This window comes from Thalassospira xianhensis MCCC 1A02616, assembly GCF_003326475.1.
Lineage (GTDB): Bacteria > Pseudomonadota > Alphaproteobacteria > Rhodospirillales > Thalassospiraceae > Thalassospira > Thalassospira xianhensis.
Window position 1 is genome coordinate 229266 of sequence record NZ_JPWA01000002.1, and the last position, 57671, is coordinate 286936.

The following is a 57671-nucleotide window of genomic DNA, read 5'->3' on the forward strand; positions in this document are numbered from 1 at the left end:
GACATCATCGTCACCCTGCCCGAAGGCACGACACAGTCCTTAGAGATTGATGATCTTGTGCCTGATGGTATGAGCCTTGATACCAGCTTCAACGGAACAGGCTATCAGCTCATAACCCTGACGTCTGAAAGCGGCGCACTTACAAATGACTTCGCAGGGTCGATAACCGTTAGCAGCCTTACCGCGGTGTCCGGAACACTTGGCGATGACGGGGTGGATGGACGCTTTTCCTTTAGCGCGTCTTCCGCCGCGGCCGACAACGATACCGGCAATAACAGTTTTGTCATTCGCGTACGGCTGGTCGCGGAAAATGTTACAGCCAATCAGGCCAGCACGACCCGTCAAAACAGTGCCGAACTACATTATTCAGATCCGGATGGCGACACCGCCAACGGCTCCACACCACAAGACCGGACTGTTGCCCTTTCTGATGGCAAGCCGAGCATCACATTGCGTGAGCCGACCCTGACCATCGACCAGACCCTTGTAACATCGACCACGCTTGGTTTTGATCAAGGGGATGAAGTCGAGTTCACCATCACGATCACCAATGGCAACAGTGGGACAGATTTCGATGCCTTTGACATCAGTCTGGCCAGCACCCTTCCGACCGAGCTTGATGGTCTGACCATCGCCGGAATTACCTATAGCGGCGGTGCCACCAACAATAGTGGAGCCGATTTTGAAATTGCCGGTGGAGTTCTGCAAACAAGTGCCGGGGCCAATGTTGATATCGTCAAAGGCGGCAGTATCGTTATCCGCATCACCGGGACGGTCAATGCCACTGCGGCATCGGAAGCCAATTTCAGCAATACCGCAGAAGTTCGTTGGACCAGTCTGGATGGTGCATCGGCTGGCACCGCTGATCCGGCAGGCGAACGAACCGGCCAGGATGGTTCGCTGGGGGGCGGGGCACTGAATGATTACCGGCGCAGTGATACCCTGACCATTCCGGTTGCCCAGGCGATTCTGGTTTCCCGTGTCGGCGGATTGCCCGATACAGAAGCCCCTGATCCAACCGATGCATCCAACGAAACGGTCGTAGTTGGCGAAATCATCCGTTACCGGGTTGTTGTTTTGTTACCCGAAGGTGCGAACCCCAATTACCAGTTGGAAGTTACACTCGATAACGGCCTTGAGTTCATTGACAAGAACGACAATGCGATGCTCGTCGGGTTTATTTCAAATGGTGGCCTGACGACAGATGCCACCCTGATTACCGGCGGGACGCTTGAGATATCTGGAAATCAGGACAGCGCAGAAGCCCAATCAATTGACCCTAATCTGGCAGGTGCCGCTCCGACCGGTGTTCTTGATCCAACACAGGTAAATATCGCCGGGCAGGTTATCACTTTTAATTTTGGCAACATCAGCAACAGTGAAGTCGATAGTGATCGTGAAGGCATTGTTCTGGAATTCAATGTCAGGGTTGCCAATGTGGCGGCAAGTTCGGCCGGTGCGGCACTGGGCATGCAGGTTCAGGAAATTCGCAACGGAACGAATGGCGCACAAAGCGATACATTTACCGAAACAGTGGTCGAACCAAGCTTTAGCAGCGTTGATAAAACCGTCACTGATTTCGATCCGAACCCGACCGGTAGCACCGGTACGGCCACTGTCGAACTGAGCTTCACACAGGATGGCGGCGCACCAGCCTTTAACACCAACGTTTCCGACGACATCACGGGCGGCACGAATTACGAACTGATCAGCATCAAGATCAATGACACAACATATACCGTTGGCAACCTGCCATCGGGCATCAGTTTTGATCAAACCTCCGGCATTTCAGTCGATTTTGATCAGTTGAATGTTGATGATGCGGTTGTCGTTACCTATTCGGTGGATGTGCCAAACAATACGACCATCGCGGCAACCGACGCCAGCCTGACCTGGAGCAGCCTTCCCGAAGATTTCACAGGCTGGGGTGGCAACGATGTTGGCACCGATGGCGACAGTGACGGAGAGCGAACCGGCAGCGGTGTTGGCGAAAATGATTATGTCCTGACTGAAGGTGCCGGACTTGGCGTCATCAGCGGTACATTGTGGAATGATACGGCAACCGCCTCGGCCGATGGTGCCAATGTTGTCCCCGATGGCGGCGCGACAGGACTGGAAGGCCTGACCGTCACCCTGACCTGGGCCGGAGCTGATGGTGATCTTGCCACCACGGCCGACAATCTGGTCTTCACGACTGAGACCGATGCCAATGGAGAATACAGCTTTGGCGTATTGCCATCAGGCAATTACCGGATCGACACGCCGACAGATACTGTCACCTATGCCCAACCAGTAGGCGATCTTGAGGTCCGCATTGATACCGATGGCACCGGTGGCACATTGGGACAGGTCGACATAACACTGGGCGAAGGTACCAGTGATACCGCTGATGCCGGATATGTCGAACAGAATGACGCGCCGGTCAACACGCTGCCGGGTAATCAGTCGGTTAATGAAGACACCCCGCTTACGATTTCCGGGCTGTCGATTGACGACATTGATTCTGGTCGGGGTGGAGATACCCAGCTTACCGTACAGCTCACCGTTCTGCATGGCACAGTATCGGTCACGCTTGCAGGTGCCGCGTCCATCTCATCGGGCAGCAACAACAGTTCAACCCTTACACTTCAGGGCACAAGAGATGATATCAACGCCACACTGGCCAATGGTGTCATTTATCAAGGCACCCAAGATTACAACGGCACAGACACACTGACCGTCACCACCAGTGACCGTGGCAATTATGGTGACGCCGACGATGATGGTATTCCCGGCGAAACAAGCGACGATGCCCTGACAGATACCGACAGCCTGCAAATCACCATCAATGCCATAAATGATGACCCGGTCGCCAATAATGACACTGCCACCGCGCAGGAAGCCGGGGGCAATGACAACCTGACACCGGGCGTCGATCCGCGCGGCAGCCTGATCGACAATGATACCGATGTTGACATCGCCACAAATGACGATGAATTGCGCATCACCGATGTCACATCAATTGCAACATCCGATACCGAGACCATTTCATCGGGCGGATCTGCAACGATCACCGGGCAATATGGCAGCCTGGTGGTCCAAAGTGACGGTCGCTATCAATATGTCGTCGATAATGACAATGCCGACGTGCAGGCATTACGACTGAGTGGCAATACACTTAGCGAAACCTTTTCATACACCCTGTCTGATCTTGGCGATGTTACCGATACCGCAACATTCACAGTCACCATCACCGGTGCCAATGATGCCCCGATCGGTGTCGATGATACCGGCAGTGCGACCGAAGCCGGTGGCGTTGCCAATGGCACCGCCGGAACCGATGCATCTGGCAATGTTCTGACCAACGACACGGATGTCGATGCCAACAGCGAAACCAAGGTGGTTTCTGGCGTCCGCGCGGTCCCAAAAGATGAAAGTGGCGCATTAACAACCGTATCGGGCAGTACCCCGATCACCGGCACCTATGGCACACTGACCATCAATCCCGATGGCAGCTATTCCTATGTGATTGATAACAGCAACGCCGATGTTCAAGGATTGTCTGCCGGTGACACCCTGACGGAAGTCTTCAGTTATCAGGTTACCGACGCCGCCGGATTGAATGACCTGGCCAACCTAACCATCACCATCAATGGCGCAAATGATAATCCGGTTGCAACGAACAATGTGGCCGTAGCGCAAGCTGCCAATAGCAGTTTGGGCGATACGGATGCAGCTGAAAGCAATCCCAACGGCAATGTGATTACCAATGACACAGGCGACGGGGCAGATTCAGACGTTGACAGTGCTGACCAGCCGAACACCAACCTTCGGGTTTCTGGTATCAATTCCGAAAACCTGAACGCAGCGGGTGCCCTTACCAGCATTTCCAGTGGTGCAACAGAAGTTGCTGTTACCGGCGAATATGGCACGCTTTATATAAGTTCCGATGGCACTGCGCGCTATAATGTCGACAGTGAAAACACAGATGTCATAGCCCTTGGCAGTGGCGTTACCGCCGATGAAGTTTTCACCTATGAAATAACCGATACAAACGGCCTGACAACTACGGCAACAATTACAATCACGGTTTATGGCGCGAATGATGATCCTGTCGCGCAGGATGCTTTCGCGATTGCCCAAGAATCTGGTGGTGTAGACAATGCAACAGCGGGCTCGAACCCGACCGGTGATGTCACCAGTCGCGATGTCGACCCGGATGGTGATCCATTAACCGTTGTTGCAATTCGAACGGGCCCATCGAGTGGGGGGGGCACGTCAGGCACAATTGGCGTGGCACTTGCGGGCACTTATGGCAGCCTGACCCTTAATTCCGACGGCACTTACAGCTATGTTGTCGACAACACCAACACCGCGGTTGAAGCATTACGCAATACGACGCATACCGTAACGGAACGGTTCACCTACACCATCCAAGACGGTGGCGGACTGCAGGATACCGCCGAGATCGTCATTGTCATTCGCGGACAAAACGATGCCCCTGTTGCCGTGGATGATAGCGCCACTGCTGTCGAAGCCGGCGGTGAAAGCAATAACAGTCCGGGCACCGATCCGTCGGGCAATGTGCTGACCAATGATACCGATGTCGACAGCACTGCAAATGGCGAGACCAAGGAAGTATCTGCCGTTCGCACAGGTGCCGAAGCTGCAAGTGGCACATCAGGCACCCTGGGGTCGGAATTGCGGGGTAGCTATGGCTGGCTGACGATTAATGAAGATGGCAGCTATAGCTATCGTCTTGATAATTCGAACGCCACGGTTCAGGCACTGCGCAACAGCGGCAATACACTGAGTGATACGTTCACCTATACCGTCAGTGACAAGGCAGGTGCGACCGATAACGCCGCGATTACCATCACCATTCAAGGTGCAAACGATACCCCAACCGCAAGCAATGATACCGCCATTGCGGTTGAAGCGGGTGGCACCAATAACGGAACTGCAGGCACCAATCCGACCGGCAACGTTCTGACCAATGACAGTGATATCGACCAGAATGGCGAAAGCCTGTCGGTCAGTGCCATTCGTCAGGGTACAACAATCGGTACGGTTGGAAGTGGTCTGGCAGGTACTTATGGCACGCTGACATTAAACAGCAACGGCAGTTATAGTTACGTTGTCGATAACACCAACGCCGCCGTTCAGGCGCTACTAAGCGCCACTCAGACCTTAACTGAGACTTTTACTTACACCACGCGCGATCTTGCCGGTGCGACGAGTACGGCCACTCTGACGGTCACGATCCAAGGGGCGAACGACGCCCCGGTTGCGGTCAATGACACTGCAACCGCAACCGAAGCCGGCGGGACCAACAACGGAACGGCTGGCACCAATCCGACCGGCAATCTTCTGACCAATGATACGGATGTCGATAGCAGCGACACGAAATCGGTCAGCGGAATTCGTACCGGCAGTGAAAGTGCAGGCGGATCAATCCTGTCGATTTCTGGCAGCCGGACAGTCACCGGCACCTATGGCACACTGACAATCGCGGCCAATGGAACCTTCACCTATGCCGTCAACAACAGCCTGGCAGCGGTTCAGGCGCTCAAGGTCGGTGACAGTCTCTCAGAAAGCTTTACTTACCGTCTGTCTGACAGCAGCGGTGCAACCGACCTTGCCGAAATTGCCATCACGATTAATGGTGCCTGGGATGCCCCGGTCGCGGTAAACAACTTTGCCTACGCCGTGGCCGAGAATGCCGAAAACACCGCAAACAACCCCGAAGGCAATGTTCTGACCAATGACACCGATGTCGATTCCGGTGACTCCAAATATGTCAATGGTGCGCGAACGGGCTCTGAAAGTGCAGGGGGCGCGCTTGATGCAGTAGCATCGAACACCAGCAAGGATGATGGCACCGTTATTGTCGGTACCTATGGCACGCTGACCATTGGTGCGGACGGCACTTATCGGTTTGTGGTTGATTCAACCAATCCCGATCTGATCAACCTGCCGGCACAGGGCACGAGAACCGAGATATTCACCTATCAGGTGGTTGACGATGGTGGGCAGACAGATACCGCACAGCTCACCGTCATCATTCGTGGTCGCAATGATGCACCTGTCGCCGTTGATGACACCAACACCGCCAGCGATCAGGTTCAGGCACCGCACGCAACCGGCAACGTCATTCCCAATGATACCGACACCGATGACGTCAACAGCCTTGAAGTGACGGCAATCCGCACCGGTGCAGAAGACGGTACTGGAACCGAAGGTGCACTCGGCGCTTCCATTCAGGGGAAATACGGGACCCTGACCCTGAATGCAGATGGTTCATATAGCTATTCAATTGATCTGAATAATCCCGAAGTCCTTGCCGCCGCCGGGCTGGGAACTGTCCTGAAGGATGAATTTACATATACCCTTTCCGATGACTGGGGAGCGACCGATCAGGCAACCCTGACGATCAATCTTGATATTGCAGCGCCCTACGTTCCCATACCGGATGGTAATGGCCCAAGAGGCGGAAATGTCCCTGGCGATTTTGTCGTGACGCAACCACCACCACCGCCACTTCCAGATGTTCGCCCGATTGTTTTTGTTACGCCAACTGTTCAGGTCGATGCACGCGTGAATGAGGCCGTAAACTCGCAAAACAACGGCAGCGATATCTTTGCGGGCCTCACACCGTTTATTCGCAGTCAGTCTATTGGTTCTGGCCTGGGCGAGATTTCCGGCCAGTTTGTTGGGAGTGCCGTCGACCGGAGCAGCTTTGACAGCGACATTGATCTGGCTGTGTTTCTCGGCCGACAGGGACGTGTCGATCTTAACGCCGAAGGTTTGCTCAGCGATCCTTCTCTATTCACTCCCACCTCCGAAGGTATGACCGAGCCGGGCGGAATAACGGCACGTGCCCCGGAAACCGGGGAATTTAAAACAGCCAGCAGCTTTAGCAATCAATTGCAAAACGCGGTCAATCAGGTTCCGCCAATCGCGGCCCGAAATGGTTCGGCTGACAAAAATGCAACGCACTCCGGTGCATAATGGGGATTCCGCATGTCGAAGACGGTTATCAAGCCACTTTGTATCATTATAACATCTTCACTGCTTTTAAGCGCATGTGCGACATCCTTTGACGAACCACAACCCTACACAAAAGAACAACATATCCAACGCATTGCCGCGGACAGGGCTGCAATGTATCGGGGGCAGGAACCGGTCACCGGTCCGATAACATTTTACGAAGCCGTTGCGCGTGCTCTGAAATACAATCTGGACTATCGCCTGAAACTGATGGAAAGCGCGCTGGCGTCCGATCTGCAGGATGTGTCCGCACATGAAATGCTTCCCCGGTTGGTCGCATCTGCCGGGTATGCCGGGCGAAATAATGATTCCGGGGGTACCTCAATCGGCATCGAGGATCGTCAGGAAAGTCTTCGTGCGTCGACTTCGCAGGAACGCTATCGGCAGTTGGCGGGACTTAATCTGACATGGAGCCTGCTGGATTTCGGTGTGGCCTATTATCGCAACCAGCAGAAACTCGACCAGATTCTGATGGCGGAAGAACGCCGTCGCCGTGTGGCCCAGAACGTTTTGCAAGATGTCCGGAATGCCTATTGGCGTGCATTGGGGGCGCAACGGCTGCTGCCTGAAGTCAATGCATTGCTTCTGCGTACAGACAAGGCCCTGATCGCAGCCCGTACAGCAGAAGAACGCGGCATAATGAACAAACAGCAGGCGCTTGCCTATCAGCGTGCCCTGCTTGATTCACTCAGCCTTTTGACCGCACGCCGCGAAGATCTTGAATTTGCACGCGCCGAACTGTCCGCCCTGATGTCGCTTCCACCCCATTCGGAACTTGTTCTGGAAGACATGCAGGAACCATCCCTGTTCCCGGTTACCGTTGATATCGCATTGCTTGAGGAAATCTCTCTTCGGAACCGTCCGGAAGTAATGGAGGAATGGTATCGCAAACGCATAAACCAGAACGATCTGGAAATCGCGAAAGCCGAACTCTGGCCCAACATCGCGGTAAGCGCAGGGTTTGAATATGACTCGAACAAATATCTCTATAATCAGGCCTGGTCGAGCACCGGTCTTGAAATTTCGCTAAACCTGCTTCGCCTGACCCAGCTACCGGCCTTGCAGCGTGCCGAAGTCTCGCAGGCTGCCACCGACGATGCGCGCCGCATCGCATTGTCAATGGCCGTCCTGACGCAGGTTCGTGTCGGAACCCTGCGTTACGAACTGGCCCGGGACGACCTTGAGTTTGCAGAGGAAAGCCTTCGGGTTGACCGGGAATTGCTGCGCTACGCCCATGCCGAAAGCAGCAGCACCCTGGGATCTGAGCTTGAAGTCATCCGGGCCGAAGGCCGTTTTCTTCTTTCACGTTACCAGCGTGAAGCATCCTATTCCCGCGCACAGGCAGCATGGGGGCGTCTGTATAATTCTATCGGCCTTGAAGTCCTGCCCGAGCAGATAGACAATTACGATATCAAGACCCTTGCCAGTGCCATTGAAGAGACGCTGCGCACGCAGGAACTTGAGAATTTCAGCCACATCAAGGCGGAGCATTCGGTCGATGCGAATTCGTAACTTGATTTTTGCGATGGCTATTACCTCGGCACTGCTTGCCGGTGCGAGAACCAGTGCGGTGGCCCAAAATCAAGACCAGAATTACCCGACTTCTCCGATGCCTTCGACTTCGGCAATCCGCATCCTTCTGGCGGCTGATATCGAAACTACGCTCTCAAGCAAGATGGCTGGTACGCTCGAGAAAATCTCGGTCGGTCTTGGACAGCGTATTGAAGAAGGCACAAACCTTGCGCAATTTGACTGCCGCGAGGCAACTGCACGGGCCCGTGTGGCCGAGGCCGAACTGCAGATGACCCGCCAAAACCTCTCAGCACGCGAAGATTTGCGTGACCTTAATGCCGCGGGTGATCTCGAAGTTGCCATGGCCGAAACCGAAGTCCGCAAAGCCGAAGGGGCCAGAATTCTGGCAAATGTTCAGACCAGCTATTGTACCGTCAAAGCGCCCTTTAGCGGCAAGGTTGCCAAGGTTTATGCCCGTTCTTATCAGACAATCAGTGCCGGAACCCCGTTGTTTGACATTATCAGCGACGGACCGCTCAAAATCCGTCTGAATGTGCCATCGGTGATGCTGCCCCATCTTGCGGTCGGGGTCCCGCTGAATGTCGACATTCTTGAAACCGGTACGACCTATCCTGCCACGATCAAATCGATCAATTCGCGCATTGATGCCATTGCGCAAAGCATTGAACTTGAGGCAACCCTTGATCAGGTTTACCCGGAGCTCACACCGGGCATGAGCGGGATCGCAACCTTCCCGAATTTCAATGGCTAATGCGTTTCCCCCGGCCCAAATCCTGACCACCCTGATTGCTCTTCGTGATCGCGCGATGGCAGCAGAGACGCTTAATGCGCTGGCCTTTTCGATGGCCAACGACCTTTATAGCCTCCTGCCATTTCGACAGGCGTTGGTGTTTTCCCATACGGGCCGTCATCCGGAACTTCTGTGCATTTCTGGTCTGGCCAAACCGGCAGAAGATTCCCCTTATCTTGTCTGGCTCAAACAGGCCAGCCGCTGGGTCGCGGATCAATTTGCCGATACGACGCCAAAGGCCGGGCAAACGACGGCGACAATCTGGATTGACCGCGAAAAAACCGATCCGCCGCCCGACATCGCCGAAGGATGGTCTGAATGGTGGGCGGCCGGGCTTCTGGTTGTGTCATTTCACCGCCCCAATGGGGAGCGACTTGGCTTTATCATTTTCCAGCTTGAAACCGGTGTCCCCGAAGGTCTGCTTGAACAGCTTGGTGGCGTGTTCCGGACATGGGGTTATTGCTGGCATCAACTGAGTGGGGGCACCAAAAAACGGCGCTGGCGGCCATCACGGCGGGCCGCGATCATTATCGCAATTGTTGCCGCCGCATTGCTGTTTATCCCCGTCCGGCAAAGTGCGCTGGCCCCGGCCGAAATCGTATCGCGCGATACGCAGATCATAAGTGCCCCGCTTAATGGCGTGATTGATGTGATCGCTGTGCGTCCCAATCAGCAAGTCACCAAGGGCGACTTGCTATTCACCCTTGATCAGACCACGCTGCGCAACAAGGCCGATGTTCTGATACAGGAGGTCGCCGTCGCCGAAGCCGAACTGCAGGCCGCAAGTCAGGGGGCCTTTAACAATCCGCAAAGCAAGGGCGAGCTTACCGTGCTTAGTGGACGCGTCCAGCAACGTCGTGCCGAACTGGCGGCCGTTCTTGCCCAGCTTGACCGCACCCGGATTGAAGCCCCCGCCGACGGTGTTGTCGTCTTTACCGATCCCAATGACTGGATCGGTAAACCGGTGGCAACGGGCGAACGCATTCTGCAACTGGCCAATCCCGACCAGCCCGCCATGCGTATCGAACTTTCTGTTGCGGATGCCATCACCCTTGAGGTTGGGGCTGATGTTACCCTGTTTTTAACCGCCTATCCGCTTGAACCGGTACGCGGTAAAATTCTTGAAACCAGCTATCAGGCCCGGCCACACAATGATGGCATTGTCTCCTATCGCCTGCTGGCCAATATCGAAAACCGTCCGGAACATGTTCGGCTTGGCCTGCATGGCACGGCCAAACTTTATGGTGATCGCGTTCCGCTTGGCTATTACCTGCTGCGCCGTCCGCTTGCGACCGCACGTGCCTGGAGTGGCCTGTGATGCAGGACGACGCCGATCAAACGCCCCGGCCCTTGCGCGAGGATCTTCGCCTTTGCGAAGCCGGGCAAGGCATGTCGGGCGAACCGGCGTGGATGATACAGGACACGGTGCTTAACCGGTTTTACAAAATCGGCTGGCTGGAATTTGAATGCCTGCGCTGGTGGGGAAGAACCCCGCGCCAGATCCATGAACTTATCTCCAGGCGCACGGCCCTCAAGCCCGACCTTGATCAAATCATCGCCTTTGTCCAGTTTCTCAAAAACCATCATCTTTTACGACCGACTCCGGCCGAAACCGACGCCCTTGGCCAAAAAAACACTGAAAACGGCTGGATGGAATGGCGCTGGTGGCTGCATCACTATCTGTTCTTTCGCATCCCACTGGTGCGGCCGCAAAAGCACCTGACCGGGTTACTTGGTCTGGTCGGCTGGATTTTTCACCGTCTGACCGCACTTCTGATCGTATTCCTGACCGTGACGGGCATTGTCATGGTGTCCCAGCAATGGGACAGCTTTACCCATGCGGTGGTGGAATCCTTTTCCGGTGCCGGGATCATCAGTTTTGCCATCGCCCTGATTGTCGCCAAGACCTTGCATGAGCTGGGCCATGCTCTTGTCGCCACCCGGCTGGGCTTGCGGGTGGCGCATATGGGTGTTGCCTTTGTCGTGCTGTGGCCAATGCTCTATACCGATACAAGCGAAACATGGAAATTGCGCTCCCCCAAACAGCGCCTTGCCATTTCAAGTGCCGGTATCCTGACCGAGCTTGCCCTTGCCGGGCTTGCCACATTTGGCTGGGCGATATGCGAGGACGGGGCAACACGCAACGCGCTTTTATATCTGGCAACGACAAGCTGGGTGCTGTCACTGGCGTTGAATGTCAGTCCGTTCATGCGCTTTGACGGCTATTTCATCCTGTCTGACATTCTTGATTTTCCCAACCTGCATGAACGTGCATCGGCGATTGCACAGGTTACGATGCGCAGAAGCCTCCTTGGCCTTGATGAAGACTGGCCGGAACCGTTTCCCAAAGGCCAAAGGCGCATGCTGGCTACCTTTGCCTTCATGACCTGGGCCTATCGGTTCGTGCTGTTTCTGGGGATCGCGGTTGCGGTTTATCTGCTGTTCTTCAAGGTACTTGGCATCTTTCTGTTCATTGTTGAAATCTGCTGGTTCATTCTGTTGCCGGTGATCCGTGAACTTAAACATTGGTGGGCCAATCGCAAATCGGTTCCGGTCCGGCGGCGGGTGGTTTTTGGTGCGATTTTCCTTGGCATTCTGATCCTGGCCGCGATCCCGTGGCAAAGCCAGATTCACGGAAACGGTGTGCTGCGCGCCGAACGCCAGCTCAAAGTTTTCGCCCCGTTTCCGGCCCTGCTATCGGAACTCAGAACATCCGGTCCGGCTGCATCAGGGGACGTGTTGCTGCAGCTTGATGATCCGGACCTGCACCTTCGAATGCGCAATAACGAAGCCAGCATCACAAGCTATAAGGCACGCCTTGGCGGCATGATGGCCGATCCGATGGGGCTTTCGCAAAAAAGCGTTATTGAACAGCGTCTCGCCGTCCAGTTTCGGGAAATAACTGCCACACAGGCCGAAATCGCCCGGCTTACCTTACGTGCGCCATTTGATGGTCAATGGCTTGATGTTGATCATGAAATGAGGCCGGGACAATGGATCGGCGACAAGGAGCCTTTGGGCATTCTGGTCGACCCGACATCCTGGCAGATTGATGGCTATGTCCATGCCGATGAAATCGAACGCCTGTCGGTTGGAAATCGTGTGCTGTTTTACCCTGATGGCAAACTCACGCCGATACCGGGACAATTGATCGCAATCGGCAGCACGCGTGTGCGCAGCCTGTCGCACCCTCTGCTGGCATCCACCCATGGTGGTCCGATTGCCACTGCAAGCGAGAAAGATGGTCTGTCACCCAAAGCCGCCTGGTTTGAAATCCGGGTCCAACTTGATGACGTGCCCCCGGATCTTCGCGAAATGATCGGCCATCTGCAAATCGACGGACAGCAACGCAGCCTACTGATCGACAGCACCAAACACCTGATTGCAATCCTTTTGCGCGAAAGCGGGTTCTGACGTCGTTAGAACCGCGAGAGCGTTCTGTCCATCGGAACGAATGTGTCATCTTGAAATATGTATGCTTCATATCGCAGCCGATTGCTTTTTTGCTTTTATGGTCAACTGCTAACAAGGCTATAGGAATTTCGTATCTGTTTCAGGTCAGAGACCTAATGTGATGAAAAATGTCATCTCTTCTGTCAATTTAACCGCTTTCTGTCAGCTTATGTGTCAATCCATGCCAACTTATCTGGCAATCCGAAACGCTAAGCTATTGATTTTGATGCATATCGAATGTCAGATTTTGCGGCACCTGACAATCTCCTCCCAAAATCCGCAAAACGTTTAAGTGCAAGTGTGCCTGTCACTCGGTTCAAGCCGAATTGTCATAATTCGGGGATATGGTGAATCCACCCGGTTAAGTCGGAGTTCTTTACGAACTAAAAACAAATGCTGTCGCTCATTATTCAGGTATCGCGAGATGAGCGACGGCATTTTCAAAAATATGCCAGAGATTGACGGGGCGTAGTCTATTTTCAGGAGAGCCCAAAGGTCTTTCTGATGCCCGAATCTACGGCTCCGAAAGGCATGAACCGTCGCAACTTTCTTAGAAGAGAAGCTTCGCCTTTCGGTGTATGTCGCATTTTCCACTTACCCAAGGCCGCATTGATAATCGTAGTGGCAACTTCATCAGGCTCGGGGGCTTTGCGTACATTCTTTTGAATGGCTTGGGATGCAAGGCCGCGGTCCGTGTCGTAGGCGGAGATTGTGGACGCTGTCTGTGGTGCATTGATGTCCAAGTTGGTTTTGGTGAAGGACGGTTCGACAAGCGATACCCTAACTCCAAACTTGCGCACTTCATGATCCAAGGTCTCCGAGAGGCCTTCAACAGCATGTTTCGATGCTGAATAAAGGCCCATATAGGGAGCCGGAACAAAACCCAGGACCGAACTGATGTTTACAATGCGCCCTGAACGTTGTTCGCGCATATATGGCAGGACTGCTTTTGCAACACGCAGAACGCCAAAGACATTGGTGTCAAACAACGTTTGTGCCTCGCGCACAGAGGTCTCTTCTGTCGCACCGAGCAAGGTCACGCCCGCACTGTTGACAAGAACATCAATGCGACCGGCCCTGGCAATAATGGTTTGAATGCCATTCGGTACTGCTGTTTCGTCGCAGACATCCAGCTCTACCAATTCAACGCCGTTTATAGGTTGTGCTGTTTCAATATTTCGCACTGTCCCAAAAACTCTGCAGCCCTTCTCGGTAAACTTGATCGCGGTAGCACGGCCAATGCCCGACGATACACCGGTTACGACCACAACTTTAGAATTCGACATGATGTTCTTTCCTACCTCGGGAAGATGAGATCCCGATCATTGCCTGAGTGAATAAATAGATTGCGATCATATTCTATAAGCATTATAGATTTCAATCGAAATCTATAATGCTTCGCTGGGCTCTTTTGAGGTACAGGCGATAAAGGCAGTTAATAGAGAGGATCACATACATGACGGGATCATCCTCGGTGGCGTTCAGGAATGGTCAGGTTTCCGCGCCAGAGTTAATGGCGTGCACAGGGCTTGAGGTCGTTTCCAGATTAGCGGATGGCACGCTCAGCCCTCCTTCAATGGCAGAAACACTCCCCTTTACGTTACTTCCTCCCGAGGAAGGGAGGATTGAACTACAGGCCATACCTGAGGCCCGTTGTTGCAATCTGACGAATACCATTCATGGAGGGTGGGCGATGACAATGCTTGATACAGCGATGTCACTTGCTGCCCAGACGACACTTGCCCCCGGTGAGACCTGTCCTTCACTGGAAACCACTGCCAAGTTCATCCGCCCGATATCCATTCATTCTGGCGTGATGCATGTGACGGGCCAGGTGATTGCGCGTGGTCGAACCATCATTACCTTGGAAGGCCGGATTGAGAATGCAGATGGAAAAATCCACGTACACGGAACGTCATCATGCATGATCGTGCCATGCAAAGCGTGAGTTCGGTATCTTCAGCAAGACCCTCCGCAACATCAGGATATCGACTGTCCAAGGGAACGGTATTACCGCTTGCGGGGTTGGCTGCATTGGGGACGTTGGCAACCAATATCATTCTTCCTGCCTTCCCCGGAATGGCGGTCAGTCTTGATGTTTCGTCACGCGAACTTGGTCTGACGCTCAGCAGCTTTTTTGTTGCTTTTGCCGTCGGTCAGCTGCTGGCGGGACCGCTTGCCGATCACTTTGGACGCAAATGGCTGGTATTGGGAGGGCTTGCGGTCTTTGCCGCTGGAAGCATTGTTTGCGCCGTCGCTGACAGCTTGTCTTTTCTGGTGTTTGGCCGTGTTATCCAGGCTTTTGGGGCTTGTGCCGCTTCGGTATTGTCGCGCGCAATTGCGCGTGATTTGTTCGATGGCGAAGTTCTTGCGCGAGCCCTATCTCTCACTATGATCGCGGGAGCCGCGGCACCCGGGTTTTCGCCTTTGCTTGGTAGCGCCTTGGACGGATTGTTCGGTTGGCGTCCCATCTTCCTTGTGGTTGCGATCGTCGCAATGGCGCTTGCGGCATTCTACGGGCTGCGTATTGGTGAAACTCTTCCTCTGGCTCTCAGGACACCGCTGAGGATTTCGAGTTTTGCGACGCCGTACGGTAGGCTGATTGTAAATCGTCGATTTCTTTTTCCCGCATTGTCACTAAGCATGATTATTGGCGGGCTATACACCTTCTTTGCTGCGGCACCATCGATCTTGCTTGATGTTCTTGGCCTCTCGCCTTTCGAACTTGGATTGTCATTTGCCGCAACAGTTCTGATTGTGTTTGTAGCCGGTTTTCTTGCACCACGGCTGGCCCATCGCTGGGGACAGCGACGGGTCGGGATGGCGGGCCTTTTGATTGCTCTGTTCGGTGGTCTGTCGATGTTTGCTTTTGCGCTGGCGCCCTCATTCATATCTTTTACCATTGCAATCGCGGTGTATTTGCTCGGTATGGGGCTGATCAATCCGCTCGGTACTGCTATCGCGCTTCATCCGTTCGATCGGCAGGCGGGTTCAGCGTCTGCATTGCTGGGCTTCTTGCAGATGAGCAGTGCTGCAATCGGGGCGTCATTCGCCAGCATCCTGCCACTTCCGCCGCTTAGTTCTCTTGCCCTTGTTCTTACCATTGCTTCGGGATTGGCCATCCTTGCCTTCATTCCGGTTGTACTGGGGCGTCAGTTCAAAGAGATGCCCCGCACATGAAAGATAAGAAGCGGCGTGATCGAATGTTGAGTGCAGTCTGTTCCTGCACTTCTCGTAGCAGTAGATGACAACAGCTTTGGAACCCTTGAGCAGACTTCTTACCTAAATCGAGAATTGAAGAGAATATTATGAAAAAAAGAGAGGTCGTTATTGCATATCCGTCTCGAACGGCGATCGGGGCCTTCGGAGGGGCGCTAAAAAACACGCCTGCTGTGGAGCTTGGTGCAATCGTGGTGCGAGAAACGCTGGAACGCTCCGGGCTTGATGCCCGGCAGATCGGTTCTGTGGTTATGGGGAATGTCATTCAAGCCGGAAATGGAATGAACCCGGCACGTCAGGCCGCAATCGGTGGAGGTTTACCTGTCTCGGTGCCTGCCTATACGGTAAACCGAGTTTGCGGTTCCGGTGCGCAGGCGATCGTGACGGTGGCTCAGGAAATCGAACTGGGTCTTCATGATGCGGCGATTGCGGGCGGTATGGAAAACATGGACCTTGCGCCGCACCTGATAGGAGGCGTACGCCAGGGGTATCGCATGGGTGATGTCGCGGGTGTCGACAGTATGCTTCGCGATGGTTTGAACGATGCCTTTTCTGGGCGGCATTCAGGCTGGCACACGGAAGATCTGGTGACCTATGCGCGACTGACCCGTGAGGATCAGGATCGTTGGGCCGAGCGATCACAACGTCTTTTCTGCCAGGCAAGCAGTGCTGGCAAATTTAGGTTCGAGATTGTTCCCGTCACGGTTAAAAGTAAAAACAGCTACGAGAAATTTGTACTCGATGAAGCACCAAGACCGGAAACTAGTCTGGAAGGATTGGCAAGGTTAAGGCCTGCCTTCAGAGAAGGAGGCACCATCACTGCGGGCAATGCGCCGGGCCTTAACAGTGGCGCATCTGCGATGGTTATTGCAGAGCGAGAGTTTGCCGAAACTGCGGGTGTTGATCCAATTGGCCGCATTGTCGCTTATGGTGTTGGGGCGGTTGAGCCGGGTCTTTTTGGGCTTGGGCCGGTCCCTGCCGTGCGTCAGGCGCTAGACCGTGCCGGCTGGACGATATCCGATCTGGAACGTGTGGAGATCAATGAAGCATTTGCAGCCGTGCCGCTTGCCGTCATGAAAGAATTGGGGCTGCCCGAGGATATTGTGAATGTGGAGGGAGGTGCCATTGCGCATGGCCATGCCATCGGGGCCACAGGGGCCGTTCTGGTCACGCGTCTCCTGCACTCCATGCGACGGGATGGCGCAAAAAAGGGGTTAGTTACACTTTGCATCGGCGGCGGACAGGGGATTGCATTGGCGCTTGAAGCCCTGTGATTAGTGACGTGATGTCTGGCAGCGGTCGCCGAGGCCGCCAGACATGTTGCAGAACGTGTTCGTCCGAAACCCTAGGCGATTTCCCGGGCCTTTCGGGCGACCGCATCCAGAAACGATTTTGCCATTTCCGGGTCGTTGACAACGCGGGCCAATGTCATGGCACCAACCATCATCGACAGAATAGCAATTGATTTCTCTTCCCGCTCTGCTGCGCTGGTTGCGGAAATCATTCGGCCAAGAACTTCAAGATGAGCCTTCACGCCTGCTTCAAATGAAGCTTTGACGTCAGGACTTTGTCGGGCGGCATCTGCACCGAGTGCGACGATCGGACAGCCGTCCATTTTTTCTGCCTGATGACCTTCGCTGAGATAAAATTCGATCGCGGCATCAAGCGGGTCGTCCGGGTTTTCCTCGGCAGCTTCGGTCCATCGTTCTGTCGACCCCTCCAGAGCACGTTGTGAAGCCTGTGCAACAAGGTCTTCCTTTGAGGTGAACTGCTTATAGAAAGCGCCTTGGGTTAGGCCGGCACTTTTCATCAGATCCTTAAGGCCAATCCCGTCAAACCCGTGTTCCCTGAACAGGCGACTGGCGACGTCGATCACGTTTTGACGGTTTAGGGCAGCTTGTTCACGACTGACACGCATTGTTTGATACCTGTGGTTAGATTTCAACTAACATCTATATATGTTTTCACGTCTCGGTGCAAGAGACCGAAGAGCGCCTCTGTTTTCATGCGAGTTCGAACTGGTGCGCATAAATAGATTGCGATCAACATCTAAATGAATTAATGATGTCGCATGTAATCTAAATTAACGATCAGTTTTCCAGTGAAAGGCTTTGTCATGAGGCGCAAACGGTTATTTCTTTTTGGTGCGGTTGCCTTGGCAACTGTCGGGGTGATCGGGGTTGCTTTTCTCTCGCAACCCTCGCCTGGCGAAGCGTCGGCGGCGACAGATCCTCGCGAAGTGCCGCTTTTGGTAAAAGTCGCCAGGGCGACAGTTGTCAAAGGGGCTGAGCGTTCTTTCACGGGCACCGTTGCTGCGCGGATTCAAAGCAATCTGGGATTCCGCGTGCCGGGCAAGATTGTCGAACGTTTTGTCGATGTCGGACAGCAGGTCGAAGCGGGGCAGCCTTTGATGCGACTTGACGAGACGGATTTGCAGCTTGCCCTGACGGCAAAACGCAATGCTGTGGCTGCCGCGCGCGCATCTTTCGTTCAGGCGCAGGCCGATGAGGCAAGATATGCCGCGCTGGTCAAGGACGGGCTGGCGGCCAGTCGGCAACGTTATGAACAGGTCAAGGCGATCCGCGATACGGCACAAGCTCAATTGGCTGCTGCGCAAGCGGATGCGGAAGTTGCGGAAAACGCTGCTGCCTATTCCACATTACTCGCCGATGCCGACGGAACTGTGGTTGCGACACTTGGTGAACCGGGGCAGGTCATCGCTGCAGGGCAAACCGTCATTCAGCTTGCCCATGCCGGGCCGCGCGAGGCGGTTATTGCCCTTCCTGAAACGATCCGCCCTGAAATCGGATCAGTAGCTGTCGCCAGTATTTATGGAAAGAAGGAAGCTCAAGGTAATGCACGTCTGCGACAGATTTCCGATGCCGCCGATCCGCTGACCCGGACCTATGAGGCCCGTTATGTGCTGGAAGGCAACGCGGCCTTGGCACCGCTCGGCGCAACAGTGACGGTATCTATTGCCAGTCAGGATCAGCAAGCAGGTGTCGTTATCCCAATTGGCGCGGTTCTGGACGATGGACGTCGAACGGGTGTCTGGAAGATCACGCAGGATTCCGCCTCTGTGCAGTTTGTACCGGTACAGATCAGGAAGCTTGGCGAAGAAACCGCAATTGTCATCGGAATCAATGAAGGGCAGGAGATTGTTGCCCTTGGCGCGCATCTGCTTGCGGACGGTACTGCAATCCGAACGACTCTTCAGGCAGAGGCAGCGAACTGATGCGTTTCAATCTTTCCGCGCTCGCCGTTCGCGAGAGAGCTGTCACATTATTCTTCATCCTCCTGCTTGCCGCAGCCGGAATTTACGCCTTTGTAAATCTCGGCCGGGCGGAAGATCCATCCTTTACCATCAAGACGCTGACGGTCACAGCCGCATGGCCCGGAGCAACCGCGCGCGAGATGCAGGACCTTGTCGCAGAGCCGATGGAAAAGCGGGTTCAGGAATTGGCATGGTATGATCGTGTCGAGACAATAACCCGGCCCGGATATGCCTTTCTTACCGTTACATTGAAAGACAGCACTCCACCATCCGAAGTGGATGAGGAGTTCTATCAGGCACGCAAGAAACTGGGGGATGAAGCTCGCAATCTTCCGGCCGGCGTTGTCGGTCCATTCGTTAATGACGAATATTCGGACGTAAGTTTTGCCCTGTATGCCTTGCAGGCTCAGGGTATGCCGATGCGCGATCTGGTCCGGCAGGCCGAAACGATCCGTCAGGACCTTTTGCATGTTCCCGGCGTCAAGAAGATCAATATTCTTGGCGAACGGGCGGAACAGATTTTCGTTGAATTCTCCTATGCGAAGCTGGCGACACTCGGCATATCGATGCAGGAGATCGCGGGTGCTTTGCAACGCCAGAACACCGTCACGCCAGCCGGTTCAATCGATACACGCGGGCCACAGGTCTTCCTTCGGTTTGATGGTGCCTATAACAGCATCCAGACCATCGCCGATACGCCGATTGTTGCTGGTGGCCGCACGCTGAAGCTTTCGGATGTCGCAGAAGTTCGTCGTGGGTATGAAGACCCGCCGACCTACATTATTCGTCATGACGGCGAACCGGCACTTCTTTTGTCAGTTGTGATGCAGCAGGGCTGGAACGGACTTGAACTGGGTGAAGCACTGGAAGACCGGTCTGCTGCCATCGCCAATACCTTGCCGCTTGGTATCAGTTTCGAGAAGGTCAGTGATCAGGCTGTGAATATCAACGCTGCCGTGGGCGAATTCATGATGAAATTCGCTATGGCGCTTGGGGTTGTTTTGCTGGTGAGCCTGATCAGTCTGGGCTGGCGGGTCGGCATCGTTGTTGCCGCTGCCGTGCCATTGACCCTTGCCGTTGTTTTTCTGATCATGCTCGAAACCGGCAGGTTTTTCGATCGCATCACACTTGGGGCGCTTATTCTGGCGCTTGGTTTGCTTGTCGATGATGCCATTATTGCCATTGAGGTCATGGTGGTCAAAATGGAAGAGGGCATGGACCGCATCAAGGCGGCCGCCTATGCCTGGAGCCATACTGCAGCTCCGATGCTTTCTGGTACATTGGTGACGATTATTGGTTTGATGCCGGTCGGTTTTGCCAAGTCCAGTGCGGGTGAATATGCCGGCAATATCTTCTGGATTGTCGGTTTCGCACTCATTGTTTCCTGGCTCGTAGCTGTGATTTTCACACCCTATCTTGGCGTCAAGATGCTGCCGGCGATCAAACCGGTCGAGGGCGGGCATCATGCGATCTATGACACACCGAGCTATCGGCGCCTTCGCGGGCTGATCCGTTATGCCGTGCGTCACAAGTTCCTGACATGTGCTGCTGTTGTTTTTGCTTTTCTTCTTTCTGGCGCTGGAATGGGGCTTATAAAGCAGCAATTCTTCCCGACGTCGGATCGCCCCGAAGTGCTGGTTGAGGTGCGCCTGCCCGAAGGAACGAGTATCGAAACCACAACGGCAGCGGTCGAGAAGATTGAAAACTGGCTGCAACGACAGCCCGAGGCAAAGATCGTTACCAGTTATATTGGGCAGGGTGCGCCGCGCTTCTTCTTTGCCATGGCGCCCGAACTTCCTGATCCGTCCTTTGCCAAGATCGTCGTCCTGACACCGGATGCAGAAGGGCGGGAGGCACTGAAACAACGACTTCGGAAGGCTGTATCCGACGGGCTTGCACAGGAAGCCTATGTTCGTGTTACGCAACTTGTATTCGGTCCCTATACCCCGTTCCCCGTCGAGTTTCGCATCACCGGGCCTGAGCCGGAAAAGCTTTACGAGATTTCCGAAAAGGCGCTGGAGATCATGCGCAAGATTCCCGATGTCCGACAGGCAAATCGCGACTGGGGCAACCGTGCGCCGGTCCTGCGCTTCACACCGGATCAGGATCGTCTCAATCTTATTGGCCTGTCACCGACTGAGGCGGCACAGCAGATGCAGTTCCTGCTGACAGGGATTCCGGTGACGCAGGTTCGCGAAAACATTCGCAATGTGCCTGTCGTGGCACGCAGTGCCGGGGAAACGCGTCTTGATCCTGCCCGGCTTGCAGATTTCTCGCTGATGAGCCGGGATGGTCAGCAAATTCCGCTTGATCAGATCGGAAGAACCGAAATACAGCTCGAAGAACCGATCCTGAAACGGCGTGATCGAACACCGGTGATCACGGTCCGCTCGGACATCAACGAGGCAACCCAGCCGCCAGAGGTGTCAAAGCAGATCATGGAGGCATTTCAGCCGCTGATCGCGTCTCTTCCGGTCGGATATCGCATTGAAATGGGCGGGAGCATCGAGGAATCAGTCAAGGCGAACAATGCGCTGGCAAAAATCTTCCCGGCAATGATTGCTGCTACCCTGATCGTTATCATCCTGCAGGTCCGGAGCCTGTCGACAATGACCATGGTCATGTTGACTGCCCCATTGGGGCTTGTCGGGGTTGTTCCGACATTGATCGCCTTCAATCAACCCTTTGGCTTCAACGCCATTTTGGGGTTGATCGGGCTGGCCGGGATTTTGATGCGTAACACCCTGATCCTGACAGAGCAGATCAAGGATAACCGCGCTGCGGGGCTTGATGATTATCATGCTGTTGTCGAGGCAACCGTCCAGCGCGCGCGACCGGTCATCCTGACGGCTCTTGCGGCTGTTCTGGCCTTTGTTCCTCTTACCCATTCGGTGTTCTGGGGCTCTATGGCTTACACGCTGATTGGGGGGACTGCGGCCGGGACTGTTCTCATCCTGCTCTTCCTGCCTGCGCTTTATGCTGTTTGGTTCAGGATCCAACCGACACCTGAAATGGGACATGCGCCTGCAAACATTTTCCGCCATGAAGATCGCCGGGACAATGCCGCAGAATAAGGGGAATTCGTCGGTGACAAATCCGATACCGGAAAAGGACGACATGCCGTTATCCGGACGTTTCTGCTTTGTTTTGCAGCGTGTCAGCCGTGTGATTTCAAGGCGCCTTAACAGTGTCTTGCAGTCGACCGGAATAACCGGTTCGCAATTGATGATTTTGGATGCCATCGGCTTGGATGGCGATCTTCGCCAGAAAGATCTGGCAGAGTTCCTTGCAAAGGACCACGCAACGATTACGGCCAATCTTGCACCGTTAGTGCGACGTGGATTGGTTGTTCGGGATGAAGATCGTCATGATCGTCGTGCCCAAAGGCTTTCACTTACCCCGGCTGGGACGTTTCTTCTGGGGCAGGCACGCGAACTTATGGAAGGATTTGAGGCGGACCTGGGCAGCCGGATTTCCGGTGAAAATGCGCTGGGTGAACTTTGCAACGCCTTGGACAATCTGTCGTAGCATTTGTGCCCGGTTACAGTAGAGATCCAATTCTGCAAAAGCCCGGGCCTAAGTCGGACAAAAAGGAGAACCTGGAATGTTTCGGCGGTTATGGAAAAGATGTCGGAGCTGGTTGGGGAAAATTCAATGGGTTGACGATCCTGAGGGTGAGTATCTGCTTAAATTGGAGCAGCGAGTAGACCGTCTCGAAAGGGATGTTGCCCATCTGAAACAACCAGGTTCGGGCTTAAAACTTCAGCCAGAGAAATAATGATCGGAAAACTGTCAAGCAAACTTGGCAAACTTGGCAAGCTTGCCGAGTGTGCCGGATTCTTTTTAAGTTCCGAAAAGTGGTTGCGAGAGAAATGTCAGCTTCTTTGTCAATCCTGCAGGTTTTTGTCATCTTTTGAGACAATCCGCGTCAACATTTATGGCACCAAGATTTTTCGATGAAATTCCCTAATGGGCTGATTTATCATAATAAATCGGTCCTATGACGTTTTGCCTGTGCAGCAATCACAGCCGTTCTGAAGGCACCGCCGTGCGCTGTCATCGGGATTTTACGCATTTTTTATGCCGAACACCGGCCAGAACATTTTTCTGCCATCGTATTTTTACGGCTCTCCCTCCTAGCCTGTAGCAGTTGATCCGAACACTACAGGAGTATCCCATGTTCGATCTGATCTATGTCGTTTTGGCATTGGGTGCCTTTGCCATGTGCGGGCTTGCGGTACGCGGCTGCGCCCGGATCTAGGAGGTTCCATGATCAGTTATATTCTTGGCGGCGCGGTATCGGCCGCGCTGATTGTCTATCTGTTTTACGCCCTGATCCGGGCTGAAAAATTCTAGGACGGAGTTCCCGATGACAACCGATCTCGGCCAGTTCGCGCTTTATTGCGCGATCCTGCTGGCGTGCGCCCCGTTGCTGGGAGGGTATATGTACCGGGTTTACAGCGGGCAGCGGGTTTTGCTGTCCCCCGTTTTCAAGCCGGTTGAGAAAGTCATTTATCGCATTTGCGGTATCGATGCGCAGGCATCGCAACATTGGTCGCGATATGCCGTGACCCTTCTGGCCTTTAACGCGGCTGGATGGGTTTTGCTGTTTGCCATTCTGCGTTTGCAGCATCTTTTGCCGTGGAATCCGGCCGGGCTGGCGCCGATGTCGTCCGATCTGGCGTTCAATACGGCGGTCAGTTTCGTCACAAATACCAACTGGCAGGCCTATGGCGGTGAAACCTCACTGTCCTATTTCAGTCAGATGGTCGGACTGACCATGCAGAACTTTGTCAGTGCATCAACGGGCATGGCGGTTGCCGTTGCGGTGATCCGCGGGTTTGCGGGACGCAAGGTTCGTGATCTCGGCAACTTCCATGTCGATATGACGCGCGGGGTTCTTTACATTCTGCTGCCGCTTTCGATTATCGCAGCAATTTTCCTGATGTCGCAGGGCGTTCCGCAGAACCTGAATTCCTATGTCGATGCAACCACGCTTGAGGGCACAAAGCAGGTTCTGGCTCAGGGGCCGGCCGCATCGCAGATCGCGATCAAACAGCTTGGCACCAATGGTGGCGGCTTCTTTAACGTCAATTCGTCGCATCCTTACGAAAACCCCACAGCGCTGAGCAATCTGCTTCAGATGGTTTATATCCTGCTGATCCCGGCGGCGTTTTGTTTCCTGTTTGGCAAGATGGTTAATGACAAGCGCCAGGGCATTGCGATTTTCGCGGTGATGGCTGTGCTGTTTGTCGGTGGATTTGCCGCGACCTATAGTGCGGAAAAGGCAGGCAATGCGTTGCTGACAAATTCCAGCAAGATTATTGCCGATCCGGGCAATATGGAAGGCAAGGAAACCCGTTTCGGTATCCTGAATTCCACTCTGTGGGCGACAGCGACAACTGCTGCGTCGAACGGATCGGTCAATGCCATGCATGACAGTCTGACACCGCTTGGCGGCATGGTAACGATGCTGAACATGCAGCTTGGTGAAATCGTCTATGGCGGTGTCGGTGCCGGTTTCTACGGCATGCTGCTGTTTGTTGTTCTGACGGTTTTCATTGCCGGACTTATGGTCGGGCGGACGCCGGAATATCTGGGCAAGAAGATCGAAGCCCGCGAGATCAAGCTGGCTGTTCTGGCCATCCTGACCATGCCGATCGGCATTCTGGTATTCGGGGCCCTGTCGGCGACCGTTCCGGTCGCTATGACGGCAGTACAGGATGCCGGTCCGCACGGGCTTTCGGAAATCCTTTATGCCTATAGCTCGGCGACGGGCAATAACGGCTCGGCCTTTGCCGGGTTCGGGGCCGGAATGCCGTTCCATACTACCTTGCAGGGCATTGCGATGCTGCTGGGGCGTTATGGCTTCATCATTCCGATCCTGGCGATTGCCGGGTCGCTCGGGACGAAGAATGTCGTTCCCGTTTCGGGCGGCACATTCCCGACCCATGGTCCGCTTTTCGTTACCCTTCTGATTGCCGTCATTCTGATTGTCGGCGGCCTCACTTTCTTCCCGGCACTGGCACTCGGCCCGATTGCGGAGCATTTCGCAATGCTGGCCGGAATTGCCTACTGACCGGAGGAGTACAGAAAATGAAGAAAACAGAAAATTCCCGTCTGCTGGACGGGGCGCTTGTCCGGACTGCCAGTATCGAGGCGTTTCGCAAGCTTGATCCGCGGATCATGATCCGCAATCCGGTGATGTTCATGGTTGAGGCCGGTGCGGTGATGGCAACCGTCATCAGTATCCATACCGGCATGACGGGCGGCCCGGACCTGTCTGCCCTGATCCAGATTACCGTCTGGCTTTGGTTTACCGTCCTGTTTGCCAATTTTGCCGAGGCGGTCGCCGAAGGTCGTGGCAAGGCACGGGCCGATAGCCTGCGGTCAACCAATAAGGAAACCCAGGCAAAAAAGCTTCGCAACGGGGAAAAGACCGCTGTTGAAATGGTCGCAAGCAGCCGTCTTTCGCCTGGTGACTTTGTACTGGTCGAGGCGGGCGATGTCATCCCTGTCGATGGCGAGATTGTAGAGGGGATTGCCTCGGTCGATGAATCTGCAATTACCGGTGAATCTGCCCCGGTTATCCGCGAAAGTGGAGGGGACCGGTCTGCGGTAACCGGCGGGACGCGGATTGTGTCGGACTGGCTTAAAGTCCGTGTCACCGCCAAACCGGGCGAAAGCTTTCTTGACCGTATGATCGCCATGGTCGAAGGCGCGCAGCGTCAGAAAACCCCAAACGAAATCGCGCTTAATATCCTGCTGGTCGGCATGTCGATCATCTTTCTGATCGTCGTCGTCACGCTTGAGCCGTTCGCGCTGTTCTCGGGGACGTCGATCCCGATGGCGTTTCTGATTGCGTTGCTGGTGACCTTGATCCCGACAACAATCGGCGGTTTGCTGTCTGCCATCGGGATTGCCGGTATGGACCGTCTGGTCAAAGCCAATGTCATCGCCAAGTCCGGGCGTGCGGTTGAGGCATCGGGCGATGTCGATACGCTGCTGCTTGATAAAACCGGAACCATTACCTTTGGCAACCGTATGGCCGACGAGTTTGTGCCACTCAAAGGTGTCACAGATCGCGAAGTCGCGGAAGCCGCGGCAATCGCATCGCTTGCCGATGACACACCAGAGGGCAAATCGATTGTCGAACTGGCAGGCAAGCTGTTTGATTTCCGGGGTGATAAATCGAAACTGTCCAAGGCGATTGCCTTTAGTGCCGAAACCCGTATGTCCGGTGCGGATATCGGTGAGGATGAATATCGTAAAGGTGCCGGGGATGCGATGCGGGCATATGCCGAAGCGGGCCCGCAGGTTGCCGAACTTGGCCGGATCGTTGATGGCATCGCCAAATCAGGTGGTACGCCGCTTGTGGTCGCGAAAAACCACAAGATCATGGGTGTCATTCATCTGAAAGACATCATCAAGCCGGGCATTCGCGAACGGTTTGCTGAACTGCGTGCCATGGGCATCCGGACCGTCATGATTACGGGGGACAACCCGTTAACGGCCGCCGCAATCGCTGCCGAGGCCGGGGTGGATGATTTTCTGGCCGAGGCAACGCCGGAAAAGAAACTGGAACTGATCCGTCAGGAACAGGAAGGCGGGCGTCTGGTGGCGATGTGCGGTGACGGATCGAACGATGCGCCGGCCTTAGCACAGGCAGATGTCGGGGTTGCGATGAATGATGGCACCCAGGCTGCACGCGAGGCAGGCAACCTTGTCGACCTTGATAGCGATCCGACCAAGCTGATCGAGATCGTCCAGGTCGGCAAACAGTTGCTGATCAGCAGGGGCGCGTTGACAACATTTTCGATTGCCAACGACGTTGCCAAATATTTCGCGATCCTGCCCGCGCTTTTCATTGCGGCCTATCCGCAGCTTGGTGCGCTGAACATCATGGGGCTTGCCAGCCCGCAAAGCGCGATCCTTTCGGCGGTGATCTTTAATGCCCTGATCATTATCGCCCTGATCCCGCTGGCTCTGCGCGGGGTACGGTTTACGCCGGGCAGTGCGGCGGCGCTGCTGCGTCGAAATCTTCTGATCTATGGCCTTGGTGGCCTGATCGTTCCCTTTGTCGGCATCAAGGTCATTGACCTTCTGATCAATGCCGTCGGTCTGGTTTAACGGAGAATTTGTCATGTTGAACTTGTTACGTCCGGCCATTGGCATGGCTGCTGTGATGACGGTGATAACCGGTGTTGCCTATCCGCTGGCAATGACCGGGATCGGGCAGGGACTGTTCGCGGAAGAAGCCAATGGCAGCCTGATTGAAAAGGATGGCGTTGTCGTCGGTTCGCGCCTGATCGGCCAGAAGTTTGAAAGTGACCGTTATTTCCATCCGCGTCCTTCCTATGCCGGCGATGGCTATGAGGGGGATAATTCCGGTGGTTCCAACCTTGGGGCGACGAACCGGGAACTGGTCAACGGGATCAAGGTCCGTGCCCTTGATCTTTCGGCGGAAAACGGCAATCGCCCGGTGCCAATAGATTTGCTGACGGCATCGGGCAGCGGACTTGACCCCGATATCTCGCCCGAAAGTGCCCGCTTCCAGATGGAAAGGGTCGCTAAAGCCAGAAACATCCCGCTCAATGATCTGGAGGAACTGGTTGCAGCCCATATTGAGGATAGAACCTTTGGGTTGATCGGAGAGCCGCGGGTCAATGTTCTGATGTTGAATCTGGCTCTGGACGAAATGTCGTCCTGATCCGATGGATTATTCCAAAAATACAGGGTATCGGGCTGTCTTTCGGCAGTCCGGTGCCCGGCAAAGACAGGTTCAGCGCGAGGCAGAGGAAATGCGCGCTGTCTGGCTCCGGAGCAAGGTGCTGTCAGTCTATCGGCGATTTATCCGGGTGATCCGCCGATGGTTCTGATATGACAGGATAAATACGAAAGGCTTTGATCGACGCAAGATGACCGACGAAGAGGACCGTCCATCCCCCGAAGCCCTGCTGGAACAGACCCGCAAGGATGATCGGGGCAAGCTCAAGATCTTTCTGGGTGCCTATCCGGGCGTCGGAAAGACCTATGCCATGCTTCAGGCCGCGCAGGAACGGCGGAAGGAGGGGCGTGACGTTATTGTCGGCATTGTCGAAACCCACGGGCGCGTGGAAACCGAAAACCTCTTGCGCGGTCTTGAAGCATTGCCGCGCAAGAGGCTTTTGCATCGGGGCCGTGTTTTTGGGGAAATGGACATTGACGCGATCATCTGGCGCAAGCCGGAAATCGCCCTTGTGGACGAACTGGCACACACCAATGTGCCGGGCAGCCGCCATGAAAAACGCTATCAGGATATCGATGAGCTGCTTGATGCCGGGATTGATGTCTATACGACGCTGAACATCCAGCATCTTGAAAGCCTGAACGATATTGTCGCCCGGATTTCACGTGTTCGCGTACGCGAAACCCTGCCCGACAGTTTCCTTGAAAAAGCCAATGAAATTGAACTGATCGATTTGCCGCCTGATGATCTGTTGCAAAGACTGCGCGATGGCAAGGTTTATGTCATCGATCAGGTGGGGCGCGCGCTCCGGCATTTCTTCAGCAAGGGAAATCTGACCGCACTTCGCGAACTGGCGATGCGTATTGCCGCCGAACGCATTGATGCGCAGATGCTGGAATATATGCGTACCCATGCGGTCAGCGGCCCATGGCCGACGCAGGACCGCCTGATGGTGTGCCTGAATGAAAGTCCGGTGGCCAAAAAGCTGGTGCGCACGGCCAAGCGGATGGCAGAACGCCAGCGTGTTCCGTGGATCGCCTTGCATGTCGAAACACCACGCGACGACCGGATGGCGAATGCCGAAAAAGATGACATTGCCGAAGCACTGCGTCTGGCGGAACAGTTGGGGGCGGAAATTGTCACGCTTCAGGCGGAATCCCATTTGGCACGCGAGATTTCCGCATTGGCGTCCAAACGCAATGTCACGCGTCTTCTGATCGGACGGCCAAGGCGAAGACGCTGGACCGGATTGTTGCGTGAAAATGTGGCGCGCAAGCTGCTTGAGAATGCCGAGGGTTTTGATGTTACGGTCATTGCCGCGGACGCGGATGAGAAGAAACGTTCGCTGATCTCGGACAATCCGTTCGAGCCCGGAAGCTGGCGATCACGCAGCCTTTCATGGGTCTTTGGCAGCGTTACTGTGGCAACCGCTGCCGCACTTTTTGCCGACCGCTATGTGCCGCTTGGCAATCTGTCCCTGATTTATCTTCTGGCGGTACTGTTAACTGCAATCCGTTGCGGCATGTGGCCGTCGATTGCCGCCAGTCTGCTGTCTTTCATTTCCTACAATTTCTTCTTCACTGTTCCCTATTACACGCTGTCGGTGTTCCATCATGAACAACTGATTACCATCGTATTTTTCCTGATTGTTTCTGTCATTGTTGGCAATCTGGCAGGGCGTCTGCGCCTTCAGGTCGACGCCATGAAAACCAGCGGCAAGCGCACGGCCAATCTATATGATTTCAGTCGCAAGATTGCAGCGGCGGCGTCGCTTGACGATGTTTTGTGGGCGGCTGTGCATCATGTGGCCGCGACGCTTGACTGCCAGTCGATGGTCCTGCAGCCGGGTGCGGACGGATCGTTGGAAATTACCGCAGCCTACCCGCCGGAAGACCAGTTGGGGCTAAAAGATTGGGGGGCCGCCGAATGGGCGTGGGAGCATTCCAAACCGGCCGGATGGCGATCGGAAACCCTGCCGACCGCAGAATGGCTATTCATGCCGGTGAATACCCCGCAGGGACCGCTTGGTGTTCTTGGTGTCCGTTTCAGGGAAGATGCGCGCACATTGGGGCCTTCCCAGCGTCGCCTGCTTGAGGCGCTTGTCGATCAGGTTGCGGTTGCTGTTGAGCGTACCCGTCTTGCGACCGATATCGAAGAAGCACGATTGCTGAGCGAGACCGAGCAGCTCCGCGCGGCACTTTTGTCTTCGGTATCACATGATTTGCGCACCCCACTGGTATCGATCATCGGGTCGGCGACGACATTATCAAGCTATGGCGACAGCATGGGAGAAGAGGATCGCGGGCAGCTTACCCAGACCATCCTTGAGGAAAGCGAACGTCTGAACCGGTTCGTCCAGAACCTTCTGGATATGACGCGGCTTGGCTATGGTGCCTTGCAGCCGAAAAAGGAATGGTCCGATCTGGCCGAGATCATCGGTCGTGCGGTTAAGCATGTCCGCAAATATGCCGGGACGCGATCCTTTGACGTGCAAATATCGCCCGATCTGTCCCCGATCCAGCTTGATCCGGTTCTGATCGAACAGGTTTTGTTCAATGTTCTTGATAACGCTGTAAAGCATACCGCCGAAAACGGTCGGATTACAGTAAGTGCCAACGCAGATAAAACACGGATGATGATTGAGATATCGGATAACGGGCGCGGTATCCCGGCCGAAGCCCGGCAGGCTGTTTTTGATGTTTTCTATCGTGTTCGCGCAGGCGATAGCCAGGTGGCGGGTACGGGGCTTGGATTGTCGATCTGCCGTGGTTTTATCGAGGCGCATGGCGGACGTATCGTTGCACTCGACGGGCCGCAGGGTGTGGGCACAACCATTGCCATAACCCTGCCGATGACCGCGATGCCGACGGTTGCAGAGGATGACGAGGATTTGCAGGATGGCAGTGCGGAAGGAAACTGACATGCACGATCAGGCGAAAGTGCTGATCATTGATGACGAACCGCAAATTCGTAAATTCCTGCGGATCAGCCTTGGCGCGCAAGGGTATGAGGTGATCGAGGCCGAGAACGGCCAGTCTGGTATCGAGAAATGCGCTCTTGAGACCCCGCATCTTGTCATTCTTGATCTTGGATTGCCTGATCTGGATGGGCAGGAGGTTTTGGCGAAAATCCGGGAATGGAGTGAGGTCCCGATCATCGTTCTTTCCGTGCGCGCCAACGAGGAAGAAAAAGTGACTGCCTTGGACCGTGGCGCAAACGATTACGTGACCAAGCCGTTCGGCATTGCCGAATTGATCGCACGGGTGCGGGTTATCTTACGCAGCCGCAAATCCGAAGACCTGACCAGTAGCGAGATTGTTTCGGGCGATCTGAAGATCGATCTGGCCGCGCACAGGGTTTTCAAGGGTGAGAACGAATTGAAACTCACCAAAAAGGAGTTCGCACTCCTGACCCTGCTGGCGCGTAACGCAGGCCGGATTGTGACCCATCAACATATTTTGCGCGAAATCTGGGGACCTGCGCAGGAAAGTGAAACTCATTATCTGCGTATCTATATCGGCCATCTGCGCCAGAAACTTGGCGATGATCCGTTGAACCCGACCTATATCGAAAACGAGCCGGGGGTTGGATACCGGTTTTGTTGATACCGAAACCTTCCAGACAGTTGAAAGTGTGCGAGAGCTTCCTTCTGTCGGTTTTCATAATTCGGGGATGCGACCATTCCAGTCTTAACTGGGCTGGTTATTCACGCAATAGCTTGATCCGCAGCCTTTGAGCGCTTCGGATGTGATGTCTTGCATCGGTATCGGCCTGATCGGCGTTGCCGGACCGGATGCTGTCGATAATGTTCTTATGTTCCTGATAGGCACTTTCGGGGCGGCCGTCATATTGAAGCGTCGTACCGCCCAGAAGCGCCATTGAATTCGATAAAGAATTAAGTGCATCAATAAGATAGCGATTGTTCGCCGTTCTATACAGCGCCTGATGAAACAGCCGGTTTGCTTCTGCAACTTTCACCGGGTCCTGCCCGTTTTTCAACATCAGTTCATTGAGATCTTCCAGTTCGGCGATTTCAAGCTCTGATGCGTGGCGCGCGGCATAGCGGGCGGCTGTTCCTTCCAAAACTTCGCGAATTTCATACAGTTCGATCACTTCGCGATGATCGAGTTCCTTGATGACGGCCCCGTGTCGCGGCATGTGGATCAGCAGACCATCACTTTCCAGACGCCGAATGGCATCGCGCACCGGGGTGCGGCTGATTCCAAACCTTTCAGCAACTTCCACCTCGCGGATTCGGGTCCCCGGCTTGAGTTCGCCATGCTGGATGGCTGCCAGAAGCTTTTGATAGGCAACTTCCCCACGGGGCTGGTGATCGGCGGAATCTGGGCTCATGAGAAGGCACCTGCTTTGTTCTGTCTGGTTTTTAACTTGACACAAGCATGCTGAAATCTCAAGGTTGGAGACAATTGTATACAAAAGTATCCATTAAAATACGAAAAGAGGTGGAGACGCCGTGAAAACTGAATCCGATCATTATGATGTCCTTGTCGCGGGCGGCGGGCAGGCGGGGCTGATTGCCGCGATCGTCGCTGCGGAAAAAGGCGCGCGCGTCTGTCTGCTGGAAGGGGCACCCAGAACCCATCGCGGCGGGAATACCCGCCATACCCGCAATTTGCGACCCATGCATATTGGCCCCTTGTCGGTTTTAAGCGGCACTTATGACGAGGCGGAATACTGGGATGACCTGATGCGGGTGACCAAGGGGAAAACCAACGAAACACTCGCCCGCATGACCCTGCGCCAATCGACAGAAGCCGTTGACTGGCTTGAGGCGCGCGGTGTGCAGTTCCAGCCACCACTTGGCGGAACCCTGCATCTGGGCCGAACGAATGCGTTCTTCATGGGCGGGGGCAAGCAACTGTTAAACGCCCTTTATCGGCATGCCGATAAGCTTGGCGTTGAAGTTCATTACGATGCGATGGTCACGTCCGTAGAGATTTCGGAAGGAAGATTTAAAAGCCTTCAGGTGGGTGATCACACCATTTCGGCAAATGCGTTCGTTGCGGCAGCCGGCGGATTTGAAGCGAATATCGAGTGGCTGAAAGAGGCATGGGGCGACATTGCCGAAAATTTCCTGATCCGGGGGACGCCCTATAATCGTGGTGATTTGCTGCGCATGCTGCTTGATGCCGGGGCCCGGCAGATCGGGGAACCCAATCAGTGCCATGCGGTGGCAATTGACGGGCGCGCGCCAAAGTTTGACGGCGGAATCTGCACGCGGGTTGACTGCGTGTCGCTTGGCATTGTGGTGAACAGGAATGCCGAGCGATTTTATGATGAAGGCGAGGATTTCTGGCCAAAGCGATATGCGATCTGGGGCCGCCTTGTTGCGGACCAACCTGATCAGGTGGCCCATGTGATTATTGACCAGAAGGCGCGCGGTGCCTTTATGCCCCCCGTTTTCCCGGCGGTGGTCGCCGATACGATTGGCGAATTGGCCCAAAAGATCGGTCTGGATCCCGCGACGCTTGAGAAAACCGTTGCCGACTATAACGCGGCGGTTCAACCGGGAAAATTTGATCATACCGAACTGGATGGGGTTCATACCAGCGGGCTTGTGGTGAACAAGACCAACTGGGCGCGGACACTCGATCATCCGCCATATAGCGCCTATTGCCTGCGGCCGGGCATCACATTCACCTATCTCGGGGTGGAAGTCAGCGAAAAGGCGCAGATGCAGATGGCCGACGGGACCGAAAGCCCGAACATCTTTGCTGCGGGTGAAATTATGGCCGGAAACGTTCTGGGCCAGGGATATCTTGCCGGGATTGGCATGACGATTGGAAATGTGTTTGGACGAATTGCAGGAAGGGAGGCTGCCGATTATGCGCTCAACCGATAAAACAACCGAAGCCGCCCGCGTGATGTCGATCTGCAATGCCTGCCGTTATTGCGAGGGACATTGTGCCGTTTTCCAAGCGATGGAACTGCGGCTGGAATTCAATTCCGATACGCTCGATTATCTGGCAAACCTTTGCCATAACTGCGGGGCCTGTTATCACAATTGCCAATATGCGCCGCCACACGAATTTCAGCTTAACGTTCCGGCCGCGATGGCGGAGCTCAGGCAGGAAAACTATGGCGTTTATGCGTGGCCGGGCTTTATGGGCAAGCTGTTTGCCAATAACGGTCTTTGGGTCAGTTTTCTGTCAATCGTTGTGATCACGCTTTTTCTGGGCGGAACGGCCATTCTAACCGGGGATGATTTCTTTTCAGCGCACGACAACGCATTTTACGGCGTGATTTCGCATGATGTCCTGGCCGCAATGTTTGGTGCGGTCGGTGGATTTGTGCTGCTTGCGCTGGTGGTTTCGATTGTTAAATTCTGGCGGACAATCAATTTGCCAGGTCCTTTCAGGCTTGATTATCCCCGCGTCATGCAGGGGATCAAAGATGCTCTTTCGCTGAAATATCTGGATGGTGGCAACGGGCAGGGATGCTCGTATCCAAGCGAAACGCCCTCTATGGCAAGGCGGTGGTTCCATCAGATGACATTCTGGGGCTTCATGCTGTGCTTTGCTGCCACATCGTCGGCCACGGTCTTGCATTATGGCTTCGATCTTCCCGCACCTTACGGGTATTTAAGCCTGCCCAAACTGTTTGGCATTCTGGGAGGACTTGGTCTTATTGTGGGGCCTGCGGGGCTGCTGATCCTGAAGGCCAGGGCAGATGCCGCCCCGAAAGGCAAAACGAACAAGGGTATGGATGTCAGTTTTCTGGTTCTGCTGTTTTTGACAAGTCTGACCGGACTTTGCCTGATGTTTGTGCGTGATACGCAATATGTCGGGGTGATGTTAAGCATCCATCTTGGTGTTGTGATGACGCTGTTTCTGTCCATGCCATATGGCAAGTTTGTGCATGGTTTTTATCGCCTGATCGCGCTGATTGTGTTTGCCGTCGAAAAGAACGATCACAAGCAGGTGGTGGGCGTTTGTCAGGACAAGAAAGCGGCCTGAACTTCTAAAGACAAAAGACCGGCACATGTCGTGCGGGTCTTTTGTCTGCAACATGAGGGATAGAACCGTCTAGCGTGGGAATGCAATCCGCACCTTCAGGCCAACACCGTCTTTGCCATCTTCAAGGGACATAACGGCCTGATGTGCGTCGGCAACTTCTTTGACAATAGCCAGACCAAGGCCACACCCTTGTCCGTTTTGCTCATCAAGGCGTACGAAACGTTCCAGAACCATGTCGCGGTCTTTTTCCAGGATGCCGGGGCCGTTGTCTTCAACCTCTAAAATCGGACCGACAGCAACGCCGCGACCAATGACGCGAACCGTAACAATCTTACCGGGAGTGCCATAAACAATGGCATTGTCGATCAGGTTGCCAAGCATTTCCTGAAGCAGAACTTCGTTTCCTGTTTCAATTTCACAGTTCATGCCCTCGCTTTGATCGTCGAAGCCAAGATCAATATCGTGGCGGATTGCGTGGCGAACCATCCCGGATGTCACCGAGGCGGCAAGGGCCAAGAGATCTGTCTTTTCGTAGCGGACAGCCTTTCGGCCTTCCGGTGATACCCGCGCGAGATTCAGAAGCTGGTTGGCAAGTCTGGCGGTCTGGCGGGTTTGACTGACGATACGCTCAAGCGCTTGGCGGTCTTGTTGGTCGCTGGCATTGCGCAAAGCCCATTCTGCTTCGGCTTGGACGGTTGCAAGCGGGGTGCGCAATTGGTGAGACGCATCGGCGATGAAACGCTGATTGGCCGTGATTGAACTTTCCAGACGCGCCAAAAGTGCATTCAGAGATCGGACAACCTCGGTGACCTCCTTGGGCATGGCATGGCGAATTGGCCGTAAATCGTCAGTTGATCTGCGGCGGATTGCCTGTTGAAGGCGTCTTAAGGGGGCAAGTCCGCGTGAAACGCCGATCCACGCAAAAACGCCGCCTAGAAACATTAAAACCAGAAAATCAGTGGTCGATCCCAGAAGTTCTTCATAAATCAGATTGTCGCGTTCACGACGGGTCTGGCTGACATCAATGGTGACCCAGCCATAGATGTTCGACGACGGATTGGAAACCAGATATTTCATGGTTACCGCGCGTACGTCCTCGTTGCGATAGTGTGCGTTATAGAAATGGGGGACACCCGGTTCCAAAGTAATGCCATCGGGCAGTCGCGGCAGACCAGAATCCCCGGTCACAAACGCCCCGTCCGGACCCTGCACCCGGTAATAAGTGTTTTCGCGGGTGAACTGCTCCAGCAGCAGCTCGATATCACGCGATAGCAAATCGCCTCTTGAATTGATTGCGTGTTCTGAAATCGTTACCGCCAGTGCAATCAGGAGCCTGTCCTGAATACGATTGGCCATTTCGCTGACGGTAAGATAGTTTTTGGCCAACAGCCCGAATGCCAGCATTAATCCAGGCAGCAAAAGCCAGCGCAGGAGCCTTGCGCGCAATGATGTTGATGTGGCGGCAGAGTTTTCGGTCATTCGTCGATCATATAACCAAGCCCACGAATAGTCCGGACTTCGACATCCCCTGATGCAATCTTTTTACGCAGTCTACTGATGTAAAGTTCGATTGATTTTACGCTGGCCTCATCATCAAAGCCAAACAGATGCAGGGCGATTTTTTCCTTGCTGATCACTTGGCTTACATTCAGCAACAGGATTTCCAGCACACCACGTTCGCGCGGCGTTAGTGAAACAGGTTGCCCATCAATCGTGACGGATCGGTCGACTGAATTGAATGTCAGCTTTCCAATCGAGACGCTTGGATTACGCTGTCCGATATTGCGTCGTAGAAGTGCGCGGGCACGGGCTTCGAGTTCAGATAACTCGAACGGTTTGACCATATAATCGTCTGCCCCGGCATCCAGACCAGCGACACGTTCATCCAGATTGCCGCGCGCGGTCAGGATCATGACGGGCAAATTGATTTTGCGCGCGCGCACGGTTTTCAGAATTTCAATCCCGTCCAGTCCCGGAAGCGACAAATCGAGAATCAGCAGATCGAAGGTTTCTTGCAGGACAAGTCGAAGAGCATCTTCACCATCATGAACCAGATCGACAGCATGATCGGTCTGCCTTAGGGCGGCAGCGATTTTGTCAGCCAGAACAAGGTTATCTTCTACGATCAGGATACGCATTCTGCCTAAATAACACCGAATACGACTTCGAAAATTAAAAATTTGACCCTAGACAGCAAACTGACAGCTTTTTCGTTTAGATTTTGCGTCATAGGCAAACGGCACTCCCGGCAACGACCGGTCAGAAGAACAATAACAGCCGACAGCCTGAATGGGAGGAAATCGACACTTGATGCATGTCTGTGCGTCACGCGCTTCTTCCTTCCGTTCGAGAGAAAACAACCGTTATGGAGGGAAAGCCCAATGTCATGGGGAAAAACCGTTAATCAATCATTCAAGACCGCGTGTGCGGCTGCGGCAATTGCTTTTGGCTTTGCCGGTACAGCAACCGCACAGGATGCCGACTTTGCCGGGGATCGTGTCGAACTGATTATTCCGTTCGGTGAAGGTGGGGGGACTGATACCTGGGGACGGTTCTGGGCACCGTATTTCAGTGTCTTTCTGCCGGGAAACCCGACCGTTGTCGTCAAGAACATTCCGGGCGGTGGTTCGACTTCGGGGGCGAACCAGTTTGAAGCCCGTGCCAAACCTGATGGATTGACCGCTATCGGAACTTCCGGCTCAACCCAGTTTCCGTATCTGTTGCGCGACAAACGCGTGCAATATGAAATGCGTGACTGGCGCGTGGTTTTGGCTTCGCCGACGGGGGGGGTTGTTTATGTGAATTCCGATCTGGGTCTTAAGTCGGCTGCTGACATGAAAGCACTTGAAACCGTCAAGTTGCGTTATGGAAGTCAGGGCGCGACGTCCCTTGATCTGGTTCCGTTGCTAGCGTTTGAGCTGCTGGGACTTGATGTCGATGCCGTGTTTGGCATGAAAGGCCGCGGGGCCGGTCGTCTTGCCTTTGAGCGTGGCGAAGTCAATATCGATTACCAGACTTCGTCGGCTTTTATTAACAACGTTACACCACTTGTTGATATCGGCAGCGCCGTTCCGCTGTTCTCGTGGGGGGCGATCGACGATGACGGCAATATCGTGCGCGATCCTTCCTTCCCCGACCTGCCAAGTTTCCCCGAAGCATACGAAATGATGAAGGGTGAAAAACCTTCAGGTCCCGCCTGGGATGCTTACAAAGCCTTTTTCATTGCCGGTTTCCCGGCTCAGAAAATGGTCTTCCTGCCAAAAGATACGCCTGAGGAAATCGTGCAGGCCTATCGTGAAGCGGCACAGGCAGCAACCGAAGATGAAAGCTTTCTTGCTGATCGACAGGCAACGCTTGGCGAATACAAACAGATCGTTGGCGAGCCTGCAGAGCGTATTTTCCGCACGGCTGTGAACGTTCCAGAGGAAGCCCGTGAGTGGGTGCAAAAATGGCTGACCGATAAATACTCGGTTCAGTTCTAACTGAAAATCTGAAGTCTCCCGTTTCCTGATCGGGGTGGCCTTGTCCACCCCGCTTTTTTCACCCTGCGACTGTCTGGTCGTTTCAAGGGAACGGGCGAACTTTGTCTTTTGACGGAGTTTCCTGATGCTTGATGCAATGATGACGGCACTGTCTCATTTCGCGCAGCCAACCCATCTGATGTATCTTTTGCTGGGGGTTGGAATGGGCATGATTGTCGGCATTCTGCCCGGTCTGGGCGGAATTGTCGGGCTGTCTCTTCTGTTACCCTTCATTTATGGCATGGACCAGATTTCGGCACTTGCCATGTTGATCGGTCTTGTTGCTGTTATCCCGACCTCGGATACCTTTACATCTGTCTTGATGGGGATACCGGGATCAAGTGCATCACAAGCAACAGTTCTTGATGGTTTTCCTTTGGCCAAAAAAGGCCATGGTGCCCGTGCGCTGGGGGCTGCATTTTCGGCATCCTTGGTCGGGGGACTGGTGGGTGCTGTTATCCTGACCGGCTTTGTCGTGATCGCGCGGCCTCTGATCCTGGCATTTGGTTCGGCCGAACTCTTTATGCTTGCTGTTCTTGGTCTGTCGATGGTCGGCGTTCTTGCCGGTAAAAGCCTGCCCAAGGGCGTGATTGCTGCAGGCCTTGGCTTACTGCTGGGTGCACTTGGTGCGGCTCCGGCCACCGGCGAACTCCGCATGAGCTTTGACTCTGTTTATCTGATGGATGGTCTGCCACTCGTCATTGTCGGGCTAGGCATGTTTGCGTTCCCTGAAATCATCGACCTGTGCCGGCAAAATCGATCTATTTCTGATAAGGGCACCCTTGGTCTGGGATGGCGCGACGGCGTTCGGGATATGATCCGTCACAAATGGTTGTGCCTGCGTTGTGCCGGTCTTGGCAGTATTGTCGGGGCCCTGCCTGGGCTTGGCGGAAGTGTTGTCGACTGGATCGCCTATGGCCATGTCGTCCAGACCGCAAAAGACAAATCGCAATTCGGCAAGGGCGATATCCGTGGTGTTCTGGCACCGGAAAGCGCAAACAATGCCAAGGAGGGCGGCGGGCTTGTTCCCACCTTGCTGTTTGGTATTCCCGGATCGGGCAGCATGGCCGTTTTTCTTGGCGGTATGGTCCTGATTGGTCTTGAAGCCGGCCCAGCAATGGTCGGGCGCGATCTTGATATCACCTACACGATCATCTGGTCGCTTGCGATTGCCAATGTGGTTGGTGCTGGTGGTGCATTGCTGATTTCGCCTTTCGTCTCGCGCCTGACGACAATCAAATACGGTTACCTTGCGCCGTTCATGATTACGGTCATCTGCTTTGCTGCGTTTCAGGCGACGCGTTCCCTTTCCGATATGATCGCCTTGTTGGTGCTTGGTGTTCTTGGCGTGCTGATGAAACGCTTTGGCTGGCCTCGCCCGGCGTTTCTGATTGGTTTTGTGCTCGCATCCAACACGGAAACCTATCTTTATCAGGCCCTGCAATTCTACAACTGGGAATTCTTGACCCGTCCAGGTGTGGTAATTATCGCGGCTCTGACAGTCATTTCCGTTCTTATGGGGATGCGAAAACACCCGGTAAATCCGGTTGAAGAAGAAGAAAGCAGCCATTCCCACAATCCGAAACGCTGGCCGCAAATCCTGTTTGCGGGCGTGCTTCTGGCGTTCTTTGCGTTCGGAATTTGGGATGCAACGCAGCATTCCTTCCTTGGCAGTGTCTTTACCGGTGCGGTTTCGGTGGTGATGTTTGTCGTTTCGGCGATTTTGATCTGGCAATTGATTGTATCGCCACCGTCGCATGCGGCCAATTTTGATCATGAATTTGACCTTGAACATCAGGACGTGAAGCCGACCGCAGGTCTTTGGCACTACGTTCTTTGGGTTGCCGGAATGGTTGCAGCAACCGCCGTGTTTGGGTTCCTGATTGCGATTACCGGGTTCTTCATGGCCTTCCTTCGGGTCAAGGCAAAGGCATCGTGGCTTCGGACGTTGCTTTTAACCGGGCTTGCGATTGGCGGGCTTTGTGTTCTTGCGTGGTCACTGGTTCTCGATTTCCCGGCCGGGATGCTTCAGGACCTGATTGAACTTCCCTGGCCGCTGGGGTGATCGACATGAAAAATACCGTGATTGTGAATGACCAACATGCCGTTCCCTGCGTGATGATGCGCGGCGGGACATCAAAAGGGCCGATCTTTCTGGCCAGTGATTTGCCCGAAGACGTTGCCGCGCGTGATCGCCTTTTGCTTGCTGCGATGGGGTCACCAGACAAACGTCAGATTGATGGAATTGGCGGTGCCGATACGTTAACCAGCAAATCATGCATTGTTGCGCCGTCCAGCCGACCGGATGCGGATGTCGAGTTCCTGTTTGCCCAGGTCGCCATCGACAGGGCAGAGGTTGACGTTAATCCAAATTGCGGGAACATGACCGCAGCAGTTGCCCCGTTTGCGATTGAGGCCGGTTTGGTACCGGTTACAGGGGATCAAACGCTGGTCCGCATTTACAATAAAAATGTTGGCGCGTTGGTTGATGTGCTGGTTGCAACACCGGGCGGAAAGGTGACCTATAGCGGGGATGCGGCGATTGATGGCGTGCCCGGGACAGCGTCCCCGCTGATATTGCGGTTCAAGGATATCATGGGCAGCAAAACCGGTCGGCTCCTGCCAACGGGGAAACCGATCAACTATATCGACGGGCTTGAAGTGACCTGTATTGATGTAGCGGTTCCGATGGTGATGTTTCGCGCCCGCGATCTTGGAATAACGGGGAACGAAACAAAGGCACAGCTTGACGGCAATGCAGAACTGATTGCACGGATGGAAGCCGTGCGCCGCAAAGCATCGGAACTGATGGGGCTTGGCGATTGTACCGGCAAGGTTGTTCCGAAAATGGCCATTCTGTCCGAGCCGACAAAAGGTGGCGATATTACATCGCGCTATTTTGTGCCGCATAATTGCCATGCGACCCATGCGGTGACCGGCGCGATTTGTGTTGCCAGTTGCGCATCACTTTCAGGAAGCATCGTTGATGGTATGATCAGTCTCAAGGCCTTGCCGCAACAGTGGATTCAGATTGAACATCCAAGTGGCATGATTGCAGTTGAACTTACCATCGAAGGATCGGGGCCAAATCTTTCGGTGATTTCCGGCGGGGTGATCCGCACCGCACGCCGGTTGTTTGAAGGTCGGGTTCTTGTTCCTGAAAATATTCTGACGGAGGTTTAGGGTCGTGGATGTTCTTTTATTGCCGGGCGACGGGATCGGACCGGAAATTACGGCTGTCACCCGCAATGTGCTTGAGGCATTGGACCGTTCATTTTCGCTGGGGCTAAAATTTACCAGCGAAGATGTCGGATTTGCATCATTGGAAAAACACGGTGCCACCATTACCCCGGAATTGATCGAGCGTGCCCGCAAGGCCGATCTGACCATTCTGGGGCCGGTTGATACCGCGCATTATCCTCCGGCAGATCAGGGGGGGATCAATCCTTCTGCGGCATTGCGCATCAATCTTGATCTGTATGCCAATGTAAGGCCTTCGAAGGTGTTTGAAGGTCTTCCTGCTTTGGCCCGGAATATGGATCTGGTGATTGTGCGTGAAAATACAGAAGGTTTTTATGCCGATCGCACCATGTATGCGGGCACCGGCGAGGTGATGCCAACCCCTGATCTTGCGCTGGCGATGCGCAAGGTGACGCGTCAGGGAAGTTACCGGGTGTCGGCATTTGCTGCGCGCCTTGCAGCCAAACGTCGCGGGCATCTGACCATTGTGCACAAAGCCAATGTTTTAAAGCTTAGTGACGGTCTGTTTTTATCCGAAGCAGAGAAAGCAGCAGCCGAGCAGGGCGGACTTACGGTTCGCGAAGAACATGTTGATGCGATGGCATCACTTCTGGTCAGAACGCCAGATGCGTTTGACGTGATTGTAACGACCAACATGTTTGGTGACATCCTTTCGAATGAGGCGGCGGAGCTGGCCGGTGGGCTTGGGCTTTCCGGGTCACTCAATGTCGGGGATGAAAATGCGATTGCGCAGGCATCGCATGGTTCAGCCCCCGATATTGCAGGCAAGAATATCGCCAACCCCGTATCGCTTTTGCTGTCGACCGTTCTGCTTCTGGATTGGAAGGGGGCAGAAGCTGGCCGCAGCGATTTGCAGCAGGCTGCAAACAGGCTGGATAAGGCAATTGCCGAAATGCTGAAAAATCCGGACACGCGAACAGCAGACCTTGCCGGATCATTGTCTTGTCGTGATTTTGGTTCGATTTTGGCCGATAGGCTTCGCTGAAAACTTATAAAAAGAGCCCCTGCCGCAATGCGGACAGGGGCTTTCGAAACTTCAGTTGAAGCGCAATTCTATTCGACAATGTGATTGAGGGCTTCGACGAGACATAGAAGCGCCATGGATTGGCCATAGCCGGTAGGGTGCAGGGGGATGTTCTTGTAGAATTCAAGGTCATGTCCCATGCGGGTGCCGTAGGAAACCTGTTGCACGACACCATTACTGTCGATGTTTTCGAGCACGGCATGCAGAGCCTTTTGACCAGCCGTTTTCCAGCTTTCGGGGCCAAGGCCCAGCCGATATCCTTTGAGCAGCGCATAACCGATTGCAGAGGTTGCCGAGATTTCCTCGTAAGAAGTTGGATCGTCGACCAGTGTGTGCCAAGTACCGTTTTGGGTCTGATAGTCGATAAGGCTTGATAGCTGTGCCTTGACAACCCACAGCAGATAGCGGCGTGTGGCGGCATCAAGATCGGCAAGATCAATCAGATCGAGTATTCCCGCCGAAATCCATGAATTGCCACGTGCCCAGCGCGCACGGGCGAAATTGTGATTTCCATCGAAGGTCCAGCCATGAAACCACAGGCCGGTTTCGGGTTCGCAAAGATAGTGGGTGTGGACCAGAAACTGGAATTTGGCTTCGTCGATCAGGTCTTTTCGGCCGGAAGCCTGACCGTAGGATGCCAGAAACAGGGCGAGCATGAACAGGGTATCGTCCCACAGTTCGCCGTTATTGATCTTGTCTGAAACATCGTGCTGGAACCCGCCGGACGTGGTGCGCGGGGCGTCTGCGATCAGGCGGTTTGCCCAATCGTCAAGAACAGGTTCCCATCGAGGATCCCGGGTCTGCTGCCATAGAATGGACAGGGCCAGCATGGGGGCTGTCGTGTTCACATTCTGGGGCGGCAGGCCCCGGGAAAGCTGTTTTTCGTACCAATTTTCCAGAATGCTCCGCGCTTCTGCGTCTCCGGTCTGGAGCCAGAGTTGCGCAATTCCGTACAGACCGACACCCTGTGGCCATTCCCAACTATCGAAACTGACATAATCACCTGCCGTTCCATCAAGGTTCGGCTCGTTGAATTGTCCTTCGTCTCGCAGGTTACGTAAGCCTGTCACTATCTGAGAGATTTTCTCTTTCAATTCGTGGTGAAGGCTGACGGTATCGGTTCCCATTATTATGTCTCGCTGTTTTTTCTGAAGGAATTTGGTGGCGCGGAGCGGAAAATTATTCGGTTTCGAGAATCTGGGTCAGAAGACCGCCGAAATCCGGATCGTTGCGGTACTCGTCAAGCAGCGGCATGACTTTTTCGCGGAAGGGGGCCTGATCCGGGGAGACAAAGGTCACCCCCATCTTTTCTGCTTCTGCGGTTGAATCCTTGACGGCCTGGTCCCAAAGCGCACGGAAGGATTCAGTCGCGTTTAGAGCAGCTTCCTTGACGATGGTGTTCTGTTCGTCGGTGAGTTTTTTTGCAGCCGCGTTGGAGATCACCAGGAAGTCCGGAATGCGAAGATGTTCGTCCTGCGAATAGAATTTGGCGACTTCGCCGTGACGACCGATGGTCAAAGCCGTGACGTTGTTTTCCGCACCATCAATCACGCCCATTTGCAGGGCCGTATAGATTTCGGCGTAGGGCATCGGTGTCGGGGAGCCCCCCATCATTTCGACCATGCGGATCGAGCTGTTGGAGTTCAGAACCCGGATTTTCTGGCCTGCAAGATCTTCTGGCGTATTGATCGGTTTATCGGTGGTATAGAACGAACGTGCGCCGCTGTCGAAGAAGGTCAGGCCAACAAAGCCGCTGCCTTCTGTGGCGTTATAGACCTCGTCTGCGACCGGTCCGGTCATGACGCGATAGAAATGGTCTTCGCCCTTGAAAATATAAGGCAGGGTGAATGCCTTGAACACCGGGTCAAAGTTTTCGAGGTTGCCTGCACTGACGCGGGTCATGTCAACCGCACCGTTCTGAAGCTGTTCGAGGACTTCGCGCTCGGACCCCAGAACCGCATTTAAGAACAGCTGAATGGTAACTTCGCCGTCTGTACGTTCTTTGACTTCATCAGCAAATTGTTGCAGGGCGGTGCTGGTCGGATGGTCCGCCGACAGCGAATTGGCCAGAGTCAAACGTGTTTTGGCCTCTGCCTGGCCGACCGCAAGAGTGGCAATTGCTGTTAAGGTCAAGGCAAGTTTCTGATATTTCATTGTTTTCCTCCCTTGGATTTTTTTCCGCCCGATTGGCGGTGACGAAAATGTCACCGCATTTCATCGATGACATGTGGATAAAACTGTCATTGTGAAAATAAAATTTCCATATGTAATAAATTTTCATTTTCGGACAGCCAAGCAAGCATGAGGAAGCCGCGCGAAAGGAGCGTTGGCATTCACGTTTGGGACAGATTGTGCGCCAATATCTTTGATGTCAGAGATTTGTCCGGGTTTGGTAATCTTTTGAATGTGATGGAGCGCAGTTTGGCTGCGCAGCGCCGGTTGCATCATCCTGCTTTAACGTGTAAGCCCGGTTCTGAAATGTTTGTGAAAATAATTTTCAGATTGCAGATATTGTTTTCACATCGCATGGTCTGGGGATAATCGAAATAAAAAGAATGCCTGTCTGCGCCAGGCAACTTCGACGGAGGAAACGCGAAGTGTTGCAATCTCTCAAGCATGGTATTGAGCGCCTGCTGCTGGTGATTATTTCAATCACGCTGTGCTGCATGGTGGTCCTGATGCTGTGGCAGGTTTTCACCCGCTATGTGCTGGCAACGCCTGCCTTGTTCACGGAAGAAACGCTTCGATTTACGATGATCTGGATGGCGCTTCTGGGGTCGGCTTACTGTTTTGGCAGCCGTAAACATCTGTCGCTTGATCTGCTGGTTTTTCTGGGGCCGATGTGGTGGCGCAAAGGGCTGGCGATGCTGAACGGGGTTATTTCCATCGCATTTGCCAGCTTTACGATGTTGATCGGTGGCTGGGGGGCAAGCATGTCGGCAATGGCGCAGCTTTCGCCGATCATGCAGATCCCGATGGGGATGGTTTACCTTGCGGTTCCGGTGTCGGCGGGCCTGATCATTCTGTTGCAGGCCCTTAATATTATTCTGATCGGTCTGGGCCAACTGGCACCGGTTGAAGAAGTGCAGGAGACAGTTTGAAATGGATGCGCTTGTTGATTTCATGCTTGATCCTGCGGGTGCGGCAATCGTTCTGTTTGCGCTGTTTTTCGGCCTTCTTGCCCTTGGAACGCCTATTTCGATTGCAATTGGTGTTTCCTCGGTTGTGACGGGCTTTGCCTATTTGCCATCAAGCGTGATCAGTTTCGTCAGCGCCCAAAAGATGTTTTCGGGCATCGACAGTTTTACGCTTTTGGCCATCCCGTTTTTTGTGCTGGCGGGGAACATCATGAACAAGGGCGGTATTGCAATCCGCCTGATCAATCTGGCGAAATTGCTGGGCGGGCGTATGCCCGGTGCATTGGCCCATACCAATGTGCTGGCCAATATGCTGTTTGGCTCGATTTCCGGGTCGTCCATTGCTGCTGCGGCCGCCGTCGGCGGGGTTATGGGGCCGTTGCAACGCAAAGAGGGGTATGACCCTGCGTTTTCGGCTGCGGTCAACATTGCATCGGCACCCACCGGTATTCTGATCCCGCCAAGCGGACCGTTAATCCTGTTTTCGTTGGTGTCGGGTGGGACGTCGATCTCGGCCCTGTTTCTTGGCGGGTATCTTCCGGGCATCCTGATGGGGCTATCGGTCATGATGGTCATTACCTTTTTTGCCGTGCGCCGCGGATATCGCACGGAAGGTAGTGTCGGCTGGTCGGAAATACTGCATGTGACCTGGCAGGCCCTGCCGCCTTTATTGATGATTATCCTGGTCATTGGCGGCATTGCGATCGGGGCTTTTACCGCAACAGAAGGTGCGGCGGTTGCCGTGCTTTATTCATTTGTTCTGTCGTTGATGTACCGGATGGCAAGCTTGCAGGAATATCTGGAAGCTTTGAAATCGTCGGCGGTTACGAGTTGTTCGATCCTGTTTCTGATCGCGGCATCGGGCATCATGTCCTATGTCATGACGATTGCCGGGATTCCCGATGTCATTGCCGAGACCATTCTGACCTTTGACAATCCCATTGTGATTTTGCTGGTGATGAATGTCTGCCTGCTGATCATCGGGTTTTTCATGGATCTGACGCCGGCAGTGTTGATTTTTACCCCGATCTTTTTGCCGATTGCGACCGAGATCGGCATTCATCCGGTGCATTTGGGCATCATCATGATCTTTAACCTTGGGGTCGGGTCGATGACACCACCGGTCGGGAGCGTCCTTTTTGTCGGGTGTGCGGTTGCCAATCTGCGCATTGATCAGGTGGTAAGGCCGATCCTGCCGTTCTTCTTTGCGACATCGGCGGCCTTGCTTCTGACCACTTATGTCCCCTGGATCACGTTGGCATTGCCGCGTTTCCTTGGGCTAATGTGACGTTCACCCATACCTAATCCTATCCAAGCGGAGTTATATCATGAATGCGTTCTCGCTGAGCGGTCGAAAAGCTTTGGTAACCGGCGCCAATGCCGGAATAGGGCAGGCTATTGCCGTCGCCATGGCACGCGCAGGTGCGGAAGTTGTCTGTGCAGGACGGCGAAGCTGCGGCGAGACGGTTGCAATGATCGGTGATGCGGGTGGTGTCGCAGGCGAAGTCATTGTTGATTTTGCTGATCCGATGGCAGGGGCGGCCCTGTTTGAAGGGGCCAATATCGACATTCTGGTCAATAATGCGGGGATTATCCGCCGCGCCGATTGCATCGATTTTACCGAAGAAGACTGGGACGCCGTTATGGATGTGAATGCCAAGGCGGTGTTCTTTACCTCGCAGGCGTTCGCCAAGGAGGTCTTTGCGCGCGGTGGGCAGGGCAAGATTGTGAATATCGCGTCGCTTTTATCGTTTCAGGGGGGCATTCGGGTTCCGTCCTACACCACATCCAAGCATGGTGTGGCCGGTTTGACCCGTATTCTGGCAAATGAATGGACGGCACGCGGTATCAATGTGAATGCGATTGCGCCGGGCTATATCGCGACAAGCAATACACAGGCGTTGCGTGATGATCCTGATCGGTCTGCGGCCATTCTGGAACGTATTCCGGCCGGGCGTTGGGGACGTCCTGATGATATCGCGGAAACAGCGGTTTATCTGGCAGCGCCCGCGTCTGACTATGTTTCAGGTGCCATTTTGAATGTTGATGGTGGCTGGCTTGCGCGATAGGGCGGTTTGTGGCGCCCTGATTACGTTTGGCCGGTCATGTCTGTCAGCGTAGTTTTGCCGGTGGCGGGCCGACGCTTTCGCGATTAATGAGCTCGCACGCCAATTCGATCCGGCGTGCGGGCATTTCAATATCGGCATTGGTCAGTCGGCAGGTTTCAATCAGCAGATCGAGCGACAGCGCGCCGACTGTCTGCATCGGAATTTTGACCGATGTCAGCGCGGGTGACATGTATTGGCCCTGGGGCAGGCCATCAATGCCGACCACAGAAACATCTTTCGGGACGTTGTAGCCCTTGGCTTGCAGGGCGGAAACAGCGCCGACTGCCAGGATATCGCCAGCAGCGACAATGGCGCTGAAAGAAAGGTTGCTATCGATGACCTCAGTAATGCGCTGGCTGGCAGCTTCGGCGGTCCAGTCGTCGATATCAATCACATAGTCGGGATTGTAATGTTCGGCCATGGCGTCGCGCCATCCTTCGAAGCGGCGCTGAATCGTGCGCCTGCCGGGGCGATTGAGAAACAGGATATGGCGGTGTCCCTGATTGATAAGATGTTTGGTCGCCAAGGAGGCCGCCGATCGATTGCACGGCGTGACCGAGCTTAGCTGCATTTCCGGATCGTCACCATTGACCAGGACGGCAGGCATATCCGAGGCGCGCACATAATCGAGTGTCGCATCATCGACGGAAACAAGCAAAAGACCGATCAAATCCGGGGCCTGTGCCGCGTTGTAGAGGTCTTCGAAGCGTTGGTTGGGCTGATAGATGTAAGATTCTATGCGGATGTCCCGGCTTTCGGCGCGTTCGCGAACCCCTTCGAGAACATACATGGTGAACTGGCTGCGTTTGAAATCGATCATGGCTTCTTGCGAGGAAACAATCAGGACCTTTTGCCCGGCAGTGGTGCTTGAAACGGCGTAGTTCATTTCAATGGCCGCAGCCCGGATTCTGGAGGCGAGATGTTCCCGGACATAGCCATTGCCGCTTAGGGCGCGTGATACGGTTGCTGTAGAAACCCCAAGACGCGAGGCGATGTCGCTTATCTTCGTGCGTCCGCTAACTGCCATGTTTTTCCCTTTCCTGATTCTCATCAGTTTGTGGAATTTATTTACATATTGCACGAAAAATTTCTTGATGTGATGTTTTTTCTTGTGTGGAACAGGAAGCCATCTTCCTGCTTCTGCGAATTTATAAAGTGCGTCACCGATCAAAACGGTGGCTGAACGTGCAGGAACATCCTTAGGAGATATCCCGTGGCTATGGAACAACGCTATGGTGCCGGTCCCGATCAGATCGATGGAATGAATACGACCCAGTTGCGCGAGAATTTTATGGTCGAGCGTCTCTTTGTGCCGGGTCAGATCAGCTTTGCGTATACTCATTTTGATCGGATGATTGTCGGTGGTGCCGTTCCGGGGGAAAAGGCGCTTGGCTTTGGCGATGGCAAAGATGTCGGGACGAACCTGTTCTTTGATGCGCGCGAAATGGGCATTGCAAACCTTGGCGGTGCGGGCTGGATCGAGGTGGACGGAACGCGGTATGAGCTTGCAAACCGCGATGTTCTCTATATCGGCCGTGGTGCCGAAACCGTTTCGCTGGGCAGTGATGATGCCAAAAGCCCGGCACGTTTTTATATGAATTCGGTCCCGGCGGGGCATTCAGTGCCGACGCGTCTGATCACGCGTGCGGAATCGAAAATCCTTGAGATGGGGGATGCCGAGAAAAGCAATCGCCGTTCCCTGGCGATGTATATTCATCCAGAGGTCGCGCCATCCTGTCTGTTGCTGATGGGCATTACCGATCCGGCGAAGGGTTCGGTCTGGAACACCATGCCGCCGCACCTGCATGAGCGCCGCATGGAGGCCTATTGCTATTTCGATCTTTCGGATGAAGACCGGGTTATGCATTTCATGGGGCGCCCGGATAATACCCGTCATCTGGTTGTGGCAAATGGCGATGTCGTGTTGTCGCCGGCCTGGTCCATTCATATGGGGGCCGGTACCGGGCCGTATGGTTTCGTGTGGGGCATGACCGGGGAAAATCAGGAATATACCGATGTTTCGCCGGTTGCCATTAAGGAGCTGCGTTAAGTCATGCTGCTTAAATCCGGAGCATCCGTTCCTTATTGGCAGGTCACGTCGCTTGAGGAACGGGCATATGATGTGGCGGATATGCCGATGGAAGGCGAGATGGATTCAACCTTTTTCCTGACAAAGGAGAAGAACTTCATCCCGCATACCTATCCCTGCCGGACAGCCTATATTGCCGAACGCCGGGGCAAAGAGATTTCCGAATTGCCGTTCCCTGACTGGCGCATGGCGCGTAACATTTTGCCAGGCGGGTCACCGTTTCTTGATCTTTCGGGGTTCTGGTTCCGGGCAACCCATATTCAGGGATGGGCGAGAACGGCGATCAATGCCAAGGATGCCGGACCTGCGCGGTTGCGATTGGGCATTTGTGGTGCCGCGCGTGTGTATGTGAACGGGGTGGCGGTTGCGTGGCTTTCGCCCGCGACCCGGAATGCCATGGACGAGGTCGAGTTTGAGGCCAATCTGAATCAGGGCCACAACGAGGTTGCCGTCCAGTTCGAAGATCTGTGCGAGCGCGATGCGGTTATCCGTATTGCCCTTACCTGGATTGACGGCCCAAAGGCAGAGGCGGGGAATTGTTTTCCGGCGGAACCTGAGGCCGTATCTGCGGTCGAGGCGGCTGTTGATGCCATGCATCTTGATCGTAAATTCTATGACAGTGATGATATCTGGCTTGTCATGCCGGTGCCGTTTCCGGACAAGGTTAGCGGCCGGGTCAGGGTTGCCGGTCATTTCATGTCGCATGATCATGATGATGTGACGTTTGAAATTCCCGTGGGGGCAGATCGTGTACGTCTGGCATCGTCGAACGATTTTCCGGCAGATTACCGGTATTTCGGATTTGCGTTCCTGTGCGGCGATTTTGCATCCGAAGCGCGGCTTGGTGCGGAGGTCAGTTGGCGTTCTGTAACCGGGCCAGCACCGGAGAGTCTTGAGGCTCGCATTGCCGAAAGCCTTGCATGGATTGCAAAGAACGGTGAAACCGATACCGAAACCGCACTTGCCTGTGCGGCCGTCGGGGATGAGGAGGCGTTGGCGCGTGCCGAGGCAATCATCAACACGGCTTTGCCGGGGATCGAGCAGTGTTTTGACTGTGCTGATTTTGCGCTGGTTCCGCTTTTGTGGACGCGCATTGTGTTTGCGGATCGTCTACCTGCATCTTTGGTCGCGCGTATCGATGCCGCTATTCTTGAATTCCGTTACTGGATGGATGAGCCGGGCAACGATGTTCAGTGGTATTTCTCGGAAAACCATGCATTGTTGTTCCATACTTCTGCCTATCTGGCCGGTAACCTGTTGCCGCAGTCACATTTCCGGCGCGCTGATCGCAATGGCACCGCGCAGAAACAGGCGGGCTTTGAGCGTCTGATGGCGTGGTTCGATCATTTCGAAGCGGCCGAAATGGCGGAATTCAATTCCGGAACCTATTTCCCGATTGATCTTAAAGGGCTGGCGGCCCTGTTTGCGCTTGCACCCGACGAAGTCATTCGGAAACGGGCATCTGGTGCCATTACCCGACTGATCACCATGATTGCCAATTCGGCGCATCACGGCGTCATTACCGGGGCGCAGGGCCGAAGTTACGAGCATTCACTTTGCGTCGCCGATACTTTGGAACTAAACGGTCTTGCCAGATTGTTGTGGGGCAAAGGGCAGTTTGGGGCGCATGTGAATTGCCTGGCCCAGATGGCTTTGGCGTTGCGTGATCATGGGCTTGAATTGCCTGATCTTGCCGACATTGCCTGCTGGGAGAAACGCGATACCGCGCAGGAATGGACTTTCTGGCAGGGCGAAAATGCGTTTTGCCGATTGTATCATTACAAAACCAGTGAAACGGCGATGGGAAGTGCCGCACTTTATCGTTGGCGGGACTGGGGATATCAGGAAACGCTTCTTCAGGCGCGGATCGGTCGCGAACCGGGCGCACAGATATTTGTCAACCATCCCGGCGAAATTGTTCAATCCGGTTTTGGTCGCCCGTCCTTCTGGGGCGGATCGGCAAGTGTTCCACGCGTTCAGCAATATCGCGATCTTGCGATTGTCCGGTTTGAGGGTGTGGAGCCGCAACCTGATTTTACCCATGCATGGTTCCCGACATTGGCGTTTGATGAATGGCATGTCGATGGACATCGGGCGTGGGCACGTTCGGGCGAGGGGGCGTTGATTGTATCAGCTTCCGGTCCGCTGGAGCTTGTGCAAACAGGCGGCTCAGCCGGGCATGAATTGCGTCTTTCCGGACGTGATAGCATCTGGGTTGTCCGGCTGGGCCATAGCCGTGATTTGGCGAAATTTGCAGCCGATCATGAGCTCAGGGTTCATGTCGATACGGATGGTACATATCGTATCGAAGATACGCAATATGGCGCGGTGTCGTTCCATCAGAGCGGCGTTATCACAGCCGAAGGCAGGACGCTTGATCCGATGGAATGGACGCTTAAGGGCGACCGGGCGGAATTGTCGATTAGTCAGTGAGGGAGCCGTGACCTCCCGTCGGCTCCTGAATGATGAAAGTCGGAATAGCAGAAATGCTGTTCCGGCTTTCTTATATGAGGGAAGATTTTGGGATTTTGGGGCTAGCTGAAAGAGTTGAACTTTGTCAGCCAGATAGTTGGGCGTGGCTATCCGCTTGGATACATGAAAATTGCAGACGTATATTATTGGTTGCAGCGTCAGTTTTCGAATCTAAGATCTTCCTGTGTTCTGAGCCTGTGCTCATAACTTGAAGGCTGAAGACGTCACGTTTTTAGTCTGAAGGTTGAGCACGGGCGGTAGCCCGCGCGCAGGCTGCGTGGGGTTGTATCCTTCTTTCCATCTTGTTTCGTTAAAAAAGTTCTTGATTTGTTCTTTTGTTTGTGGCATAAGAGAAAAGTCAACGGGAGAAATACACCCGGACCGAAACCCGCAAGGCCTTATAGGCTCTGCGGGTTTTTGCGTTTGGGGCCGGATGAAAGAGGTGATCAGGATGATGCGGCAAAGATACGGACTCAGACACGGGCAGGGCGGCGGAACACTCCGCAGGATATGGATCGGCGGATGGCGGAGCCATTACGGTGGCATTCTGCCCGAGGATTAAGAGGACTAACCCGATCATTTGTCATGACGGGAGAGGTGCGTCTTTTTGGGAAAGGAGCGTTAAATTTGCCGGGAGCGGCAGGAATGGCAGCAGGGGGCAGCAGTGAGTTGTGGCCCGACGATGGTGGACAGGTGGGCCCGTGCGCCCGAAGTTTGTCTGGACCTCGGCGGTTAGCGGAAAGTGCCGCCATTGCCGAACGTGACCGGAGTGAGGGGTGAACCCGAAGATCGTCAGTTGGCGCATGCCCGAAGTGTGTCCGGGCTCCATCGGTTACCGAAAATGTCGCCATGGCAGGCAGTGATCGGAGCGGGCCGTGAGCCGGAGATGACCTGTTTGGCGAGGCTGGTGGTGGCATGAGGTCCGTCCGGGGTGCGGGGGGCAGAATTGCCGGAAAGCGGCCGGAGCGGGTTGTTCGTCCGAAGGCGGCCCTTTGGCGAGGATGGTATACGCCCGAAGTTTGTCTATGCCTCGGTCGGGGTGTGTCGCCATGGCCGGAAGTGACCGAAACGGGGGGCGGGCCCGAGATGGCCTGTTTGGCGAGATTGATGGAGGCATGAGATTTGTCCGGGGTTCGCTTGTTGCCGGAAATGTCTTCATGGCCGGAAGGTACCAGAGTGGGTCGTGGCCGAGGCCGAGGCGGCCTGTCTGCGTTCCGCAGGTGAGGATACGAAAGCCCGAGGTTCGTCCGGACTTCCCTGATTGCGGGAAGTCCGGTTTTGGCTGAGCTGTTCTGCCGTTGCATCCATCATCGCCAGGCTGCTTGCTGCCTGGAAGTTATCAGGATTTCGTGGTCAGGATTTTGGCGGCCAAATGCCATCGGTCACGATGCAATAGCGCATCGCCAGGCGCGGTCCGGCAATCGGCATGGATTTTCCGCCACCGGTTTCCTCGATATCGACAGTACCGCCACCGGATGTTCCGCCGCCGCCCGAAACGCCTTCAAGTTCGGTCAGGTTGGTGCCGTCATTGTAAATTTTGACCGAACTTAGCCCGGCATCGACTTTCGCAAGGAATTTGCCCCCGGCGGGTGAATTGGTTGTTCCCGGGTCCGTGGATACCAGAACCGCAGCATCGGTTCCGCCGCCGCCCCCACTACCCGACGGGGTAAAGGTTGCCGCGTGCGAGTGGGCAGGCATTTGAGCAACCGACTGATAGGTGTATTCTTCCCCGTAAGGCAGGGCGAAAGGATGGGTATCAAGTCCGGGACCGGAACCATATCCCACGGGGACCCGTCCGCGTAAATCAGGAAGCCGGAATGTCGAACGGCAATCCCCGCCAAATTCACAGCCAAGCAGCGCGAACAAGGCCGAATTATCCGATATGTCGAGGAGCTGTCCCGCAGCTAACTCGGTGCCTGCCGGGCAGTAGTTCATGATCGCCATCGCACAGACCTGGCCGAGATAGGCATCCGCGCCGCAGGCACGCGCCGAACCGGAAAAGGCAAGGAGCGATGTGGCCATGGCAATTCCGGTAATCCCGGTCAGTGATTTTCGTGAAATTTTTGCAGACATTTGAACCTCATGTCATCAAACATAGTGACAGGTGATTTTCATTTCCTGACCGGTATCAGGGGCGTGGCGGATAAAGGCCATTGGTTACGATGCAATAGCGCATCGCGAGGCGCGGCCCGGCAACTTCCATCGGCTGGGTGCCGCCGGTCTGAGTGCCGCCGGTAACACCAACCGTGACGGTGCCACCGGTCGAGCCGCCGCCGCCGCCGCCGATAACGCCTTCAAGTTCGGTCAGGTTGGTACCGTCATTGTAAATTTTGACCGAACTCAGTCCCGCATCGACCTTTGCCAGATACTTGCCCCCGGCGGGCGAATTGGTTGTCCCCGCATCCTGGGAGACCATCACCGAGGCACCTGTTCCGCCACCGCCGCCACCGTTCGGGGTGAAGGTTGCGTCGTGGTTATGGGCTGGCATCTGATCGATTGTCTGGGTGATTTCGTCGGTTCCGTAATATTGTCCGAATGGGTGGGCATACAGCCCCGGACCCTGTCCATAGGAAACCGGTGCGCGACCCCGCAGGTCAGGAATCCCGAAACTCGTCCTGCAATCACCGCCAAACGTGCATCCGACAAGAGAGTACAGGGCCTGATAATCGTTAATAGCAAGGATCTGGCCGGATGCCTCGACGGTATTGGCCGGGCAATAGCTGGCGGCTGTAATGCAGGTCTCGCCAGTATAGGCTTCGGTCCCACAGGCACTGGCCGGTTGCGATGTGCCAAGCATCCCGGCAAAGGCCAGGGTCGGCAAGAAGCAGAATATGGTTGTTTTCTTCACGATCATCTCCCCAAAAACACTGAAAATCGAGGTTCCATACTGACAGGTCTTGATTATGACCGGTCACAAGTATTATACAAAGATATAGACCATAGACCAATCACTGATAGATTATCTTTTCTTAACATGTACGATGGCGAACATTTAAAATGCCATTTACCCGAAAAGGTTGCCTCAGGATGGTAATGCATACCGAGGCGTAGAAAACTGACATATTCTGTCAATGGTATATGTTCATTCGATTTTTGTCTTTTGATCGGCTATTTTTGGTAGCAGTTCATACGGCAGTCGGCACATCCGGGCTTGTGATCCAAGAGTTGGCGAGATGTGTCGGCCTAACGTATGGCGGAAGTTTTATTGCAATTATTGCAAGGCAGTACGGGGTTTTCGGGTAACGCGGGTTGCCCGAAACGCAAGACGGGGTGTGATAATTATGGCTGCAAACATGACAGCACGGGACCGCAACCATACAATGGTACAGAATACTTGGTCCGATATTGCACCTATCGCCCTTGAGCAGCGCTTCATGTTCGACGCCGCCGGTGCCGCCACAGGAGCCGAAGCCGCCCAGGATGCCGCCGCCGAGGCAGAGGCCGAAAATGCCCATGCGGATAGTGACGGCCAGTCATCGAATGACGCGGGCGATAATGCGGATCACGTACCTGCTGCGGTTGGCGGTATTGCCAATAATGATCGCAAGGATGTCGTGATTGTTGATCCGGCAGTTCAGGATTATCAGACCCTGATTGATGGTCTTGGTGCCAATGTCGAAGTCATTATTTTACAGCAGAATGCAACGGTTAGCGATATTGCATCGGTACTGGACGGCATGTCGGGGATCGACGGGCTGCATATCCTAAGCCACGGGGGTACCGGCGCACTTAACCTTGGTGGCGGGGCGCTGACACTTGATACGCTTGCGGCCAATGCGGATGCGCTGCAACTGATTGGCAATGCGCTTTCCGAAACCGGCGATATCGTTCTTTATGGCTGTAATATCGGTGCGGATGGCAGCGGGCAGGATTTCATCAATCAGCTTTCCGCCCTGACCGGTGCGGATATTTCCGCGTCCGACGATATGACCGGGGCCGATGCCCTTGGCGGTGACTGGGATATGGAAGCCGCCAGCGGTGACATCGAAACGCCGGTTATCTTTGCCGACACTGCCATGCAGTCCTTTGCCGATGTTCTGGCAGCGACCAGTGACAGTTTTGACGCTCATGGTGCAAACATTAGTCCAGGTGTCACATCGTTTTCTCTGGGTGACTGGACTTTCGGGTCAAGTTCCGCCATGGGCATGGCCAACGCAAGTGCTGGTGAAGCCGCGATACATCTCAATAATGATGGTGGGGCAGGGGATAGAGCTGTCTTTATGAACTACGAATCAACACAGGGCTTTACTGATTTCTATTTTAAATCCACCGACGGTACAGATTTTGATCTCAATTCCTTTGATATAGGCAACAACTTTTCTCTTGCTGGAACAAACGTAACCATCGTGGGATACAAGGATGGCGTGGAGGTTGCTGGCACTTCCGAGTTGGTCAATCTCACCACCAGCGATAGCGCAGGTGTTATCACCTACTCTACCACTGACACGAACTCTGATGACGGTTATTTTGGCACCCTGACTTTTGGCAGTGCCTATGACGCGGTTGACGAGGTGCGTTTCACCTTTGACGCAAATGGTTCATTAGCAATTGACAACCTGAATGTCAGTCCTGTTGTCAGTAACGCAGCACCGGATTTGGGTGGTACACCGGCAGATGTTACCGTTACCGAGGATATCGCGACCGCGATTGATTTATCGGCATATAATGTGTCGGACGGCGATGGGGATACCATCACCCTGACGCTTGCGGTTGACCGGGGAACAATTGCCGGTGCGGCCGGCACGGGGATCACGATTAACAATTCAGGTAGCGGGGCCATGACCCTTCAGGGATCGGCGGCGAACCTGAATAGCTATCTCAATGACACAACCAAGATCACCTATACACCGGCCAGCAACGACACAACCGCAGCAACCCTGACCGTTACGCCCAATGACGGCACGGTAAACGGTACTGCCGATACGGTGACGATCAACATTACGGCGGAGAATGATGCGCCGACGGCGACCAATCTGACGCAGACATTGCCCTTTACCGAAGATGGCGGCAGTGTTGCGCTTGGCGATATCGTGGTCACGGATGTTGACAGTGGTGA

The 57671-nt window shown here is 54.5% G+C and carries 39 protein-coding genes (2 of these 39 cut by a window edge); 29 read left to right on the forward strand and 10 right to left on the reverse strand.

Features of this window, described 5'->3' with window-relative positions:
- The 5 genes from TH5_RS03475 to TH5_RS03495 form a co-directional block, all read left to right on the forward strand.
- Nucleotides 1-6990: the 3' portion of a VCBS domain-containing protein gene (locus TH5_RS03475; protein ID WP_208638389.1), read on the forward strand. It extends 3498 nt beyond the left edge of the window; only the last 6990 of its 10488 coding nucleotides appear in the window; the start codon falls outside the window, past its left edge; the stop codon is at nt 6988-6990.
- A 153-nt stretch (nt 6991-7143) separates the two neighbouring features.
- On the forward strand, nt 7144-8541 hold the full coding sequence (locus TH5_RS03480; RefSeq protein WP_208638390.1) for a TolC family protein: 1398 nt from the start codon (nt 7144-7146) through the stop codon (nt 8539-8541).
- The gene (locus tag TH5_RS03485) at nt 8528-9313 is read left to right on the forward strand and encodes an efflux RND transporter periplasmic adaptor subunit (RefSeq protein ID WP_208638391.1); all 786 of its coding nucleotides are present in this window, start codon (nt 8528-8530) and stop codon (nt 9311-9313) included. Before TH5_RS03480 ends, TH5_RS03485 begins: the two co-directional genes overlap by 14 nt.
- On the forward strand, nt 9306-10670 hold the full coding sequence (locus TH5_RS03490) for an efflux RND transporter periplasmic adaptor subunit (protein ID WP_114120674.1): 1365 nt from the start codon (nt 9306-9308) through the stop codon (nt 10668-10670). The genes TH5_RS03485 and TH5_RS03490 overlap by 8 nt, the downstream gene beginning before the upstream one ends.
- Entirely contained in the window at nt 10670-12766 is a 2097-nt protein-coding gene (locus tag TH5_RS03495; protein ID WP_114120675.1) for a site-2 protease family protein, read from the forward strand. Before TH5_RS03490 ends, TH5_RS03495 begins: the two co-directional genes overlap by 1 nt.
- 518 nt (nt 12767-13284) lie before the next feature.
- Here the strand turns inward: TH5_RS03495 and TH5_RS03500 are convergent.
- Nucleotides 13285-14091 carry an oxidoreductase gene (locus TH5_RS03500; RefSeq protein WP_114120676.1) on the reverse strand — a complete coding sequence of 269 codons (807 nt, stop codon included), beginning with the start codon at nt 14089-14091 and terminating at the stop codon, nt 13285-13287.
- 290 nt (nt 14092-14381) lie between these two features.
- Here TH5_RS03500 and TH5_RS03505 point away from each other — a divergent pair, with 290 nt between their 5' ends.
- The 3 genes from TH5_RS03505 to TH5_RS03515 all read left to right on the forward strand — a co-directional run bounded on the left by TH5_RS03505 (nt 14382) and on the right by TH5_RS03515 (nt 17298).
- Complete coding sequence (locus tag TH5_RS03505; RefSeq protein ID WP_114120677.1) at nt 14382-14753, forward strand: PaaI family thioesterase; 372 nt, start codon at nt 14382-14384, stop codon at nt 14751-14753.
- Nucleotides 14726-15985 (forward strand): multidrug effflux MFS transporter, encoded by a 1260-nt coding sequence (locus TH5_RS03510; RefSeq protein WP_244204808.1) that lies wholly within the window; start codon nt 14726-14728, stop codon nt 15983-15985. Before TH5_RS03505 ends, TH5_RS03510 begins: the two co-directional genes overlap by 28 nt.
- 128 nt (nt 15986-16113) lie before the next feature.
- Nucleotides 16114-17298, forward strand: coding sequence for a thiolase family protein (locus TH5_RS03515; protein ID WP_114120679.1), 1185 nt, complete (start codon nt 16114-16116; stop codon nt 17296-17298).
- 71 nt (nt 17299-17369) lie between these two features.
- Here TH5_RS03515 and TH5_RS03520 read toward each other — a convergent pair whose 3' ends face one another.
- Nucleotides 17370-17942, reverse strand: coding sequence for a TetR/AcrR family transcriptional regulator (locus TH5_RS03520; protein ID WP_114120680.1), 573 nt, complete (start codon nt 17940-17942; stop codon nt 17370-17372).
- A gap of 198 nt (nt 17943-18140) precedes the next feature.
- On the opposite strand from TH5_RS03520, the gene TH5_RS03525 reads away from it, so the two are divergent.
- From TH5_RS03525 to TH5_RS03570, 9 genes are all read left to right on the forward strand, one after another.
- Nucleotides 18141-19259, forward strand: a complete 1119-nt coding sequence (locus TH5_RS03525; protein ID WP_114120681.1) for an efflux RND transporter periplasmic adaptor subunit — start codon at nt 18141-18143, stop codon at nt 19257-19259.
- Nucleotides 19259-22372, forward strand: a complete 3114-nt coding sequence (locus tag TH5_RS03530) for an efflux RND transporter permease subunit (RefSeq protein ID WP_114120682.1) — start codon at nt 19259-19261, stop codon at nt 22370-22372. Before TH5_RS03525 ends, TH5_RS03530 begins: the two co-directional genes overlap by 1 nt.
- A gap of 13 nt (nt 22373-22385) precedes the next feature.
- Nucleotides 22386-22826: a MarR family winged helix-turn-helix transcriptional regulator gene (locus tag TH5_RS03535; protein WP_167443448.1), complete on the forward strand. Its 441-nt coding sequence runs from the start codon at nt 22386-22388 to the stop codon at nt 22824-22826.
- 741 nt (nt 22827-23567) lie between these two features.
- The gene (kdpF, locus tag TH5_RS26130; RefSeq protein ID WP_084716446.1) at nt 23568-23654 is read left to right on the forward strand and encodes a K(+)-transporting ATPase subunit F; all 87 of its coding nucleotides are present in this window, start codon (nt 23568-23570) and stop codon (nt 23652-23654) included.
- Between the two features lie 13 nt (nt 23655-23667).
- A complete protein-coding gene (gene kdpA, locus TH5_RS03550) occupies nt 23668-25377 on the forward strand; it encodes a potassium-transporting ATPase subunit KdpA (protein ID WP_114120685.1) in 1710 nt (569 codons plus the stop codon).
- A 17-nt stretch (nt 25378-25394) separates the two neighbouring features.
- Nucleotides 25395-27428: a potassium-transporting ATPase subunit KdpB gene (gene kdpB / locus TH5_RS03555; RefSeq protein ID WP_114120686.1), complete on the forward strand. Its 2034-nt coding sequence runs from the start codon at nt 25395-25397 to the stop codon at nt 27426-27428.
- Nucleotides 27429-27441: 13 nt separating this feature from the next.
- Nucleotides 27442-28008 (forward strand): potassium-transporting ATPase subunit KdpC, encoded by a 567-nt coding sequence (kdpC, locus tag TH5_RS03560; protein ID WP_114120725.1) that lies wholly within the window; start codon nt 27442-27444, stop codon nt 28006-28008.
- A gap of 208 nt (nt 28009-28216) precedes the next feature.
- Nucleotides 28217-30946, forward strand: coding sequence for a sensor histidine kinase (locus TH5_RS03565; protein ID WP_114120687.1), 2730 nt, complete (start codon nt 28217-28219; stop codon nt 30944-30946).
- On the forward strand, nt 30924-31631 hold the full coding sequence (locus TH5_RS03570; protein ID WP_244204809.1) for a response regulator: 708 nt from the start codon (nt 30924-30926) through the stop codon (nt 31629-31631). The genes TH5_RS03565 and TH5_RS03570 overlap by 23 nt, the downstream gene beginning before the upstream one ends.
- Nucleotides 31632-31728: 97 nt before the next feature.
- Here TH5_RS03570 and TH5_RS03575 read toward each other — a convergent pair whose 3' ends face one another.
- The gene (locus TH5_RS03575; protein WP_037992798.1) at nt 31729-32379 is read right to left on the reverse strand and encodes a GntR family transcriptional regulator; all 651 of its coding nucleotides are present in this window, start codon (nt 32377-32379) and stop codon (nt 31729-31731) included.
- A 121-nt stretch (nt 32380-32500) separates the two neighbouring features.
- On the opposite strand from TH5_RS03575, the gene tcuA reads away from it, so the two are divergent.
- The gene (gene tcuA / locus TH5_RS03580) at nt 32501-33889 is read left to right on the forward strand and encodes an FAD-dependent tricarballylate dehydrogenase TcuA (protein ID WP_063095511.1); all 1389 of its coding nucleotides are present in this window, start codon (nt 32501-32503) and stop codon (nt 33887-33889) included.
- On the forward strand, nt 33873-35003 hold the full coding sequence (tcuB, locus tag TH5_RS03585; protein WP_208638394.1) for a tricarballylate utilization 4Fe-4S protein TcuB: 1131 nt from the start codon (nt 33873-33875) through the stop codon (nt 35001-35003). The genes tcuA and tcuB overlap by 17 nt, the downstream gene beginning before the upstream one ends.
- Before the next feature lie 69 nt (nt 35004-35072).
- On the opposite strand, the gene TH5_RS03590 is transcribed toward tcuB, so the two are convergent.
- Together TH5_RS03590 and TH5_RS03595 are read right to left on the reverse strand one after the other, a co-directional pair.
- Nucleotides 35073-36482: a sensor histidine kinase gene (locus TH5_RS03590; protein WP_114120690.1), complete on the reverse strand. Its 1410-nt coding sequence runs from the start codon at nt 36480-36482 to the stop codon at nt 35073-35075.
- Nucleotides 36479-37141, reverse strand: coding sequence for a response regulator transcription factor (locus TH5_RS03595; protein ID WP_114120691.1), 663 nt, complete (start codon nt 37139-37141; stop codon nt 36479-36481). The genes TH5_RS03590 and TH5_RS03595 overlap by 4 nt, the downstream gene beginning before the upstream one ends.
- A 243-nt stretch (nt 37142-37384) precedes the next feature.
- Here TH5_RS03595 and TH5_RS03600 point away from each other — a divergent pair, with 243 nt between their 5' ends.
- The 4 genes from TH5_RS03600 (at nt 37385) to TH5_RS03615 (ending at nt 42770) form a co-directional block, all read left to right on the forward strand.
- The gene (locus tag TH5_RS03600; protein WP_114120692.1) at nt 37385-38485 is read left to right on the forward strand and encodes a Bug family tripartite tricarboxylate transporter substrate binding protein; all 1101 of its coding nucleotides are present in this window, start codon (nt 37385-37387) and stop codon (nt 38483-38485) included.
- A 124-nt stretch (nt 38486-38609) separates the two neighbouring features.
- Entirely contained in the window at nt 38610-40589 is a 1980-nt protein-coding gene (locus TH5_RS03605; RefSeq protein WP_114120693.1) for a tripartite tricarboxylate transporter permease, read from the forward strand.
- A gap of 5 nt (nt 40590-40594) precedes the next feature.
- Entirely contained in the window at nt 40595-41707 is a 1113-nt protein-coding gene (locus TH5_RS03610; protein WP_051682459.1) for a 4-oxalomesaconate tautomerase, read from the forward strand.
- A 4-nt stretch (nt 41708-41711) separates the two neighbouring features.
- Nucleotides 41712-42770, forward strand: a complete 1059-nt coding sequence (locus tag TH5_RS03615; RefSeq protein WP_114120694.1) for an isocitrate/isopropylmalate dehydrogenase family protein — start codon at nt 41712-41714, stop codon at nt 42768-42770.
- A 68-nt stretch (nt 42771-42838) separates the two neighbouring features.
- On the opposite strand, the gene bglB is transcribed toward TH5_RS03615, so the two are convergent.
- Nucleotides 42839-43936 carry a beta-galactosidase BglB gene (gene bglB / locus TH5_RS03620; protein ID WP_114120695.1) on the reverse strand — a complete coding sequence of 366 codons (1098 nt, stop codon included), beginning with the start codon at nt 43934-43936 and terminating at the stop codon, nt 42839-42841.
- 52 nt (nt 43937-43988) lie between these two features.
- Entirely contained in the window at nt 43989-44963 is a 975-nt protein-coding gene (locus TH5_RS03625; RefSeq protein WP_114120696.1) for a TRAP transporter substrate-binding protein, read from the reverse strand.
- Nucleotides 44964-45406: 443 nt separating this feature from the next.
- On the opposite strand from TH5_RS03625, the gene TH5_RS03630 reads away from it, so the two are divergent.
- The 3 genes from TH5_RS03630 to kduD are packed head-to-tail and all read left to right on the forward strand — an operon-like array spanning nt 45407 to nt 48015.
- Nucleotides 45407-45910: a TRAP transporter small permease gene (locus tag TH5_RS03630; protein WP_167443449.1), complete on the forward strand. Its 504-nt coding sequence runs from the start codon at nt 45407-45409 to the stop codon at nt 45908-45910.
- A 1-nt stretch (nt 45911) separates the two neighbouring features.
- Nucleotides 45912-47234 (forward strand): TRAP transporter large permease, encoded by a 1323-nt coding sequence (locus tag TH5_RS03635; RefSeq protein WP_244204810.1) that lies wholly within the window; start codon nt 45912-45914, stop codon nt 47232-47234.
- A 40-nt stretch (nt 47235-47274) separates the two neighbouring features.
- Nucleotides 47275-48015, forward strand: coding sequence for a 2-dehydro-3-deoxy-D-gluconate 5-dehydrogenase KduD (gene kduD, locus TH5_RS03640; RefSeq protein WP_114120698.1), 741 nt, complete (start codon nt 47275-47277; stop codon nt 48013-48015).
- Between the two features lie 43 nt (nt 48016-48058).
- Here the strand turns inward: kduD and TH5_RS03645 are convergent, their stop codons facing one another.
- On the reverse strand, nt 48059-49081 hold the full coding sequence (locus tag TH5_RS03645) for a LacI family DNA-binding transcriptional regulator (protein WP_007090680.1): 1023 nt from the start codon (nt 49079-49081) through the stop codon (nt 48059-48061).
- A gap of 192 nt (nt 49082-49273) precedes the next feature.
- Between TH5_RS03645 and kduI the strand changes: the two genes are divergently transcribed.
- Nucleotides 49274-50104 (forward strand): 5-dehydro-4-deoxy-D-glucuronate isomerase, encoded by an 831-nt coding sequence (kduI, locus tag TH5_RS03650; RefSeq protein ID WP_037992780.1) that lies wholly within the window; start codon nt 49274-49276, stop codon nt 50102-50104.
- Nucleotides 50105-50107: 3 nt separating this feature from the next.
- Complete coding sequence (locus tag TH5_RS03655; RefSeq protein ID WP_114120699.1) at nt 50108-52576, forward strand: hypothetical protein; 2469 nt, start codon at nt 50108-50110, stop codon at nt 52574-52576.
- A gap of 1392 nt (nt 52577-53968) precedes the next feature.
- Here TH5_RS03655 and TH5_RS03660 read toward each other — a convergent pair.
- Together TH5_RS03660 and TH5_RS25440 are read right to left on the reverse strand one after the other, a co-directional pair.
- Nucleotides 53969-54688: a phage tail protein gene (locus TH5_RS03660; protein WP_114120700.1), complete on the reverse strand. Its 720-nt coding sequence runs from the start codon at nt 54686-54688 to the stop codon at nt 53969-53971.
- A gap of 55 nt (nt 54689-54743) precedes the next feature.
- On the reverse strand, nt 54744-55463 hold the full coding sequence (locus TH5_RS25440) for a phage tail protein (RefSeq protein ID WP_167443450.1): 720 nt from the start codon (nt 55461-55463) through the stop codon (nt 54744-54746).
- Nucleotides 55464-55935: 472 nt separating this feature from the next.
- Here TH5_RS25440 and TH5_RS03670 point away from each other — a divergent pair.
- Nucleotides 55936-57671 carry part of the coding region annotated (locus tag TH5_RS03670) for a DUF4347 domain-containing protein (RefSeq protein ID WP_167443451.1) on the forward strand (this coding region is incomplete at its 3' end). 3736 nt of the annotated region lie beyond the right edge of the window, so 1736 of the 5472 annotated nt are shown.

Bases quoted from the DNA above. Each gene is read 5' to 3' on its own strand.
- TH5_RS03480 (WP_208638390.1), top strand. From the start codon at position 7,144: ATGTATCGGGGGCAGGAACCGGTCACCGGTCCGATAACATTTTACGAA.
- TH5_RS03485 (WP_208638391.1), top strand. From the start codon at position 8,528: ATGCGAATTCGTAACTTGATTTTTGCGATGGCTATTACCTCGGCACTG.
- TH5_RS03490 (WP_114120674.1), top strand. From the start codon at position 9,306: ATGGCTAATGCGTTTCCCCCGGCCCAAATCCTGACCACCCTGATTGCT.
- TH5_RS03495 (WP_114120675.1), top strand. From the start codon at position 10,670: ATGCAGGACGACGCCGATCAAACGCCCCGGCCCTTGCGCGAGGATCTT.
- TH5_RS03500 (WP_114120676.1), bottom strand. From the start codon at position 14,091: ATGTCGAATTCTAAAGTTGTGGTCGTAACCGGTGTATCGTCGGGCATT.
- TH5_RS03505 (WP_114120677.1), top strand. From the start codon at position 14,382: ATGGCAGAAACACTCCCCTTTACGTTACTTCCTCCCGAGGAAGGGAGG.
- TH5_RS03510 (WP_244204808.1), top strand. From the start codon at position 14,726: ATGCATGATCGTGCCATGCAAAGCGTGAGTTCGGTATCTTCAGCAAGA.
- TH5_RS03515 (WP_114120679.1), top strand. From the start codon at position 16,114: ATGAAAAAAAGAGAGGTCGTTATTGCATATCCGTCTCGAACGGCGATC.
- TH5_RS03520 (WP_114120680.1), bottom strand. From the start codon at position 17,942: ATGCGTGTCAGTCGTGAACAAGCTGCCCTAAACCGTCAAAACGTGATC.
- TH5_RS03525 (WP_114120681.1), top strand. From the start codon at position 18,141: ATGAGGCGCAAACGGTTATTTCTTTTTGGTGCGGTTGCCTTGGCAACT.
- TH5_RS03530 (WP_114120682.1), top strand. From the start codon at position 19,259: ATGCGTTTCAATCTTTCCGCGCTCGCCGTTCGCGAGAGAGCTGTCACA.
- kdpF (WP_084716446.1), top strand. From the start codon at position 23,568: ATGATCAGTTATATTCTTGGCGGCGCGGTATCGGCCGCGCTGATTGTC.
- kdpA (WP_114120685.1), top strand. From the start codon at position 23,668: ATGACAACCGATCTCGGCCAGTTCGCGCTTTATTGCGCGATCCTGCTG.
- kdpB (WP_114120686.1), top strand. From the start codon at position 25,395: ATGAAGAAAACAGAAAATTCCCGTCTGCTGGACGGGGCGCTTGTCCGG.
- kdpC (WP_114120725.1), top strand. From the start codon at position 27,442: ATGTTGAACTTGTTACGTCCGGCCATTGGCATGGCTGCTGTGATGACG.
- TH5_RS03565 (WP_114120687.1), top strand. From the start codon at position 28,217: ATGACCGACGAAGAGGACCGTCCATCCCCCGAAGCCCTGCTGGAACAG.
- TH5_RS03570 (WP_244204809.1), top strand. From the start codon at position 30,924: ATGGCAGTGCGGAAGGAAACTGACATGCACGATCAGGCGAAAGTGCTG.
- TH5_RS03575 (WP_037992798.1), bottom strand. From the start codon at position 32,379: ATGAGCCCAGATTCCGCCGATCACCAGCCCCGTGGGGAAGTTGCCTAT.
- tcuB (WP_208638394.1), top strand. From the start codon at position 33,873: ATGCGCTCAACCGATAAAACAACCGAAGCCGCCCGCGTGATGTCGATC.
- TH5_RS03590 (WP_114120690.1), bottom strand. From the start codon at position 36,482: ATGACCGAAAACTCTGCCGCCACATCAACATCATTGCGCGCAAGGCTC.
- TH5_RS03595 (WP_114120691.1), bottom strand. From the start codon at position 37,141: ATGCGTATCCTGATCGTAGAAGATAACCTTGTTCTGGCTGACAAAATC.
- TH5_RS03600 (WP_114120692.1), top strand. From the start codon at position 37,385: ATGTCATGGGGAAAAACCGTTAATCAATCATTCAAGACCGCGTGTGCG.
- TH5_RS03605 (WP_114120693.1), top strand. From the start codon at position 38,610: ATGCTTGATGCAATGATGACGGCACTGTCTCATTTCGCGCAGCCAACC.
- TH5_RS03610 (WP_051682459.1), top strand. From the start codon at position 40,595: ATGAAAAATACCGTGATTGTGAATGACCAACATGCCGTTCCCTGCGTG.
- bglB (WP_114120695.1), bottom strand. From the start codon at position 43,936: ATGGGAACCGATACCGTCAGCCTTCACCACGAATTGAAAGAGAAAATC.
- TH5_RS03625 (WP_114120696.1), bottom strand. From the start codon at position 44,963: ATGAAATATCAGAAACTTGCCTTGACCTTAACAGCAATTGCCACTCTT.
- TH5_RS03635 (WP_244204810.1), top strand. From the start codon at position 45,912: ATGGATGCGCTTGTTGATTTCATGCTTGATCCTGCGGGTGCGGCAATC.
- kduD (WP_114120698.1), top strand. From the start codon at position 47,275: ATGAATGCGTTCTCGCTGAGCGGTCGAAAAGCTTTGGTAACCGGCGCC.
- TH5_RS03645 (WP_007090680.1), bottom strand. From the start codon at position 49,081: ATGGCAGTTAGCGGACGCACGAAGATAAGCGACATCGCCTCGCGTCTT.
- kduI (WP_037992780.1), top strand. From the start codon at position 49,274: ATGGAACAACGCTATGGTGCCGGTCCCGATCAGATCGATGGAATGAAT.
- TH5_RS03655 (WP_114120699.1), top strand. From the start codon at position 50,108: ATGCTGCTTAAATCCGGAGCATCCGTTCCTTATTGGCAGGTCACGTCG.
- TH5_RS03660 (WP_114120700.1), bottom strand. From the start codon at position 54,688: ATGTCTGCAAAAATTTCACGAAAATCACTGACCGGGATTACCGGAATT.